Origin of the sequence: Pseudomonas putida, assembly GCF_028682475.1 — a bacterium.
GTDB classification, from domain to species: domain Bacteria; phylum Pseudomonadota; class Gammaproteobacteria; order Pseudomonadales; family Pseudomonadaceae; genus Aquipseudomonas; species Aquipseudomonas putida_AG.
In genome coordinates, this window is sequence record NZ_JANHLE010000007.1 from 173,015 (window position 1) to 227,608 (window position 54,594).

General features: G+C 62.1%; 52 protein-coding genes and 1 pseudogene (1 of these 53 running past the window's edge). 19 read left to right on the forward strand and 34 right to left on the reverse strand.

Annotated features, from left to right (window positions below; translation table 11 throughout):
* The 4 genes in view from NPS47_RS08725 to NPS47_RS08740 are tightly spaced (each overlapping or abutting the next) and all read right to left on the reverse strand, a layout consistent with a single transcriptional unit that may run on beyond the window.
* On the reverse strand, positions 1-646 hold the 5' portion of the coding sequence (locus NPS47_RS08725) for a hybrid sensor histidine kinase/response regulator (protein WP_274294580.1). It extends 536 nt beyond the left edge of the window; only the first 646 of its 1,182 coding nucleotides appear in the window; the start codon lies at positions 644-646; its stop codon lies beyond the left edge, outside the window.
* A complete protein-coding gene (locus tag NPS47_RS08730; protein ID WP_274294581.1) occupies positions 640-1,215 on the reverse strand; it encodes a chemotaxis protein CheB in 576 nt (191 codons plus the stop codon). The genes NPS47_RS08725 and NPS47_RS08730 overlap by 7 nt, the downstream gene beginning before the upstream one ends.
* Positions 1,212-2,033 (reverse strand): CheR family methyltransferase, encoded by an 822-nt coding sequence (locus tag NPS47_RS08735; RefSeq protein ID WP_274294582.1) that lies wholly within the window; start codon positions 2,031-2,033, stop codon positions 1,212-1,214. Before NPS47_RS08735 ends, NPS47_RS08730 begins: the two co-directional genes overlap by 4 nt.
* Positions 2,030-5,533, reverse strand: coding sequence for a response regulator (locus tag NPS47_RS08740; protein ID WP_274294583.1), 3,504 nt, complete (start codon positions 5,531-5,533; stop codon positions 2,030-2,032). The genes NPS47_RS08735 and NPS47_RS08740 overlap by 4 nt, the downstream gene beginning before the upstream one ends.
* Before the next feature lie 277 nt (positions 5,534-5,810).
* Here NPS47_RS08740 and NPS47_RS08745 point away from each other — a divergent pair, with 277 nt between their 5' ends.
* The gene (locus tag NPS47_RS08745; protein ID WP_274294584.1) at positions 5,811-6,173 is read left to right on the forward strand and encodes a response regulator; all 363 of its coding nucleotides are present in this window, start codon (positions 5,811-5,813) and stop codon (positions 6,171-6,173) included.
* A gap of 42 nt (positions 6,174-6,215) precedes the next feature.
* Complete coding sequence (locus NPS47_RS08750; RefSeq protein ID WP_274294585.1) at positions 6,216-7,535, forward strand: glycosyltransferase; 1,320 nt, start codon at positions 6,216-6,218, stop codon at positions 7,533-7,535.
* On the opposite strand, the gene cobF is transcribed toward NPS47_RS08750, so the two are convergent.
* Together cobF and NPS47_RS08760 are read right to left on the reverse strand one after the other, a co-directional pair.
* A complete protein-coding gene (gene cobF, locus NPS47_RS08755) occupies positions 7,501-8,250 on the reverse strand; it encodes a precorrin-6A synthase (deacetylating) (protein ID WP_274294586.1) in 750 nt (249 codons plus the stop codon). The two genes, NPS47_RS08750 and cobF, sit on opposite strands and share 35 nt — an antisense overlap.
* Positions 8,251-8,318: 68 nt before the next feature.
* Entirely contained in the window at positions 8,319-9,608 is a 1,290-nt protein-coding gene (locus NPS47_RS08760) for an OprD family porin (protein WP_274294587.1), read from the reverse strand.
* A 363-nt stretch (positions 9,609-9,971) separates the two neighbouring features.
* Between NPS47_RS08760 and NPS47_RS08765 the strand changes: the two genes are divergently transcribed.
* The 3 genes from NPS47_RS08765 (at position 9,972) to NPS47_RS08775 (ending at position 11,435) form a co-directional block, all read left to right on the forward strand.
* Positions 9,972-10,331, forward strand: coding sequence for a histone-like nucleoid-structuring protein, MvaT/MvaU family (locus NPS47_RS08765; protein WP_274294588.1), 360 nt, complete (start codon positions 9,972-9,974; stop codon positions 10,329-10,331).
* A 217-nt stretch (positions 10,332-10,548) separates the two neighbouring features.
* Positions 10,549-11,070 carry a lactoylglutathione lyase gene (gene gloA / locus NPS47_RS08770; RefSeq protein WP_274294589.1) on the forward strand — a complete coding sequence of 174 codons (522 nt, stop codon included), beginning with the start codon at positions 10,549-10,551 and terminating at the stop codon, positions 11,068-11,070.
* A gap of 116 nt (positions 11,071-11,186) precedes the next feature.
* Positions 11,187-11,435 (forward strand): hypothetical protein, encoded by a 249-nt coding sequence (locus NPS47_RS08775; protein WP_274294590.1) that lies wholly within the window; start codon positions 11,187-11,189, stop codon positions 11,433-11,435.
* Between the two features lie 10 nt (positions 11,436-11,445).
* Here the strand turns inward: NPS47_RS08775 and NPS47_RS08780 are convergent, their stop codons facing one another.
* Positions 11,446-11,700, reverse strand: a complete 255-nt coding sequence (locus NPS47_RS08780) for a DUF3079 domain-containing protein (protein ID WP_274294591.1) — start codon at positions 11,698-11,700, stop codon at positions 11,446-11,448.
* Between the two features lie 177 nt (positions 11,701-11,877).
* Between NPS47_RS08780 and NPS47_RS08785 the strand changes: the two genes are divergently transcribed.
* Genes NPS47_RS08785 through NPS47_RS08800 form a run of 4 tightly spaced genes read left to right on the forward strand, consistent with a single transcriptional unit; the run spans position 11,878 to position 14,991 of the window.
* Entirely contained in the window at positions 11,878-12,408 is a 531-nt protein-coding gene (locus tag NPS47_RS08785) for an iron transporter (protein ID WP_274294592.1), read from the forward strand.
* Complete coding sequence (locus tag NPS47_RS08790; protein WP_274294593.1) at positions 12,409-12,747, forward strand: cupredoxin domain-containing protein; 339 nt, start codon at positions 12,409-12,411, stop codon at positions 12,745-12,747. It abuts the gene before it with no gap.
* A 22-nt stretch (positions 12,748-12,769) separates the two neighbouring features.
* Positions 12,770-13,624, forward strand: coding sequence for an FTR1 family iron permease (locus NPS47_RS08795; protein ID WP_274294594.1), 855 nt, complete (start codon positions 12,770-12,772; stop codon positions 13,622-13,624).
* Entirely contained in the window at positions 13,612-14,991 is a 1,380-nt protein-coding gene (locus tag NPS47_RS08800; RefSeq protein ID WP_274294595.1) for a 4Fe-4S binding protein, read from the forward strand. Before NPS47_RS08795 ends, NPS47_RS08800 begins: the two co-directional genes overlap by 13 nt.
* 20 nt (positions 14,992-15,011) lie before the next feature.
* Here the strand turns inward: NPS47_RS08800 and NPS47_RS08805 are convergent, their stop codons facing one another.
* From NPS47_RS08805 to NPS47_RS08855, 11 genes are all read right to left on the reverse strand, one after another.
* Positions 15,012-15,707, reverse strand: a complete 696-nt coding sequence (locus NPS47_RS08805) for an anaerobic ribonucleoside-triphosphate reductase activating protein (protein WP_274294596.1) — start codon at positions 15,705-15,707, stop codon at positions 15,012-15,014.
* Entirely contained in the window at positions 15,704-15,871 is a 168-nt protein-coding gene (gene nrdD / locus NPS47_RS08810; protein ID WP_274294597.1) for an anaerobic ribonucleoside-triphosphate reductase, read from the reverse strand. The genes NPS47_RS08805 and nrdD overlap by 4 nt, the downstream gene beginning before the upstream one ends.
* A gap of 32 nt (positions 15,872-15,903) precedes the next feature.
* Entirely contained in the window at positions 15,904-17,892 is a 1,989-nt protein-coding gene (locus NPS47_RS08815) for a ribonucleoside triphosphate reductase (protein ID WP_274294598.1), read from the reverse strand.
* Between the two features lie 193 nt (positions 17,893-18,085).
* Entirely contained in the window at positions 18,086-19,078 is a 993-nt protein-coding gene (moaA, locus tag NPS47_RS08820; RefSeq protein WP_274294599.1) for a GTP 3',8-cyclase MoaA, read from the reverse strand.
* Between the two features lie 22 nt (positions 19,079-19,100).
* Entirely contained in the window at positions 19,101-20,015 is a 915-nt protein-coding gene (locus NPS47_RS08825) for a peptidylprolyl isomerase (protein ID WP_274294600.1), read from the reverse strand.
* A gap of 10 nt (positions 20,016-20,025) precedes the next feature.
* Positions 20,026-20,706, reverse strand: coding sequence for a respiratory nitrate reductase subunit gamma (gene narI / locus NPS47_RS08830; RefSeq protein WP_274294601.1), 681 nt, complete (start codon positions 20,704-20,706; stop codon positions 20,026-20,028).
* Complete coding sequence (narJ, locus tag NPS47_RS08835) at positions 20,699-21,454, reverse strand: nitrate reductase molybdenum cofactor assembly chaperone (RefSeq protein WP_274294602.1); 756 nt, start codon at positions 21,452-21,454, stop codon at positions 20,699-20,701. Before narJ ends, narI begins: the two co-directional genes overlap by 8 nt.
* Positions 21,455-21,456: 2 nt before the next feature.
* Entirely contained in the window at positions 21,457-22,995 is a 1,539-nt protein-coding gene (gene narH / locus NPS47_RS08840; RefSeq protein WP_274294603.1) for a nitrate reductase subunit beta, read from the reverse strand.
* 11 nt (positions 22,996-23,006) lie between these two features.
* Positions 23,007-26,774 (reverse strand): nitrate reductase subunit alpha, encoded by a 3,768-nt coding sequence (locus NPS47_RS08845; RefSeq protein WP_274294604.1) that lies wholly within the window; start codon positions 26,772-26,774, stop codon positions 23,007-23,009.
* A 69-nt stretch (positions 26,775-26,843) separates the two neighbouring features.
* A complete protein-coding gene (locus tag NPS47_RS08850; protein WP_274294605.1) occupies positions 26,844-28,331 on the reverse strand; it encodes a NarK family nitrate/nitrite MFS transporter in 1,488 nt (495 codons plus the stop codon).
* Entirely contained in the window at positions 28,318-29,613 is a 1,296-nt protein-coding gene (locus NPS47_RS08855; RefSeq protein WP_157192196.1) for an MFS transporter, read from the reverse strand. The genes NPS47_RS08850 and NPS47_RS08855 overlap by 14 nt, the downstream gene beginning before the upstream one ends.
* Before the next feature lie 316 nt (positions 29,614-29,929).
* On the opposite strand from NPS47_RS08855, the gene NPS47_RS08860 reads away from it, so the two are divergent.
* From NPS47_RS08860 to NPS47_RS08890, 7 genes are all read left to right on the forward strand, one after another.
* Complete coding sequence (locus tag NPS47_RS08860; protein WP_274294606.1) at positions 29,930-31,732, forward strand: HAMP domain-containing protein; 1,803 nt, start codon at positions 29,930-29,932, stop codon at positions 31,730-31,732.
* Positions 31,729-32,376, forward strand: a complete 648-nt coding sequence (gene narL, locus NPS47_RS08865; RefSeq protein ID WP_274294607.1) for a two-component system response regulator NarL — start codon at positions 31,729-31,731, stop codon at positions 32,374-32,376. Before NPS47_RS08860 ends, narL begins: the two co-directional genes overlap by 4 nt.
* A gap of 79 nt (positions 32,377-32,455) precedes the next feature.
* On the forward strand, positions 32,456-33,133 hold the full coding sequence (locus NPS47_RS08870; RefSeq protein ID WP_274294608.1) for a Crp/Fnr family transcriptional regulator: 678 nt from the start codon (positions 32,456-32,458) through the stop codon (positions 33,131-33,133).
* 24 nt (positions 33,134-33,157) lie between these two features.
* A complete protein-coding gene (locus NPS47_RS08875; protein WP_274294609.1) occupies positions 33,158-33,532 on the forward strand; it encodes a putative zinc-binding protein in 375 nt (124 codons plus the stop codon).
* A gap of 444 nt (positions 33,533-33,976) precedes the next feature.
* Positions 33,977-34,228 (forward strand): hypothetical protein, encoded by a 252-nt coding sequence (locus NPS47_RS08880; protein ID WP_274294610.1) that lies wholly within the window; start codon positions 33,977-33,979, stop codon positions 34,226-34,228.
* Between the two features lie 93 nt (positions 34,229-34,321).
* Entirely contained in the window at positions 34,322-34,807 is a 486-nt protein-coding gene (locus NPS47_RS08885) for an Hcp family type VI secretion system effector (protein WP_274294611.1), read from the forward strand.
* Positions 34,804-35,517 (forward strand): DUF4225 domain-containing protein, encoded by a 714-nt coding sequence (locus NPS47_RS08890; protein WP_274294612.1) that lies wholly within the window; start codon positions 34,804-34,806, stop codon positions 35,515-35,517. Before NPS47_RS08885 ends, NPS47_RS08890 begins: the two co-directional genes overlap by 4 nt.
* A 489-nt stretch (positions 35,518-36,006) precedes the next feature.
* Here NPS47_RS08890 and ubiT read toward each other — a convergent pair whose 3' ends face one another.
* The 7 genes from ubiT to norR form a co-directional block, all read right to left on the reverse strand.
* A complete protein-coding gene (gene ubiT / locus NPS47_RS08895; RefSeq protein WP_274294613.1) occupies positions 36,007-36,477 on the reverse strand; it encodes a ubiquinone anaerobic biosynthesis accessory factor UbiT in 471 nt (156 codons plus the stop codon).
* Entirely contained in the window at positions 36,471-37,361 is an 891-nt protein-coding gene (locus NPS47_RS08900) for a U32 family peptidase (RefSeq protein WP_274294614.1), read from the reverse strand. Before NPS47_RS08900 ends, ubiT begins: the two co-directional genes overlap by 7 nt.
* A 10-nt stretch (positions 37,362-37,371) precedes the next feature.
* Positions 37,372-38,367, reverse strand: a complete 996-nt coding sequence (gene ubiU / locus NPS47_RS08905) for a ubiquinone anaerobic biosynthesis protein UbiU (protein WP_274294615.1) — start codon at positions 38,365-38,367, stop codon at positions 37,372-37,374.
* A 133-nt stretch (positions 38,368-38,500) separates the two neighbouring features.
* A complete protein-coding gene (glp, locus tag NPS47_RS08910) occupies positions 38,501-39,736 on the reverse strand; it encodes a gephyrin-like molybdotransferase Glp (protein WP_274294616.1) in 1,236 nt (411 codons plus the stop codon).
* A complete protein-coding gene (moaB, locus tag NPS47_RS08915; protein WP_274294617.1) occupies positions 39,733-40,287 on the reverse strand; it encodes a molybdenum cofactor biosynthesis protein B in 555 nt (184 codons plus the stop codon). The genes glp and moaB overlap by 4 nt, the downstream gene beginning before the upstream one ends.
* 96 nt (positions 40,288-40,383) lie before the next feature.
* The gene (pdxH, locus tag NPS47_RS08920) at positions 40,384-41,031 is read right to left on the reverse strand and encodes a pyridoxamine 5'-phosphate oxidase (protein ID WP_274294618.1); all 648 of its coding nucleotides are present in this window, start codon (positions 41,029-41,031) and stop codon (positions 40,384-40,386) included.
* Positions 41,032-41,112: 81 nt separating this feature from the next.
* Entirely contained in the window at positions 41,113-42,642 is a 1,530-nt protein-coding gene (norR, locus tag NPS47_RS08925; RefSeq protein ID WP_274294619.1) for a nitric oxide reductase transcriptional regulator NorR, read from the reverse strand.
* Between the two features lie 204 nt (positions 42,643-42,846).
* On the opposite strand from norR, the pseudogene NPS47_RS08930 reads away from it, so the two are divergent.
* Positions 42,847-43,287, forward strand: a pseudogene (locus tag NPS47_RS08930) (hemerythrin domain-containing protein); the annotation flags it as partial.
* 104 nt (positions 43,288-43,391) lie between these two features.
* On the opposite strand, the gene NPS47_RS08935 reads toward NPS47_RS08930, so the two are convergent.
* Positions 43,392-43,829 (reverse strand): CopD family copper resistance protein, encoded by a 438-nt coding sequence (locus NPS47_RS08935; protein ID WP_274294620.1) that lies wholly within the window; start codon positions 43,827-43,829, stop codon positions 43,392-43,394.
* Positions 43,830-43,854: 25 nt separating this feature from the next.
* Entirely contained in the window at positions 43,855-45,045 is a 1,191-nt protein-coding gene (locus tag NPS47_RS08940; protein ID WP_274294621.1) for an NnrS family protein, read from the reverse strand.
* 479 nt (positions 45,046-45,524) lie between these two features.
* Here NPS47_RS08940 and NPS47_RS08945 point away from each other — a divergent pair, with 479 nt between their 5' ends.
* Positions 45,525-46,208, forward strand: coding sequence for a Crp/Fnr family transcriptional regulator (locus tag NPS47_RS08945; RefSeq protein WP_274294622.1), 684 nt, complete (start codon positions 45,525-45,527; stop codon positions 46,206-46,208).
* Positions 46,205-46,396, forward strand: a complete 192-nt coding sequence (locus NPS47_RS08950) for a hypothetical protein (protein WP_038609987.1) — start codon at positions 46,205-46,207, stop codon at positions 46,394-46,396. The genes NPS47_RS08945 and NPS47_RS08950 overlap by 4 nt, the downstream gene beginning before the upstream one ends.
* A gap of 2 nt (positions 46,397-46,398) precedes the next feature.
* Here NPS47_RS08950 and NPS47_RS08955 read toward each other — a convergent pair whose 3' ends face one another.
* From NPS47_RS08955 to NPS47_RS08985, 7 genes are all read right to left on the reverse strand, one after another.
* The gene (locus NPS47_RS08955; RefSeq protein WP_274294623.1) at positions 46,399-48,237 is read right to left on the reverse strand and encodes a nitric oxide reductase activation protein NorD; all 1,839 of its coding nucleotides are present in this window, start codon (positions 48,235-48,237) and stop codon (positions 46,399-46,401) included.
* 18 nt (positions 48,238-48,255) lie between these two features.
* Positions 48,256-49,683 (reverse strand): cbb3-type cytochrome c oxidase subunit I, encoded by a 1,428-nt coding sequence (locus NPS47_RS08960; RefSeq protein ID WP_274294624.1) that lies wholly within the window; start codon positions 49,681-49,683, stop codon positions 48,256-48,258.
* A gap of 3 nt (positions 49,684-49,686) precedes the next feature.
* Entirely contained in the window at positions 49,687-50,127 is a 441-nt protein-coding gene (locus NPS47_RS08965; RefSeq protein ID WP_274294625.1) for a c-type cytochrome, read from the reverse strand.
* Between the two features lie 116 nt (positions 50,128-50,243).
* Positions 50,244-51,047, reverse strand: a complete 804-nt coding sequence (locus tag NPS47_RS08970) for a CbbQ/NirQ/NorQ/GpvN family protein (RefSeq protein ID WP_274294626.1) — start codon at positions 51,045-51,047, stop codon at positions 50,244-50,246.
* 100 nt (positions 51,048-51,147) lie between these two features.
* The gene (gene hemN / locus NPS47_RS08975; protein WP_274294627.1) at positions 51,148-52,536 is read right to left on the reverse strand and encodes an oxygen-independent coproporphyrinogen III oxidase; all 1,389 of its coding nucleotides are present in this window, start codon (positions 52,534-52,536) and stop codon (positions 51,148-51,150) included.
* Positions 52,520-53,866: a coproporphyrinogen III oxidase gene (locus NPS47_RS08980; protein WP_274294628.1), complete on the reverse strand. Its 1,347-nt coding sequence runs from the start codon at positions 53,864-53,866 to the stop codon at positions 52,520-52,522. The genes hemN and NPS47_RS08980 overlap by 17 nt, the downstream gene beginning before the upstream one ends.
* Before the next feature lie 89 nt (positions 53,867-53,955).
* A complete protein-coding gene (locus tag NPS47_RS08985; protein ID WP_274294629.1) occupies positions 53,956-54,399 on the reverse strand; it encodes a CopD family copper resistance protein in 444 nt (147 codons plus the stop codon).
* Positions 54,400-54,594: the final 195 nt, after the last annotated feature.

Below are 54,594 nucleotides of genomic sequence, written 5' to 3' on the forward strand. Positions count from 1 at the left end.
CGACCATGGCGCGCATCTTGTCCAGGGTAAACGCATCAGCGTTGTCCTGGGCCAGATGCAACTTGCGTAGCTGGGTTTCCAGGATCAGACCGTTGAGTGGCGTGCGCACCTCATGGGAGACAATCGACATGAAGTCGTCGCGCATACGCACCGCGTGCTCCAGCTCGCGCCGGGTAACCTGCAGCTGGGTCAACAGTTGTTCCTGCTCTTCACGGCTACGCTCGAGCGCCTGCAGTTGCTGATCGAGCGCCTTGCGCTGGCGGAACAGATCGACAAACACCGCCACTTTGCTTTTCACCGCCTGGTTATCCAGCGGCTTGTGCAGAAAATCCACCGCGCCACTTTCGTAGCCCTTGAAGGCGTAGTTCATCTCTCGCCCGGCGGCGCTGACAAAGACGATCGGGATGTTCTTGGTCTTCTCCGTGCCGCGCATCAGCTCGGCCAGCTCGAAGCCGTTCATGCCCGGCATCTGTACATCGAGAATGGCCAGGGCGAACTCATGTTCAAGCAGCAGCGACAGCGCCTGATCGGCGGACTGTGCCTGATACACCTCACGGTCGTTGCCCTTGACCAGCGCCGCCAGCGCCAGCAGGTTTTCCGGCAGATCGTCGACGATCAGCAGTTTGGCTTGGATGTGGCTTAGCATTCAGTGAATTCCAGCTTGGCGAGCAATTGCCCGATGCCGCTCAACGGCAGTATGTAGTCTGGGTGGTGCAGGGCCAGCGCCGCGTTCGGCATGGTGGCAATCTGCGCCTCGCGCGGGTCCTGAACGATGGTGTAGCCGCCTGCCAGCTTGATCTGCGCAAGACCGTGGGCACCGTCTTCGTTGGCCCCGGTCAACAGCACACCGAGCAACGCCGGGCCATAGGCATCGGCGGCAGAGGCGAACAGGATGTCGATTGAAGGCCGGGAGAAATACACCCGCTCTTCCTGACTCAAGGAAAAACTGCGGTCGCGTTCCACCGACAGGTGATAACCGGGCCCGGCGAAATAGATCATGCCCGGCGCCACCTCCTGCTTGTCCCGCGCCTCCATCACCGGGCGCCCCAGTCGTCGGCTGAACACCTCGGCCAGCTGGCTATGGCGGTCATCCGGCAGGTGCAACACGCATAACAGCGGAATACGGAAATCCGCTGGCAAGGCATGAAACAGGTTGAGCAAGGCACTGACGCCACCGGCCGAGGCACCGAGGGTGACCGCCTGAATGCCGTTCATGATTTACGGTAGATCCGTTCGGGTTTGACCAGCGCCTGGAACTGCCCGGCATAGGCGGAAAAATCCAGCGTCTCTTTGCTACCCAGGACCAGAAAGCCGCGGTGACACAGCGATTCGTGAAACAGCCCGAAGGCACGATCCTGCAAGCTCTTGTTGAAGTAGATCAGCACATTGCGGCAGGAGATCAGCTGGGTTTCGGAAAACACGCTGTCGGTGGCCAGGCTGTGGTCGGCGAAGGTCACGTTGTCGCGCAGGCTGCTGTCGACAATGGCGTTGCCGTAGGCACAGGTGTAGTACTCGCTGAAATCGCGCAGGCCACCGGCTTTGCGGTAGTTCTCGGCGTACCCGTGCATGTTCTGCATCGAGTAGATGCCCTGTTTGGCCTTGTCCAGGGAACTGGGGTTGATGTCGGTGGCATAGATGATGGTGCGCTCCAGCAAGCCCTCTTCGCGCAGCAGGATGGCCAGCGAGTAGACCTCCTCGCCGGTGCTGCAGCCAGCCACCCAGACCTTCAGCGACGGCCAGGTACGCAGCAGCGGCACCACCTCGCGGCGCAGCGCCAGAAAGTGCTCCGGGTCGCGAAACATCTCGCTGACCGGGATGGTCAGGAACTGCAGCAACTGCATGAACATGCCCGGATCATGCAGTACCCGCTCCTGCAGCGCCGAGACCGTCGTGCACTCGAACTGGCGCACGGCATGCAGGATCCGGCGCTTGATCGAAGCGCCGGAGTAGTCGCGAAAGTCATAGCTGTACTTGAGGTAGATCGCCTCGATCAACAGCCGTATTTCAATGTCGGTATTACGCTCGATGGTCAAATTCGCTCCAGTTGCGGCAGCCAGACACGGATCAGCGAGAACAGACGGTCAAGGTCAATGGGCTTGGCCAGGTAATCATTGGCGCCTGCTTGCAGGCAACGCTGCTGGTCATCCTTCATCGCCTTGGCCGTCACCGCGATGATCGGCAGTTTGCGCCAGCGCGGTTGCTGGCGGATCAGCCGGGTGGCTTCGTAGCCATCCATCTCCGGCATCATCACGTCCATCAGCACCAGGTCGATATCAACGTTCCTCTCCAGCCGCTCGATGGCCTCGCGGCCATTACGGGCGATTTCGACGATCGCGCCCTTGTGCTCAAGGGCGCTGGTCAGGGCGAAAATGTTCCGTACATCATCGTCGACCAGCAGCAGTTTGCGCCCTTCAAAGACCTTGTCGCGGCTGCGTGCGGTCTTGAGCATGCGCTGACGTTCATGGGACAGCGTCGACTCGACTTTGTGCAAAAACAATGTCACTTCATCCAGCAGCCGCTCCGGTGAGCGCGCGCCTTTGATGATGATCGAGCGCGAATATTTGAGCAGGTCGGCTTCTTCATCGCGGGTCAGGTTGCGCCCGGTGTAGACGATCACCGGCGGGAAAGCGCGGATATCTTCGGACGACATGCGCTTGAGCAACTCGTTGCCAAGCATGTCGGGCAGTTTCAGGTCGATGATCATGCAGTCGTAGAGGTTCTCGCGCAGCAGGTCCAGGGCCTCCTGGGCCAGGCCGACCGCAGTGATCTCGATGTCATCGTCACCAATCAGGCGGGCAATGCTTTCGCGCTGCAGATCATCGTCTTCGACCAGCAGGATGTGCTTGAGCTTCTGGGTCAGTTTGGCTTCCAGGCGCGCAAACACCGCCTTGAGCTCTTCCCGGCTGGTGGGTTTTACCGCATAGCCGACGGCGCCCATGTGCATGGCCGCCTCCACCCGGTCTTCGACGGAAATGATGTGCACCGGAATGTGACGGGTGCCGGCCTGCTCCTTGAGCCGTTGCAGTACGGTCAGGCCGGAGTGATCCGGCAGGCGCATGTCGAGCAGGATGGCATCGGGAATGAACCCTGCGGCCAGTTCGAAACCTTCGTCGGCGGCCTGGGCGACCAGGCAGCTGTAGCCCAGCTCGTGGGCAAGGTCAAAGAGAATGCGGGCGAAATTCGGCTCATCCTCGATCACCAGAATGCAGCGGTTGCTGAACGGTGCCAGGGCCCGGTCGTCCGCAAATGCCGGGGTACTGCGCGCCATGACAGGCATGTCGGCCGGTGCCTCGGGCACTGGCTCAACCCTTGCGGCACTGGCACAAAGGGGCGAGTTGACGACCTGCGCCGGCGCCTGGTCGATGATCGGTTCATAGCGCTCCGGGAGGATCAGGCTGAACACACTGCCTTCGCCCACCCTGCTGTCGACACTGATCTGGCCGCCGAGCAGTTGCGCTAGGTCGCGGGAAATCGACAAGCCCAGGCCGGTGCCGCCAAAACGCCGGTTGGTGGTGCCGTCAGCCTGATGGAAGGCGTCGAAGATCCGTTGTTGCTGGTCGGCAGCGATGCCAATGCCGGTGTCGCGCACGGCGAAAACGATCCCGCTACCGGGCTGCAGACTGACGGTGAGCGTCACCTGGCCTTTCTCGGTGAACTTCACGGCATTGGACAGCAGGTTCTTGAGGATCTGCTCCAGGCGCTGGCGATCGGTGTACAACGTGCCCGGTACCTCGGGTTCGATGACCACGCTGAAGCTCAGCTGCTTGTCGCTGGCCAGCGGCTCGAACAACGATTGCAGGCCTTCGGTCAGGCGCGCCAGCTGGGTGGTTTCCGGGCGCACGTCAAGTTTGCCGGCCTCGACTTTGGCGATGTCGAGAATGTCGTTGATCAGGTTGAGCAGGTCGTTGCCCGCCGAGTAAATCGACTCGGCAAACTTGACCTGCTCTTCGCTGAGATTCTCCTGAGCGTTCTCCGCCAGCAATTTGGCCAGGATCAGCGAACTGTTCAGCGGGGTGCGCAGCTCGTGTGACATGTTGGCGAGAAACTCGGACTTGTACTTGCTGGAGCGCTGCAACTCCTCGGCGCGCGTCTGCAGCTCGGCCTGGGCCTGGTTCAATTCGCTGTTCTTGCGGTTCAGCGCATCGCGCTGCTCGGCCAGGGCCTGGGTGCGTTCGGCCAGTTGCTCATTGGTCTGTTCCAGTTCGGCTTGCTGGGTCTCCAGATGGGCCTGGGACTCCTTGAGCACCCGCGACTGTTCTTCGAGCTCTTCGTTGGCGGATTTCAGCTCTTCCTGCTGTACCTGCAACTCTTCGTTGAGCTGCTGGGTTTCGGCCAGCACGTCCTGCAGGCGTTGACGATAGCGGGCACTTTCAATGGACGTGCCGAGGTTTTCAGCGACCAGTTCAAGCAGCTCGATGTCGCGGTCAGTCAACGGCCGCAGGAAACCCAGCTCGACCACCCCGTTGACTTGCCCGTCGTTGCTGGCCGGTACCACCAGCACGCTGTGCGGCAACCCTTCACCCAGGCCGGAGTTGACCTTGAAGTAGTCCTGCGGCACGTCATCAAGGCGCAGCAGACGCCCCTGGCTCACCGCTTGGGCGAGCAGGCCTTGCTGATGGCCGATCAGCTGTTCGCGAGCTTCTTGCTCGGCAGAAAAGCCATAGCTTGCCACCCGCCGCAGGTTACCCTGGTCATCACGTACGTAAAGCGCCGCCACCACACTGCCCAGGTAGCGGGCGAAAAAGCCCAGGATATGGTTGCCCAGCATCGGCAGCGTCAGCTGCCCGAGCACCTGTTCGGCCAGTTGTGTCTGCCCGCTGCGTAACCAGGCTTGCTGTTCCAGGCGCTGGGTCGAACGTTGCTGGGCTTGCAGGTTGCTGGTGAAGCTGGAGGACAACGCCAACAGGTCGCGGCGCCCGAGGAATGCCAACAGGGCACTGAGCAGGATGATGAACACCAGGTACACGGATATCGCCACCAGCGTCAGGGTACTGACCTGTTCGTTACGGGCGACCCGCAGCTGTTGCTCCATGCTGATGAAGGTGTCGAATTCCTTGCGGATCTCATCGGTGATGCGCTTGCCGCGGCCGGCGCGAATCGGTTCACTGTAGTCAGCGTCTTCGCGGCGCAGGCTGATCACCTGGCTGGCAAAGGCGTTCCACTCTTGCTGCAGCCCCATCATCCGGTCCAGCCGGTCTACCTGCTGCGGATTGTCTGCGACCATCCGTTGCAGCCCCATCAGACCGGACAACACCTGCGGCTTGGCCACCTCGTAAGGTTCGAGAAAGCGCTCGTCACCGGTGATCAGGAAGCCGCGCATGCCGGTTTCCATATCGATCGACAGCTTGACCGCCTCGTTGGCGTTGTTGATCACCCGGTCGGTATGTTCCACCCACTGGATAGCCGACAACAGGTAATTGATCATGGCGATGAACACGACAGCGCTGAGCAGGCCGACCCCCAGAGGCAGGCCGATGTTGCGGCTCAGCAACTTGCGAAAACTTTGCTGATCTATCGAGGCTGGTTGAATCATCACAAACATCCGAGCAAGTGAATCAAACAAAAAGAAGTGTGGCGGATTTTCGAGTAATTGTTCTATTTTCCGCTGCGAAGGCGATTCCTGCGACCTTCTTGCCCTGAGTCTAAACAGCTTTGCCGGTCCTGACAGGGCATTTAGCCAGCATTTGAGGCCGGAATGCGCCAATCGTTCCCTGCCGGTGTGCAGATCGCTATCCTGCAGGACAGGCCGGGAACTTCCGGCCCCACCCGGTTTACAGAGTATGAACAGACATTAGTACAGGACCTTTGCCATGCCCTCATCTATCCCGCCCCTTCTGGTTGTCGAAGATGACGCGATCGTGCGCATGCTGATCGTCGATGTGCTGGAGGCGCTGGGCTATACGGTTGTAGAGGCGCAAAACGCCGAGACAGCCCTGAAAATCCTCGAGGATCCTGGCCAGACGCTGGCAATGATGATGACCGATATCGGCCTGCCGGACATGGATGGCAAGGCGCTGGCCAGCAAAGCTCAAGCAGCAAGGCCATTGCTGCCGATCCTGTTTGCCAGTGGCTTTGGTGACAGCATCGAGGTACCCGAGGGCATGCACCTGATCGGCAAGCCGTTCAGCATCGATCAGTTGCGCGATAAAGTGCAAAGCATCCTGTCTGGGTAATCCATTGTAGAATAGGCACTTTTGCCAAGGCCTATTCCCCTCATGCTCACCGCCACCCTCAACGTCCTGGTCATTGGTTACGTCTGGCCCGAACCACGCTCCTCGGCCGCCGGCGGGCACATGATGCAGATCCTCGAAAGTTTCGTGCAACGCGGCTGGCGCGTCACCTTCAGCAGCCCGGCGACGGTCGGCGAGCACAAGGCGGACCTTGCCGAACTGGGTATCGCCGAGCAGGCCATCACCCTAAACGACAGCAGCTTCGACCACTTTGTCAGCGAACTGGCCCCGGACGTGGTGCTGTTCGACCGCTTCATGATCGAAGAGCAATTCGGCTGGCGCGTGGAAAAACACTGCCCCAACGCCTTGCGCGTGCTGGAAACCTCCGACCTGCAAAGCCTGCGCGACGCCCGTCAGCAACTGCTGCGCCGGCGCCTGATCGAAGGCTTGGACCCCAATGACTTCCGAGCACTGTTCGCCACCTCCGGTCCCGCGCTGTATCAACAGATGGCCACCGCCGACCTGACCCTGCGCGAACTGGCGGCCATCTACCGCAGTGACTTGAGCCTGATGATCTCGGACGTCGAGATCGATCTGCTGATCAACGGTTTCGGCGTGCCCGAGCACCTGCTGCATTGGTGCCCGCTGATGGTCGATGTGCCCAGCGCGCCGTTCAAGCCTTACCACGAGCGGGCCCACTTCCTCACCATCGGCAACTTCCGCCACGCCCCCAACTGGGATGCCGTGCTGTGGATGAAGAATACGCTGTGGCCGATCATCCGCCGTCGCCTGCCCCAGGCCCAGTTGCACATCTACGGCGCCTACACGCCACCGAAAGCCACGGCGCTGCACAAGCCTGCCGAAGGCTTCCACATCATGAACTGGGCCGAAGATGCCCTGGAAGTGATGAGCAATGCGCGTATCTGCCTGGCCCCTTTGCGTTTCGGCGCCGGGATCAAGGGCAAACTGACCGACGCCATGCTCTGCGGCACGCCCAGCGTGACCACGCCAATTGGCGCCGAAGCCATGCACGGCGCCCTGCCCTGGCCTGGCGCCGTCGCCAGCACTGCCGAAGCGCTGGCCGAAGCTGCGGTGCAGCTGTACAACGACCCGGCACGCTGGCAGCACGCGCAACAACAGGGCTTGCAGCTGCTTGCGGCGCGCTATGACCGGCGCCAGCACAGCACCGCGCTGGTCGAACGCATCGAGTACGCGCTGGGCGATCTGGACCAGCATCGCCTGTTCAACTTCACCGGGGCCATGCTGCGTCACCACCAGCACAAGAGCACCCAGTACATGGCGCAATGGATCGAAGCGAAGAACCGCCTGGCTACAGCGGCCGACGCAGCAGATAAGTGTCCATGATCCAGCCCTTGCGCGCGCGGGCCTGCTCGCGCTGCTCAAGGATCTGCTGGCGCACCTGGTGCAACGGTCCGGCGATGAGCATCTCGTCGGCGGTACCGAGGTAGGCGCCCCAGTAGATCAGCAGTTCGGGGTCGTCGAGTGCGGCGAACGCGCATTGTCCGTCGAGCATCACCACCAGGTTGTCGATCCTGGGCTGTTCGGCCAGGCGCCGGCCTGGCAGGACGGTCAGTGGTTCGCCTATACGGTTCAAGGGAATGCGATGGCGGGCAGCCAGGGCCTGCACGCTGCTGATACCGGGAATGACTTCAAGCGCTATACCGACACCCGCTGCCTGCACCAGATCGAGGATACGCAAGGTGCTGTCGTACAGGGTTGGCTCGCCCCACAGCAGGAACGCCCCGCACTCGCCCTCGGCCAGTTCGTTTTCGATCAAGTGGGCATAAAGCGCGGCGCGCTTGTGGTGCCAGTCATGCACCGCACCGACATAGTCGCTGGCAGCGCCCTCGCGCAGCGGATCCTCGACCTGCACCAGACGATAGCCCGGCTGCTGCACATAGCGCTCGAGGATGTCCTTGCGCAGTTGCAGCAGCTCGTCCTTGAGCGTGCCTTTGTCGAGGACGAAGAACACCTGGGCCCGGTTCAGCGCATCGACAGCCTCAAGGGTGATCTGGCGCGGATTGCCCGGCCCGATGCCGATCAATAACAGCTGTTTCATTGCAGTTCATTCCATGACTCGGCCAGCCGCCATTGTCGGCCGGCCGAGGGGCAGTGGCAATGCGCTGCTTACCAGATCGAGAAGTTGTAGCTGACGATCACCCGCGTTTCGTCCATGTCCCGCGCCCACTTCTCGTAGTTGCTGCGGTAGGTGGAGTTACGCAGGCGCACGCTGACGTCCTTGAAGGTGCCGCTCTGGACCTGGTACTTGAGCTCGCTGTCGCGTTCCCATTCCTTGCCTTCGGCCAGGCTGCCCGGGACCTTGATGTGGTCGCCGTTGATGTAGCGGGTGAAGAAACTCAGGCCCGGCACGCCGAGGGCCTTGAAGTCGTAGTCATAGCGCAACTGCCAGGAGCGCTCCTGGGCGGCGGCGAAGTCGTTGACCTGGGCGTAGTTGACCAGATACGGATTGCTGCCATCGAGGTACGGCATGGCGTTTTCGCCATACATGCGCTGCCAGCCGGCGCTGACTTTATGCCCGCCCAGGCTGTAGCCGAGCATGCCGCTGAACGCGCGGTGGTCGATATCACCGGCGTGGGCATTGCCGATGTCATCACTCTTGATCAGGCGCAGGTCGGCCGACAGGCTGCCGACGCTCAGCGGCTGGCTGGCAACCACACCGAGAAAGTGCTGGCGGTAGATGTTTTCCAGCTTGGCTACGTGGTATTGGGCGCTCAGCCGTTCGTTGAACTTGTAATCGACGCCAGCCATGTCGAAATGATCGGCGGTGATATTGCAGGCATAGCGCTTGTTCTTGCAGTGCACGCGAATGTCCTGGCGATCAGTGGAATCGCGCGCGGTGTACTGGTCCAGACGGGCCACGTTGAACTTGAGGTTGTTGATTTCCTCGGACGTGAGCATCGCACCCTGGAACATCGTCGGCAGCAAGCGGCCGTCGTTGTATTTGAGCAGCGGCATGTCCGGCAGCATCGAGCCGTATTTGAGTACGGTGTTCGAATAGCGCATTTTCGCAGTCAGGCCCAATTTGGCATATTGGTCCACCGACTCACGCGGGTCATGCCCGCTGGACGGCAGCAAGCCACTGTTGCTGTCCGCCGGGCTGGAGTCGAGTTTGATCCCGAGCATACCCAGGGCATCGACGCCAAAGCCTACCGGGCCCTGGGTATAACCGGACTGCACATTGAGAATGAATCCCTGAGCCCATTCTTCGCGTTTCGAAGCGCCCTGGCTGGAACTGACATGGCCATCACGAAAATCGCGATTGAAGTAGACATTGCGTGCTTCGACTTTGGCACTGCTGTCTTCAAGAAAACCGCCAGCCTGAGTCGACGCGGCAGTGAACATCGCGAGCAGGCCGGCAAGGCCGCGCTCGGACGCAAGGGGAAATGGGGCAAACATCAGAAGCACAATCCGAAAGAGTGACAAAAAACAACCGGCAGCCATCCAGGCAGCGGCAATGCATCCAGCGCCTATAAAGCTCGAGGCTGACCGCAAATGATCTCAAAACCGCTCTAGACCGGCCATTGGACCTTGGTCTAAGGCGTTTTTGGGGCAATCGACTAGTTGCTTCGTATTAACGCGCGGACAAGTAAGAAAGTTCCATTGCTGCAAAGTTAAATTTCATATGTTTACCCGTCGCCCGGGGACTACTACACTCTTTATTAGTGCGATGTTTTGCCCACCCCAGTGCTCGCTGCGTTATTCAGGTGACTCCTCGTTTTACGCGTGCCGGGCCACTGCAGACATAAAGGAGTGATGACAGTGTCCAGACTTGCAGAGTTTCGTGCTGCCGAAAAAGCGCTTCAAGAACAGATGGCGCAACTGGAGGCGCTGAAAAAGGACGCCGGCCTCAAGCGCGAAATCGAGTTCGAACGCAAACTTGTCGAGCTGATGAACAGCTATGGCAAGAACCTGCGCGATATCATTTCCATTCTTGACCCCAAAGCCGTGACCAAAGGTGCGCCGAGCGCACCGAAAACGCGCCGGCCACGGGTGGTCAAAGTGTATGAAAACCCTCACACCGGTGAGCTGATCGAAACCAAGGGTGGCAACCACCGTGGCCTCAAAGCCTGGAAAGAACAGTACGGGGCGAAAACCGTCGACAGCTGGTTGCGTGCGTGAAAGTGTTCTTCACACTTTTTTCACATCCCCTCGCTCAGGATGAAGATCGCTAACGGAATAGCGCCCCATACGCCCGCCTCGGCGGGCTTCTAATTCTTGCGCCCCGCCCTTCCCAGGCGGGGCGCAATTGGTTTGCGCAATTGTTTCAGTTCCGTATCATGTGGCCCTGACTGTCTTGCTGGCCTTGTTGTTGCCAGCCTCTTCAAGCGGAGTGCCCATGAGCCTGAACCATCTCGACACCCTTCCCGGTGTCACCGCGCAACCGGATGCCGCGACCCAGAATTTCGTCTTCAACCACACCATGCTGCGGGTCAAGGACGTTGCCAAGTCCCTGGACTTCTACACCCGCGTCCTGGGTTTCAGCCTGGTGGAAAAGCGCGACTTCCCTGAAGCCGAGTTCAGCCTGTACTTCCTCGCCCTGGTCGACAAGGCGCAGATCCCTGCCGATGCCGCCAAGCGCACCGAGTGGATGAAGTCGATCCCTGGCATCCTCGAGCTGACCCACAACCATGGCACTGAAAACGACGCGGAGTTTGCCTACCACAACGGCAACACCGACCCGCGCGGGTTTGGCCATATCTGCATTTCGGTTCCGGATATTCGCGCTGCCTGTGAACGCTTCGAGCAACTGGGCGTGACCTTCCAGAAGCGCCTGAGCGATGGCCGGATGAAGCACCTGGCCTTCATCAAGGACCCGGACGATTACTGGGTTGAGATCATCCAGCCTACCGAGTTCTAACCCACCCGTCGGCCCGGATCACTCCGGGCCACTGCTGTGGTATACCCGAAAAAGCACCTTAGCGAGGAGCTTCAACAACGGCGAGCCATCGATACCCCAGCAGCGAGGTCAGGACGATGAAAACCCTTCAATGCGTGCATCGCAACCACACCATCACCGCCAGCATCGAAACCCATGACGGCATCCCTACGCCGTTTGCCGGCGGGTGTCTGATCACCGATCCCGAAGGTCATACCAGCAGGCGCCTGCCGCTGCCACTGAAGGTGGCCTATCTGGCCGACCTGGAAAATGCCCAACATGCCTCGCTTGCGCATGGCAAGTGGCTGGTCGATCAGCAGCTGGACAAGCGTCAGCACCTGTTCTGACCGGGTGGATTTATCGCGGGGCAAGCCCGCTCCCACAGGGTGTATCAGAACCCGGTGGGAGCGGGCTTGCCCCGCGATCGTGACTGTCAGGCAACCCCAGACCATAATCCCCCTGCTCGTTCCAGTCCTCACCGAACACCTCTACCGGATGCATGGTCCGGTCGGCACCATTGCCACAGGCCAGGGCGTTCGCCGCGCAATAACGGTCGCAACCCCAGCAGATACGTTCGGGGTGTTTCGGACTGACGGGAAAGGGCTTGGCCATGATGTTCCCCAGGCAGACGATGGGCGAGCTTCCACCCTATTGCCTCGCAACGCTGCTGCCCTTGATACAGATCAAGGACGCGGATCGCACATCGGCAAAAATTGATAATAATCATTATTATTCACGCAGAAGCTTCCTAGACTCGGGCTCCCACTCGTCAGTACCCAGGAAGTCGTCATGCGTACCCCCTTCTCGCTGTCACTCGCCTTGCTCCTGATCACCCCGCTGGCCCAGGCCAAGGAATACCCCATCGGCGAGCCCCAACTGTGCCCGGGCCTGGAGGTCGGCGCGGTATACCTGCAGCCGATCGAAATGGCCCCGGCTGGCATGATGCGCCCCACCGCCGACTCCGATATCCACCTGGAAGCCGATATCCGCGCCACCGCCGACAATCGCCAGGGCTTTCAGGAAGGCAGTTTCGTGCCCTACCTGAATGTCGCCTTCAGCCTGCAAAAACAAGGCAGCGACACGCCCATCAGCGGTGACTTCCATGCCATGGTCGCCAACGACGGTCCGCACTATGGCGATAACGTCAAACTGCAGGGTCCGGGTAAATACCAGCTGACCTTCACCCTCCTGCCGCCGGGCGGTCATGCTTCGCTCGGTCGTCACACCGACAAGGAAACCGGCGTCGAGCCCTGGTTCGAGCGCTGCGAACTGCACTACACCTTCGTTTACGCCGGCATCGGCAAGAAAGGCGGCTATTGAATGAATGCCCGCCTCCACCAGCGCCTGGCCTGGTTGATTCTGGCCGGTGCAGCCACACCTCTCAGCGCCGCGCCACTGCCCAGCTACGAGCTGATCCTGCGTGACGGTCAGTTCACCCCCGCAGTGCTCGAAGTTCCCGCCGGGCAACGCTTCAAGATCGTCCTGAAGAATCAGGGTACAGGCCCGGCAGAGTTCGAAAGCACACCCTTGCGGGTAGAGAAAGTGCTGTCGCCGGGAGTGACGACCTTTGTCGTCATCCATCCGCTCAGGCCCGGCCGCTACCCGTTTTTCGACGAATTCAATCCGCAATTGCCCGAGGGCGCCATCCTCGCGCAGTAGCCGAGGGCGGCAGGGAGTCTTGATGAATCAAGCACTGTTTATTGTCTGGCGCGAAAGCGTCGAGGCGCTGCTGGTGATCGGCATTCTCCAGGCCTGGGCCAGCCAGCAGGCGCGCGGCCAGCGACTGCTGAACTATCTGTGGGCCGGCGTCGCTCTGGGCATGCTGCTCTCGGGCTTGCTGGCGCTATTGATCCTGTTTGCCGGCGAAGCCATGAGCGGCGCCGCCAGCGAATGGTTCCAGGCGGGGCTGGCAGTGGCAGCCGGTGCGCTGATGGTACAGATGGTCGCCTGGATGAACCGTCATGGACGCACGCTCAAGGATGATCTGAGGCGCCACGCTGATCAACAGCTGGCGCGCCAGGGCGGTCTCGGCTTGCTGTTGCTGGCCATGCTTGCAGTCAGTCGCGAAGGGAGTGAAACCGTGGTTTTTCTGTATGGCGCCGGTGCTCGCCTGCAAGGCCTGGCGTTGACGCAATTTTTCATTGGCGCCAGCGCCGGGCTACTGCTGTCAGGCCTGACCATTGCTGTGTTGCACAGCAGCCGGCGGTTCATTTCATGGCGACATTTCTTCAGCCTGAGTGAAGCGCTGTTGCTGCTGCTCGCGGCAGCCTTGCTGGTCAGCGCGACCGAGCGGGTCGGCGGTCAACTACTGGCCATGGATTTGCCGGAGATGGCCTATACCCTGGTCGGCGATGCCCTGTGGGACAGTAGCGCGCTGCTCAATGACAGCCAGGGCCTCGGCGCCTTTCTCGCCGGGTTTGCCGGCTACCGCGCCACGCCCAGCGCCCTGACCTTGCTGGTGCTCAGCGGCTACTGGCTGAGCGTCGGGTGCTGGTTGCTGCAGCGCAGAACAGGCAGCGTCGCATGTCCAGCCTGAGCGTGCACAATCGCTGGTTGCAGCGCTTGGGTGACGGCATGCGCCGCCATGCCGGGGTGATTCGCATCCTGCAGTGGACGGTGGTGCTGTTCTACGCCGTGCTGCTGGTATTACCGGCACTGCTGCCCTTGCCCCTCAGCCAGGCGCGGATGCTGGACAACCTGACCCTGTTCGCCCAGTTCCTGTTCTGGGGCCTCTGGTGGCCATTTGTGCTGCTGTCGATCGTGCTGTTTGGCCGTCTCTGGTGCGGCGTACTGTGCCCGGAAGGCTCATTGAGCGAATGGGCCAGCCAGTATGGCCGGGGCATGGGCGTTCCACGCTGGATGCGCTGGGGTGGCTGGCCGACCCTGGCGTTCTGCCTGACCACCCTTTATGGCCAGCTGATCAGCGTTTACGACTACGCCCAGGCTGCACTGCTGATTCTCGGCGGCTCGACACTGGCCGCAGTAGGTATCGGATTACTGTTCGCCCGCGGCAAGCGCGTCTGGTGTCGCTACCTGTGCCCGGTCAGCGGCGTCTTCGCCCTGCTCGCGCGCCTCGCCCCGGTGCACTTTCAGGTCGATGAACAGCGCTGGAAAGCAAACGCCGCACCTCGCCTGCCACCGCCCAACTGCGCACCGCTGCTGGATATTCGCCGCCTGCAAGGCGCCAGCGACTGTCATGTCTGTGGCCGCTGCAGCGGGCAACGCGGCGCAGTGCAACTGATTGCCCGCTCCAGCAACGAAGAAATCCTCCATGCAGCCACGCGCACACCATCAATCTGGGATAGCCGCCTGCTGCTGTTCGGCGTCATCGGTCTGGCCATGGGTGCCTTCCAGTGGACCGTCAGCCCCTGGTTCATCGCCCTCAAACAGCACCTGGCGCAGTGGCTGGTGGAGCACGACGTGCTCTGGCCCTTGCAGGACAACGCACCCTGGTGGCTGCTGACCCATTACCCGCAGCTCAACGACAGTTTCAGCTGGCTGGACGGTTTCAGTATCGTTCTGTACCTGAGCGCCAGCGCCCTGTTGCTGGGCGGCAGTCTGCTCGTGTTGCTGCGCCTGGCGGTACGGCTGGCGGAAAAGCCTGAACTGTTTGGCGCACTCAGTCTATCCCTCACGCCCCTGGGCGGCGCTGGCCTGTTTCTCGGTTTGTCGGCAACCACGGTGAAACTGCTGCGCTATGAAGGCCTGCTACTGGAATGGGTACAACCGGCCAGGGCCGTGCTGTTGATCGCAGCCATGGCCTGGAGTGCTTGGTTGGGCTGGAAGCTGCTGGCACGTCAGGACATTGCTCTGTCCCGGCGTTGTGCCGCCAATGCTTGTCTGCTGGTAGCGATCGCCACAGTCGGTTATGGCTGGTGGTTGCAGTTCTGGGGCTGGCTCTAGCAGTTGAAGGGCGCGGCGATCTAGCCGCGCACTTCAAACACTGGAAACAGATCGCCAAGCGCCTCCCACAACGCCGGCAATGCATTGTGCATCGATACCCTTGGCAAATTCGCATCGAGCATTTGTGTAGTACGTACCCTCTGTACCACGAAATGCCTGACCCCGCGTTCGCTCAAACGCCGGGCCAGCACAAGCAGGCGTTCAGGGTCGATCAGATGCCAATGCACGGTAGTACGGCATTCATACTCAACGTCACTGTCCAGCAACAACTCCAGGCTGCGCCAGTTGGCCACCCCGCTACCCTGTACGCGGGTAATCAGCGCGTACTCCTCAGCCAGCGTCTTGACGTCGTAGCCGACCCAGTCAGCCCCCGGCAACGCGCGGGCGAACGCCTGCGGCTTGATCCCGGCACTGTGCAGGCCGACATCAAAACCCATCTGCCGGACTTCGGCCATGGCCGCCGGCAGGCTGTCCTGCAGGGTCGCTTCGCCGCCGCTGAACACCACCGCATCAAGCAGGCCCTGGCGGCGCTGGAGGAATGCCAGCACCTGGTTCCAATCAAGCTCCTGACTGCCGCGCGGTGGGATCAATTGCGGGTTGTGGCAGTAACGGCAACGCCAGGCGCAACCCTGGCAAAACAACACGCAGGCCAGCTTGCCCGGATAGTCGAGGGTGGTCAGGGGCACCATGCCCCCGACCCGTAGCGCTCGACTCATGGATGCCTGGCCGGTACTGCGTCTTCGGTGAAATGCTGGCGCTCGCGGTGCTCGGACTGTTTGCCCGGGTTGAATGCCGACACCGGCCGGTGGTAGCCCATCACCCGGGTCCAGACTTCGCAGCGTTGGCGTTGCGCCACAGGCAGGGTTTGCAGTGCAGTCATGATGAAGCTCCTTGCGGTTGGGTAAGACGAAATCAGTGAACCGTGCCGAGCTGCTGCGCCAGCAACAGGGCTTCGTCGCATTTCGGGCAGAACTCGTGTTCGCCCTCCAGGTAGCCATGTACCGGGCAGATGGAGAAAGTCGGGGTGATGGTCAGGTAAGGCAGGCGGAAGCGCCCCAGGGCCTTGCGCACCAGTTGCTTGCAGGCCTGGGCCGAAGAAATCCGCTCGGCCATGTACAGGTGCAGCACCGTACCGCCGGTGTACTTGCACTGCAGTTCGTCCTGCAGTTCCAGCGCCTCGAACGGGTCATCGGTGTAGCCCACCGGCAGTTGCGAGGAGTTGGTGTAGTACGGTGCCTGCGCGCAGCCAGCCTGGAGAATGTCGGGATAGCGCTTGCGGTCTTCCTTGGCGAAGCGGTAGGTGGTGCCTTCAGCGGGGGTCGCCTCCAGGTTGTAGAGGTGCCCGGTTTCTTCCTGGAAGCGCACCAGGGTGGCACGCACATGGTCCAGCAGGTTCAAGGCAAAGCGTCGCCCCTGCTCGGTGTGCAGGCCCATCTGGTCGTCGCTGAAGTTACGCAGCATTTCATGCAGGCCGTTAACGCCGATGGTGGAGAAGTGATTACGCAAGGTACCGAGGTAGCGCTTGGTGTACGGATACAAACCGGCGTCCATGTGATGCTGGATCACCTTGCGCTTGACCTCCAGACTCTCCATGGCCAGTTCCATCAACATATCCAGGCGCTGCAGCAGGCCGCTGGTGTCACCTTTGAACAGATAACCCAGGCGTGCACAGTTGATGGTCACCACACCGAGCGAGCCGGTCTGCTCCGCCGAGCCGAACAGACCGCCACCGCGCTTGAGCAGTTCGCGCACATCCAGCTGCAAACGGCAGCACATCGAACGCACCTGGTTGGGCAGCATGTCGGAATTGAGGAAGTTCTGGAAATACGGCAGGCCGTAGCGCGCGGTCATTTCGAACAGACGCTCGGCGTTGTCGCTGTCCCAGGGGAAGTCGTGGGTGATGTTGTAGGTCGGGATCGGAAAGGTGAACACCCGGCCCTTGGCATCGCCGGCCTGCATCACCTCGATATAGGCGCGGTTGAGCAGGTCCATTTCGGCCTGCAGCTCACCATAGGCGAAAGGCATTTCCTCACCGCCGATCACCGGGATCTGCTCGCGCAGATCTTCCGGGCAGACCCAGTCGAAGGTCAGGTTGGTAAAGGGCGTTTGCGTGCCCCAGCGCGACGGCACGTTGAGGTTGTAGATGAACTCCTGGATGGCTTGGCGGACTTCCTCGTAGGGCAGCTGGTCCTTGCGCACATAGGGCGCCAGGTAAGTGTCGAAGGAACTGAAGGCCTGGGCCCCGGCCCACTCGTTCTGCAGCGTGCCAAGAAAATTGACCATCTGCCCCAGGGCGCTACTCAAGTGCTTCGGTGGCCCGGCCTCGACCCGTCCGGGTACGCCGTTGAGACCTTCGTGCAGCAGGGTGCGCAGCGACCAGCCGGCGCAGTAGCCGGCGAGCATGTCCAGGTCATGCACATGCAGGTCAGCCTCGCGATGGGCGCGGCCGATGGCTTCGCTGTAGACCTCATCGAGCCAGTAGTTGGCGGTGACCTTGCCGGAGACATTGAGCACCAGCCCGCCCAGCGAGTAACCCTGGTTGGCGTTGGCCTGGACCCGCCAGTCTTCGCGGTTGAGGTATTCATTCATCGAGGTCGCCACTTCGACCAGCGTCTTGCGGTCGCGGCGCAGGCGCCCATGCTGTTCGCGGTAGACGATATAGGCGCGTAGCGAAAGGAAATGCCCGGCGTCCATCAGCACGCGTTCGACCCGGTCCTGGATCTGCTCGACGTGCAGCTGCGTACTGCCCTCCAGATGCGCCAGCACCACCGCCAACAGCCCTTCGGCCTCGGCTTCGGCGTACTCCCCGGTGGCCTTGCCGGCAGCGATCAACGCCTGGCGGATCTTGTCGGCATCGAAAGCGACCCGGCTGCCGTCGCGCTTGTGTAGTAGGTTGTGCATTCGTCCCCCGAACACTACATATAGATGTTTATTTATCTGAAAACACAATATGCAGTGCAGACTACGGACAAACGCGGGTGATTAAATTGATTGATATCAAGGTTGGCAGGTGGGACCCGGTGGGAGCGGGCTTGCCCCGCGATGCGATGTGACTGACAGCCTGCGATCGCGGGGCAAGCCCGCTCCCACCGGGTTAGCCTCCGCTCATGTTCATGAATCGTAGAATCTGCACTTCCCCGCCGACGTTGAAATCATGCCGCAACGGCTTACCTCTCAATGCCCGCTGCACCGCATCCACAATCGGCCGGTCATCCAGCGGATACCGGCGCAACAGCCCGCGCAGATCCAGCGAGTCCTCTTGCCCCAGGCACAACAACAAACGCCCCTCCACGGTCATCCGCACCCGGTTACAGCTGGCACAGAAGTTGTGACTGTTGGGCGAAATAAACCCGATACGCGTCTGCGGATGCTGCGCCAGGCGCACATAACGCGCCGGCCCGCCGCTGTTCTCGGCGCTGTCGAGCAAGGCATGACGACTGGCAATCAGCCCCCGCACCTCCTCACTGGAACAGAACGACTCACCACGCGAACGCCCCACCTCGCCCAGCGGCATCTCTTCAATGAAGGTGATGTCGATACCCAGATCGATGGCGTACTGCACAAGCGGCAGTACCTCATCGAAGTTGCGCCCCTTCATCACCACACAGTTGAGTTTGATCCGCTCGAACCCGGCAGTGCTTGCCGCTTCGATACCCCGCAACACCTGAGCGAGATCGCCATTGCGGGTAATCGCGCGAAAGCGCTCACTGTCCAGGCTGTCGAGGCTGATGTTCATGCGCTTGACCCCGGCATCCACCAGCGGCCGCGCCAGGCGCTGCAGCTGTGAACCATTGCTGGTCATCACCAGCTCGCGCAAGCCCGGCAAGGCGGCAATGTGACGGCAAAGATCGACAATCCCCGGACGGATCAACGGCTCCCCTCCGGTCAGGCGGATCTTGCGCACGCCCTGGCCGACGAACAGCGTTGCCAGACGCTGCAGCTCCTCGAGGGTGAGTACCTGCTGACGCGGCAGGAAGGTCATGTTCTTGGCCATGCAGTACACACAGCGAAAATCACACCGATCGGTCACCGACATGCGCAGATAATCGATCTGCCGCCCGAATCCATCCTGCATCACCGTGCTCATCACATTCCCCTTGCTTACCTGGTTACTGCACCAGCGGCGAATCAGCGCCCTGTAGCTGGATACCACGAATATCGGCAGCACCGATCAGGGTCTGCAGGTACTGAACCACCGCCTTCTGCCAGACGCCTTGTTGCAGCTGGGTACGGATCGCGGTGGCGACCGCCTCGTACGGCAATTGCTGACCTTCGATGCGTTGGTCAACGCTGATGACATGCCAGCCATAGCGGCTTTCCAGCGGTTTGTCGGCCAGCCCCGGTGCCAGGGTGAACAACTGCCGCTCCAGCTCCGGCACCGTCTGGCCCTTGCTGATCTGCCCCAGTTCCCCGCCCTGTGCCTTCGACGGGCAAGCCGAGTACTTCAGTGCAAGCTCGGCAAACTGCTCGGGGAACTGCGCCAAACGCTGCTGCAGGATCTCGGCCTGAACCAGCGCCAGGCTGCGCGCCTCGGCATCGTCCGGGGCACATTCGAGCAGAATGTGCCGTACCGCCAGCAGCGGCGCGCTGTGAAAGCGCCCGCGGTTGCTGTCGTAGTAACGCAGGCAGGTGGCCTCGTCACACTCCGGCACCTGCACCTCGCGCTCCAGCAGCAAGCGCGTGGCCGCCTCCTCCTCGTTCTCGCCCGCGCCGACCTGCAACGACAGGCCCAGCTCGGCGATCCGCTGCTGCAACAATTCGCGGATCACCAGAGCGCGGGCGGCCATGAACAGCGCCTCCTCTCGGTCCGCCGCCGGGTGATATTGCAGCTCCTGGGCCATGGCCTGAGGGCTGATAGGTACCGCATTGACACTGATGATCGGCCATTCCTGCTCGCTGCTGGCGATCAACTGCGCGGGTGCTACGAGCTCCACCGCCTCTACCGCCAGCTCGGGTTCAACTACCTTTGAAGAGGCGCAACCACCGCCGCCATTACCACCGCCACATCCACATCCGCTTGACATGACAACCTCCTCAGATTTTCTGCCGAACGATTTGATAGCGCCGTCCCAGGTACCAGACCGGGGCGCTGACGATGTGCACCAGGCGGGTGAAGGGGAACAGCACGAACAGGGTCAGGCCAAGCAACACATGCAGCTTGTACACCAGGCTGACCGGCGCAATCGCAGCCGCGGCTTCTACCGGACGCAACAGCACGGTGTTCTGCGCCCACTCGGCGAGCATCACCATCACCGAGCCGTCCATGTGTCCGGTGGAGGCGACGATGGTCAGCAGACCGAGTACCAGCTGTGCCAGCAACACCAGCAAGATCAGGATGTCCGAAGTGTTGGAGGTGGCGCGAACCCGTGGATCGGTCAGACGCCGGTGGATCAGCATGATCAGGCCGATCAGGCACAGCAGGCCGAAAAAGCCGCCGGAGACCATCGCCAGCAGTTGCTTGTTTTCAGTGCTGATCACATGGTGATAGACCGAAGCCGGGGTCAGCAGGCCGACAAAGTGCCCGGCGAGGACGAACAGCACGCCGATGTGAAACAGGTTGCTCGCCGCACGCATGCCGCGCCCGGAGAGCATCTGGCTGGAACTGGCCTTCCAGGTGTACTGCGACAGGTCGAAACGCGCCCAACTGCCCAGCAGGCAGATCGCCAGAGCGATGTAGGGGTACACCCCGAACGCCAACAGATTCCATTTAGACATTGCCCACCTCCGTAGCCTGCGCGCTGGCCGGCCCTTGATGCTGAAAATCAACCCAGTGCAGCGGTACCGCGCTTTCTTCGCGGGCCTTGCCCGGCGCACTTGGCAGGGCGCTGCAACGCTCCTGCTGTTCGGCCTTGAGAAAATCCACCGCCTCCTCTTCCCAGATCTTGTCCAGGGCTTCGAGGGAGTCGTCGCGCTGCTCGGCAGCGACCTGTTCACGCAGGTCGGCCACGGCCTGGTGCGGTTCGGCACCGGCGATCTGCAACAGCGCGCGGAAGCAACTGGCGTAGGCACTCTCGCGCTCCTCCAGACGCGCGGCGAGCAAGGCCAGCAGGTGCGCGACGTCGGCCAGGCCTTCGCGGGCCTCAAGGTCGTCGCGGGTCGAAAGGTATTCCAGGTACAGCGGGATGTAGTCCGGCAGCTCCTTGACGCCGATGGCAAAGCCCGCTGCTTCGTACTGGGCAAGCATGTCGACCATGGCCTGGCCACGGTCACGCGACTCGCCATGCACATGCTCGAACAGCAGCAGCGACAGCGCCCGGCCACGGCCGAACAGCGCACCGTAGTGCTCCTGGCCATCCATCAGGTCGTTGTTGCAGATCAGCTCCAGCAGCTCGAACAAAGCGCCGCGCTGACGCGGGCTGATTTCCCGCGCCTGGAGGATTGCCTGTTCCAGTTCATCACGGCCGTTGACCAGGGTCTCGGTCGGGTAATCGAGCAGCAGCGAAATCACTTTAAGGATGCGCATGCTCAGTCCTCCCACAACTGTACGGTTTTGAGGATGTCGCGGCGGTTGGCCTTCTTCGCCCCGAACATGTTGGTGTCGGAGCTGCCGCTACAGCCGCTGCCGAAACTGAAGCCGCAACCCGAGCGTTCGGCGAAGGCGTCGCTCATGGCCTCTTCACGGTGTGCACTTGGCACCACGTAACGGTCTTCGTAGTTGGCGATGGCCAGGTAGCGGTACATCTCCTCGACCTGGTTCACGCTCAAGCCAACGTCTTTCAACACCTGCAGATCCTGTACACCTTCAACCTGTTCGGAACGTTTGTAGGCACGCATCGCCAGCAGGCGCTTGAGCGCACGCTTCACCGGTTTTTCGTCACCGGCGGTGAGCAGGTTGGCCAGGTAGCGCAGCGGAATACGCAGGCTGTCGACATCCGGGATCACCCCGTTCATGCCCACGGTGCCGGCAGCGGCGGCGTTCTGGATCGGCGACAGTGGCGGTACGTACCAGACCATCGGCAGCGTGCGGTACTCAGGGTGCAGCGGCAGCGCCAGCTTCCAGTCCACGGCCATCTTGTACACCGGCGAGCGTTGCGCGGCGTCGATCACCGACTGCGGCACGCCATCTTTCAGGGCCTGGCGAATCACCGCCGGATCGTTCGGGTCGAGGAAGATCTCCAGTTGCTTCTCGTACAGGTCGTGCTCGTTGGCAGTGCTGGCCACTTCGCTGATGCGGTCGGCGTCATACAGCAACACACCGAGGTAACGGATACGGCCGACACAGGTTTCAGCGCAGACGGTCGGCATCCCGGCTTCGATCCGTGGGTAGCAGAAGATGCACTTCTCGGACTTGCCGCTTTTCCAGTTGAAGTAGATTTTCTTGTACGGGCAACCGCTGATGCACATGCGCCAGCCGCGGCACTTCTCCTGGTCGATCAGGACAATGCCGTCTTCCTCGCGCTTGTAGATCGCCCCGCTCGGGCACGATGCCGCACAGGCCGGGTTCAGGCAGTGCTCGCACAGGCGCGGCAGGTACATCATGAAAGTGTTTTCGTACTCACCGTAGATGTCGGCCTGGATCTGGTCGAAGTTCTTGTCCTTGCGGCGTTTGGCGAACTCGGTGCCGAGGATTTCTTCCCAGTTCGGGCCCCACTCGATCTTTTCCATGCGCTTGCCCGAGACCAGCGAGCGCGGCCGCGCCGTCGGCTGATGCTCGCCCAAAGGCGCGGTATGCAGGTGCTGGTAATCGAAGTCGAACGGCTCGTAGTAATCGTCAAGGCCCGGCAGGTCGGGGTTGGCGAAGATGTTCGCGAGCACCCGGAACTTGCCGCCGATGCGTGGGTTGATGCTGCCGTTGGCGTTGCGCACCCAGCCGCCCTTCCACTTGTCCTGGTTCTCCCACTCTTTCGGGTAGCCGACCCCGGGCTTGGTTTCGACGTTGTTGAACCAGGCGTATTCCATGCCTTCACGGCTGGTCCAGACGTTCTTGCAGGTGATCGAACAGGTGTGGCAGCCGATGCATTTGTCCAGGTTCAGGACCATGCCAACTTGTGAACGAATCTTCATGACAGCACTCCTTATTCCATCTCGGTCGGCAGTGGACGTGGCAGCTCATCGCCGCGCGAACCGTCGAGCCAGTCGACCTTGGCCATCTTGCGCACGACGACGAATTCGTCGCGGTTGCAGCCGACCGTGCCGTAATAGTTGAACCCATAGGCCTGCTGGGCATAGCCGCCGATCATGTGGGTCGGTTTGAGCACCACGCGGGTCACCGAGTTGTGGTGGCCGCCGCGGGTCTTGGTGGTTTCCGCGCCGGGGACGTTCACGATCCGTTCCTGGGCGTGGTACATCATCACCATGCCTTCCTTGACCCGCTGGCTGACCACCGCGCGGGCGGTCAGCGCGCCGTTGGCGTTGAAGCATTCGATCCAGTCGTTGTCCTCGATACCGGCGCGCTGCGCGTCGATCTCCGAGAGCCAGACAATCGGCCCGCCACGGCTGAGGGTGAGCATCAGCAGGTTGTCGCTGTAGGTGCTGTGGATGCCCCACTTCTGGTGCGGGGTGATCCAGTTCAGGACGATCTCGGTGTGGCCGTTGCTGCGCTTGCCTTTCACCGCGGCGATGGTCTGGGTGTTGACCGGCGGCCGGTAACTCATCAGCTGCTCGCCGAAAGCCTGCATCCACGGGTGATCCTGGTAGAACTGCTGGCGGCCGGTGATGGTGCGCCACGGGATGTTCTCGTGGACGTTGGTGTAACCGGCGTTGTAGCTGACATGATCGTCCTCGAGCCCCGACCAGGTCGGGCTGGAGATGATCTTGCGCGGCTGCGCCTGGATATCACGGAAGCGGATCGCTTCGTGGGCCTTGGACAGCGCCAGGTGGCTGTGGTCGATGCCGGTGAATTCGGACAGTGCCGCCCAGGCCTTGACCGCCACATGGCCGTTGGTTTCCGGGGCCAGCGAGAGGATGACTTCCGCCGCATCGATCGCGGTATCGATCTTCGGCCGGCCCTGGCTGATGCCGGCGTCGTTCTCGCGGTAGTTCAGTTCGCCGAGGAATTTCACTTCCTCATCGGTGTTCCAGTTGATGCCCTTGCCGCCGTTGCCGAGTTTCTCCAGCAGCGGGCCGAGCGAGGTGAACTGCTTGTAGATGTTCGGGTAGTTGCGCTCGACCACCTGGATGTTCGGCGCGTTCTTGCCGGGTTGCGGCGCGACGCCTGCAGTTTTCCAGTCGGTGCCGCCGAACGGCTGGGCCAGTTCGCCGACGCTGTCGTGCAGCAGCGGTACGGTGACCAGGTCCTGCTCGATGCCCAGGTGCCCCTCGGCCATCTTCGAGAACGCCTTGGCGATGCCCTTGTAGATTTCCCAGTCGGAACGCGATTCCCAGGCCGGATCGATAGCCGCCGACAGCGGGTGGATGAAGGGGTGCATGTCCGAAGTGTTCATGTCGTCCTTCTCGTACCAGGTCGCGGTCGGCAGGACGATGTCGGAATACACGCAGGTCGAGGACATGCGGAAGTCCAGGGTAGTCACCAGGTCGAGCTTGCCGATGGCGCCCTCGTCGACCCATTCGGCTTCCTGCGGTTTGCAGTCGCCGACCTGGCCGATGTCTTCGTTCATCACGCCGTTGCGGGTACCGAGCAGGTACTTGAGCATGTACTCGTGGCCTTTGCCCGAGGAGCCGAGCAGGTTGGAGCGCCAGATGAACATGTTGCGCGGGAAGTTGGCCGGGTTGTCCGGCTGCTCGCAGGCAAAGCGCAGGCTGCCGTCCTGCCAGCCCTTGACCACATAGTCCTTGGGCGCCATGCCAGCGGCGGCGGCATCGCGGCAGATGTCCAGCGGGTTGCGGTTGAGCTGTGGCGCGCTGGGCAGCCAGCCGGCGCGTTCGGCGCGGATGTTGTAGTCCAGGGCGTGCTCGGGGAACTGGCGCTTGTCGGCCAGCGGCGAGAGCACGTCGTGCATGTTCATCTTCTCGTGGCGCCACTGCGAGCTGTGGGCGTAGAAGAAGCTGGTGCCGTTCATCTGCCGTGGCGGACGGTTCCAGTCCAGGCCGAAGGCCAGCGGCAGCCAGCCGCACTGCGGACGCAGTTTTTCCTGGCCGACATAGTGGGCCCAGCCGCCACCGGTCTGGCCGACGCAACCGCAGAGCATGAGCATGTTGATCAGCCCGCGGTAGTTCATGTCCATGTGGTACCAGTGATTCATCGCTGCGCCGACGATGATCATCGAGCGGCCACGGGTCTTGTCGGCGTTGTCGGCAAACTCGCGGGCGATCTGGATGGCTTTCTCGCGGCTGACGCCGGTGATCTGCTCCTGCCAGGCCGGGGTGCCGGGCACGCTGGCGTCGTCATAATCGCGGGCAACGTTGGCGCCACCCAGGCCGCGGTCGATGGCAAGGTTGGCTGCCGACAGGTCGAACACGGTAGCGACCTTGACCTGACTGCCATCCGCCAGGGTCAGACTGCGCACCGGCACACGGCGGTATTGCACGGCATCACCGGCCACATGCTGGAAGTGTTCGTGGGATTCGCCGGCGAAGTACGGGAAGGCCACTTCGGCGACATCGCCACCGATCAGGCTCAGGGTCAGGTCGATCTCGCGACCGCCGCCGCCTTCACGCGGCAGGATATTCCACTTGCCCTGCTCGCCCCAGCGATAGCCGATCGAACCCTGCGGCGACACCAGCTCGCCGTTGGCATCGAGGGCAATGGTTTTCCACTCGGGGTTGTTCTCCTGGCCGAGGTTGCCGGCCAGGTCCGAGGCCCGCAGGAAGCGGTCCGGCTGATAGCCTGCGCCCGGTGCGGTGCCAAGCATGGGTTTGAGCAGCACCAGCACCGGCAGGTCGGTGTAGCGCTTGGCGTACTCGGTGAAATAAGCGCTCGGCTGGTCGAGGTGAAATTCTTTGAAGATGACATGGTTGAACGCCTGGGCCAGGGCCGCATCGGTGCCCTGCTTGGGGTTGAGCCACAGGTCGGTGAGCTTGGCCACTTCCGAGTAGTCGGGGGTGATGGCCACGGTCTTGGTGCCCTTGTAGCGCACTTCAGTGAAGAAATGCGCATCCGGGGTACGGGTCTGCGGGACGTTGGAGCCCCAGGCAATGATGTAGTTGGAGTTGTACCAGTCGGCCGACTCCGGCACATCGGTCTGCTCGCCCCAGACCATCGGCGAAGCCGGTGGCAGGTCGCAGTACCAGTCGTAGAAGCTCAGGCAGGTGCCGCCGATCAGCGACAGGTAACGGGCACCGGCCGCGTAGCTGACCATCGACATCGCCGGGATCGGCGAGAAGCCCACGACCCGGTCCGGGCCGTACTGCTTGACGGTATAGACGTTGGCCGCAGCGATGATCTCGGTAACCTCATCCCAGCTGGAGCGGATAAAACCGCCCATGCCGCGCTTGCTCTTGTACGAGTCGGCCTTGGCCTTGTTCTCGACAATGCTCGCCCAGGCCTCGACCGGCGCCATGCTCTGGCGCGCCTCGCGCCACAGTTTGAGCAGCGGCTTGCGGATCTTCGGGTACTTGAGGCGGTTGGCGCTGTAGATGTACCAGCTGTAACTGGCGCCCCGTGGGCAACCGCGCGGTTCGTGGTTGGGCAGGTCGTTGCGGGTCCGCGGGTAGTCGGTCTGCTGGGTTTCCCAGGTGATCAGGCCGTTCTTCACGTAGATTTTCCACGAGCAGGAGCCTGTGCAGTTCACCCCGTGGGTGGAGCGCACGATCTTGTCGTACTGCCAGCGTGAACGGTAGACGTTCTCCCAGTCGCGCGACTCTTTGCGAGTCTCGCCGTGACCGTCGGAAAACTCGTTTTGCTTGCGGTTGAAGAACCGCAATTGATCGAGCAGATGACTCATGATGCTTTCCTCTCAGGCTTGCTGTGGGGTTCTGTGCCCCACCCACGCAAAAGTTGAATTCGGGTCCTGTCAGCAGGGGGCTTCGGCGCCTTTGCGCGCGTACCACCACCAGGTCACGACGATGCAGCTCAGGTAAAAACCGACGAACATGTAGAAAGCCAGCGCCGGGCTACCGGTCATGGCCATCGAACTGCCGAAGGTCTTGGGAATGAAGAAGGCGCCAAAGGCCCCCATGGCCGAACTGAAACCGAGCACCGCGGCGGATTCCTTGCCGGCGTTTTTCAGCGCCTGCTCGTGGCCCTTCGCGCCTTTGCCGGCGGCGGCCTTTTCATGCAGGGTGCGGAAGATCACCGGGATCATGCGGAAGGTCGAACCGTTGCCGATGCCGGTGGTGAAGAACAGCAGCATGAACATGCCGAGGAAGCCGTAGAAATTGCCGGCCGTGCCCTGCTGCGGGATGAAGTGCAGTACACCGAAGACCATCACGATCATCAGCACGAAGTTCCACAGGGTCACCCGCGCGCCGCCGAACTTGTCGGCCACCCAGCCGCCCAAGGGGCGTACCAGGGCACCGACCAGCGGGCCGAGGAAGGCGAAAGCCAGGGCGTTGACCTCGGGGAACGAGGTCTTGATCAGCATCGGGAAGGCCGCGGAGAAGCCGATGAACGAGCCGAAGGTGGCCAGGTACAGCCAGCACATCAGCCAGTTGTGCTTGCGCTTGAAAATCACCGCCTGCTCGCTGAACGAGGCCTTGGCGCTGGACAGGTCGTTCATGCCGAACCAGGCCAGCAAGGTCACGGCAATGATGAACGGCACCCACAGGAAGCCTGCGTTCTGCAGCCACAACTGGCTGCCGTCGGCGAGCACCTGGGGTTGCCCGCCGAGTACCCCGAACACACCGAAGGTGATCACCAGCGGCACGGCGAACTGCATCACCGAGACGCCAAGGTTACCCAGCCCGGCATTCAGGCCCAGGGCCGTGCCTTGCTGCGACTTGGGATAGAAGAAGCTGATGTTGGACATGCTCGAAGCGAAGTTGCCGCCGCCAAAGCCACACAGCAGGGCAATCATCACGAACACACTGTAAGGGGTGCCCGGGTCCTGCACGGCAAAGCCCATCCACAGCGTCGGCAGCAGCAGCGAGGCGGTGCTCAGGGCGGTCCAGCGGCGGCCGCCGAAGATCGGCACCATGAACGAGTAGAACACCCGCAAAGTGGCGCCAGACAGGCCCGGCAGCGCCGCCAGCCAGAACAGCTGGTCGGTGCTGAAGGTAAAGCCGATGGCGTTCAGGCGCACGATCACCGTGCTCCAGACCATCCACACGGCAAAGGCCAGCAGCAGTGCGGGAATCGAAATCCACAGGTTGCGGGTGGCGGTTTTCTTGCCGCTACGCCCCCAGAATGCGGGATCTTCAGGGCGCCAGTCATGAATGACCGGACCGGTGGGAGCGGGCTTGCCCCGCGATTGCGTTTTTTCAAACACATCGCTTCGCGAGGCAAGCTCGCTCCCACCCAAGCGAACATCAGCGCCTGGGTCAGGCTTGTTAAGAACCGACATGGTCTTCTCCTTGGGCAATGCTGGAAAACGGGCTTGAGGTCGCCTGCGGCTGTTTGCCGAGCAGCGGGCGTTTGCGGATTTCGCTGAAGTACATCCAGATGAGCGACACCCAGACCACGCCGTACATCAGCATGAAGGCCGAGGAGCGCACGCCGGTCAGGTCCACCAGGGCGCCGAACATGATCGGCAGGATGAAGCCGCCCAGACCGCCGGCCAGGCCGACGATGCCGGACACGGCGCCCATGTTTTGCGGGTAGTCATTGGCGATGTACTTGAACACCGAGGCTTTGCCGAAGGCGAAGGCAATGCCGATGATGAACAGCAGGACGGTGAACAGCACCGGGTTCAGACCGATGTGGAAGTCCAGCGGACCATTGAGGGTTTGCACCTGCAGCTGGGTCTGCGGGTAGGACAGCAGGAACAGGCAGATCCAGCTGACCCACAGCACCCACCAGGTCACGCTCTGCGCGCCCCAGCGGTCCGACATCCAGCCACCGACGGCGCGCAGCACGCCACCGGGCAAGGAGAAACAGGCAGCCAGCAGCGCTGCGCTTTGCAGGCTGAAACCGTATTCGGCGACGTAGTACTTGGTCATCCACAGCGCCAGGGCCACGTAACCGCCGAAGACGATCGAGTAGTACTGGCAGTAGCGCCACACCGCAGGATCCTTCAGGGCCTTGAGCTGCTCGCCGAGGTTGGCGCCCTTGGCGCTGCGGTGGGCCTTGTTGTCGGCACTGAGAAACCAGAACAGCAGCGCGGTGATGAACAGGATCGCACTGAAGACTTTCGGCACCAGCTGCCAGCTGCCCGCGGCAATCAGCGCCGGGGCCAGAAACTTGGTCACTGCCGAGCCTGCGTTACCGGCACCGAACACGCCCATGGCAAAGCCCTGGTTGTCTTTGTCGAACCATTTGGCGACGTAGGCGATACCGACCGAGAACGAGCCCCCGGCCAGGCCGACGAACAACCCCAGCACCAGGAACTGCCAGTAAGCGGTGGCGTGGCTGATCAGGTACAGCGGCAGCACACAGGCGAGCATCAGCAGGAAGAACACGCTGCGTCCGCCAAAACGGTCGGTCAACAGCCCAAGCGGCAAGCGCACCAGTGAGCCGGTCAGCACCGGGGTAGCGGCCAGCAGGCCGAACTGGGTTTCGTTGAGCTGGAGCAGTTCCTTGATCGGGACGCCGAGCACGGCAAACATCATCCAGACCATGAAACAGACGGTGAAGGCCAGCGTGCTCATGCCCAGTACCAGGCCTTGTCGTACACGCGGTGGGGTCATGTTGGGTCTCCGGTCAGTTCGCTATGGCCCGCAGACTAGAGAGGCAAACCCCGGAAAAACTTGACCCGGATCAAAGAAGCCTGGACGCCTCCAGGCCTATGCTTGTACTGCCTACCTCCATCGAGGTAGGTCCGAAAAACCTCTAAACCCTTTGTTTATCAGTGTCTTGTCAGTTTCATCCAGGATATTCGGGCAAACCCTGCGGGTCAGAACTCTTTAGAGGTAGAGCGCCAGGGACCGGTCGCCACTTCATCGGCAGCTACCCACTGGAGCCCTGCATGCGCACTTTCCCCCTCCTCCGTTCAGTCTCGCGGTCATGATCCGCTGGCTGCGTAGTTCGCTACCCGCGCGTGCCGGCCTGGCGGTGATCCTGATCGCGGTGCTGGCGCTGGCCAGCTCGCTGAGCGCCGGGCTGATCGCCTGGTTCAGCCAGGGCGATGCGGCGGCGATCAATACCGCAGGTTCGGTGCGCATGGAGACCTATCGCCTGAGCTGGAACCTGGCCGCCGGCGCCGATCGCGACGAAATCAACCGCATCAGCCAGAGCCTGCAACAGCGGCTCAACAGTCAGACGCTGAAGAACGTGCTGGAAGACGGCAGCAACGAAGCGCTCAATGGCAGCTACCAACAGCTGCAGGACTACTGGCAGCACACCCTTGGCCCGGCCCTTGAGCGTGGCGATGCCACCGCGTTCCAGGCCAGCACCCTGCCCTTCATCGAACAGCTCAACCAGTTCGTCAACCTGCTGCAGCGCCAGAGCGAACACAAGCAGAGCTGGCAACAGATGATTCAGGGTGCGGCGCTGTTCATCACCATGATCGTCCTGCTGGTCGGCCTCTACGAACTGCAAAGCAGCGTGATCAGCCCGCTGCAGGAGCTGGTGGACGCCACTCAGCGCTTTCAGCGCGGCGAGTACCAGGCGCGGGTCAACCATCAATCCGAAGATGAGTTGGGCCAGCTGGCCACCAGCTTCAACGCCATGGCCGAGACCATCGAGCAGTCCCACCGCACCCTCGAAACCCAGGTCCGGCAAAAAACCCTGAACCTGCAACAGGCCAACGCTGCCCTCGAACTGCTGTATCAAAGCAGTCGCAGCCTGGCCACGCGCCTGGCCAATGCCGAGGGCCTGGATGAGTTGATCCGGCGGTTTCAGCAGCGCCTGCCCGGCCTGCGCCTGTCGCTGTGCCTGCAGGGCCAGTTGCAGGCCCCGGCCCAGCAATTGCTCGCCCTGCATGGCGCCGACAGCCGTAGAGTCTGTGCCAGCAGCGATTGCGCCACCTGCCAGCGCCACGAGCAACTTAGCCCGCACATCTACAGCATCAGCAACCAGGGCAGCTCGCTGGGCGAACTGAAAGCGCACTTTATCGATGGCCATGCGCCGCAGGGCTGGGAAACCCAGCTTATCCAGGCCCTGGCCAACCTGATCGGTACTTCGCTGTCACTCAAGCGCCAACGCGAGCAGGACCATCGCCTGCTGCTGCTCGAAGAGCGCGCCATCATCGCCCGCGAGCTGCATGATTCACTGGCCCAAGCGCTGTCCTACATGAAACTGCAGGTCAGCCGCATGCAGACCCTGATGCGCCGTGGCGAGCCGGTAGAGACCCTGGAAGGCGTCACCGCCGAGCTGCGCGAAGGCTTGAACAATGCCTACCGCCAACTGCGCGAACTGCTCACCACCTTTCGCCTGCAGATTCACGACGCAGGCCTGGTGCAGGGCCTCAAGGACACCGCGCAGGAGTTCAGCCGCCGGGGTGATTTCCAGGTTCACCTGCACGTCGACAACCTGGCCTTCGAGCTATCGGCCAGCGAACAGATTCACATCCTGCAGATCACCCGCGAGGCGCTTTCCAACTGCCTGCGCCATGCCCATGCGCAAAACGCCTGGCTGCAACTGCGCCAGGACGGTGAAACCGTGCGCCTGTCGATCGAAGACGACGGACGCGGTTTTGTCGGCAGCCGCGACCCGCGCGAGCATCACGGCCTGAACATCATGGATGAGCGCTCGCGCAGCCTCCATGGCCAGTTGCAGATTCTTTCCAGGGAGCCGCAAGGCACCCTCGTCCAGATGGAGTTCCACCCGGAATTCCTCGGCCGCCATCCCCAAGGAAATGTCACATGAATAGCCCTGCGCGTTGCCGCATCCTCCTGGTCGACGACCACCCCATGATGCGTCGTGGCATCCGCCAGATGCTCGAACTGGAAGACGATTTCAAGATCGTCGGCGAAGCCAATCACGGCGAAGAAGCCCTGGCCATGATCGAACCGCTGCAACCGGACCTGGTGCTGCTCGACAACAACATGCCGCAGATGAATGGCATCGAAACCCTGCGCCACCTGCGCAGCCAGAACTATGGCGGCAAAGTCCTGCTGTTCACCGTCTCCGATGCCGAAGACGATATCCGCGATGCCCTGCGCCTGGACGCCGATGGTTATCTGCTCAAGGACATGGAACCGGAGTTGCTGATCCAGTCCATCCGCGATGCCATGAACGGCGCACTGGTGATCAGCCCCGGCCTCACCCAGGTCATGGCCCAAGCGCTGCGTTCACCGCCCCGGCATGCCGAAGTAGAACTGACCGAACGCGAGCGCCAGGTACTCAAGACCATCGCCAGCGGCTACAGCAACAAGGTCATCGGCCACAAGCTGGGGATCACCGAAGGCACGGTCAAAGTGCATGTGAAGAACCTGCTGCACAAACTCGGCTTGCGCTCACGGGTCGAGGCGGCCGTCTGGGCCATGGAGCATCTGCGTCAACACGGCTGACTGCCCCTTTGGAGGTAGACCTGCGGAGGCATAGGCCGCAGGTGCCGGGCGTTCTACCATGACCGCCAGGAGGTACGCCATGCTGACCCACCCTTCCCTCGTACTGTTTTTGCGCCGCCATCACCTGTTCAGCCACTTGCCCGAACGCATCTTCGAACAGGTCTGCGGCCTGGCCATGCAACGCCGCCTCGGCTGTCACGACACCCTCATGCACCAGGGCGACGCGGCCAAACGCTTCTTCCTGCTGGTCAGTGGCCAGATCAAGCTGTACCGCATCACCGCCCAGGGCCAGGAGAACCTGGTAGAGATCATCCAGCCCGGGCAATCCTTCGCCGAAGCCTTGCTGTTCAGCCAGACCCGCTACTACCCGGTGAGCGCCACCGCGCTCAAGGACAGCGTGGTGGTCAGCGTCGAGGGCAGCCACTACCGCAATGCCCTGGAAGACCAACCGCAAGTGTGCCTGGCGATCCTTGCGAGCATGAGCATCCATCTGCACCAACGGCTCAAGGACATCGACACCCTGACCCTGGCCAGCGCCAGCCAGCGGGTGATCAGCTTTCTTCTGCAGGAGCAGGACCCCGACGACGGCCGGGTCGTACTGCAGGTGTCCAAACGCCTGGTGGCGTCGAAGCTGGGAATTCAGCCGGAAACCTTTTCACGCATCCTTCATCGCCTGGTGGAAAGCGGCCTGATTGCCATGGAGCGCAGGGACATTCGCATTCTGGCGACCGAGGCACTGGTCGACTATCAAGCCTGACGGGCCTATCACTGGAGAGTCTTCATGCCCCGCACTGCCCTGCCCCTGGTCTACGCCTGCTCCGGTTGCTCCAACGTTGCGCAACTGGCCAACAACGTCGCGCTGCGCCTCGACCGTGAAGGCCTGGCGCAGATGTCGTGCATCGCCGGGGTCGGCGGGCAGGTGCCGGCGCTGGTCAATCTGGCCTGTTCGGGACGCTGGATTCTGGCGCTTGACGGCTGCCCGCTGCAGTGTGTCGCCGGTTGCCTGCGCCAGCACGGCCTGCAGGCCGACAAGCACCTGATCCTCAGCCAGCAGGGGCTGCGCAAGCGTTATGGCGAGGATTGCAGTGAGGCGCAGGCCGATGAGTTGTTTGCCGAGGTGAGTCAGTTGTTGGTGAACTATGCCGGTCAAAAGTGACGTGCCGTGAAGACGTAAAGGTGACCTGAAACTTCACTGCGAACGGAACAGCTCGTCATATTCCAAGCCATAGTCCCTCCAACGAGAAACCTATCAATTTGATGTAGTGGCCCTACCGACTGATTTGCCTACGGCGGTCCACTTCAGCACTCCCCACAGCTCACATCGCTTGCAACACCAGCCCGTCGGCGCTATCGTCCCCTGTCGCTGCAAACTCAGCGATCAGGTTTGGCGACCTGAACTACCCAAGGCGCATAGGCGCCCATACATGAATGCCGGCGCTTTTTTTGCGCCCGCATGTCCGTGCTATGGCGGCTGTGCGTGGGAGACATTCGTGTCTGCCGGTTTCTTTGGGTACCGGTTCGCCAACCTGCGCACAGCTGCCACCCTCAATCGTTTGGCGACGGTTCGTGGCAGCTCCCATTACCCAAAGGAGTTCCACCCATGCAAATTTTCAACTCAACGACATCACAGCTGCGCTTCGAAGAGTCTACTCAGCAGCTCCAAACTTGCCTCTGGACCTTAGAGCTGCTTTCCGAGGTCCTTATCGAAAATGACGATCGTCAAGGCAGTCTTCCCGAACCTCAACTTACCTTTCGAAATATCGCCGGTCTTCATGGTGCGCTTCGCATCATCAATCGCTTAGCAGGTGAGGAATGTTCGAAGTTGATAGCGATGGGCGCCACTCACCAATAAGGCACCGTCCTACGGGCTGCCGGGAAGTTACCTACATACAGGAAAACGCTTCCCTGGCTAGCCTGCCTACTCCAACGACAAGGAGTAGCGCTTATGGCCAGTCACGGCTACATGACCATCACCGGCAACCAACAAGGTGTGATTTCCGCCGGCTGTTCAACACCCGACTCCATTGGTAACAAATGCCAGAGCGGCCATACCGATGAAATCATGGTGTTGTCGTACACACACAGCATGATCAACGTCGACAACACCCCGAATCCCACCCATCATCCCATCGTCATTACCAAAGCCATTGACAAGTCATCTCCCTTGTTGGCTCAAGCCTTGGCTACCCGGGAAGAAATCGAATGCCAGATCCACTTTTATCGGGTAAGCCCGAATGGAGGGCAGGAAAAGTACTTCAGCGTCGAGATTAAAGGTGGCCAGGTAGCAGAACTGGTATCGGATGTCCCTCACGCGGTACTGCAGAACGAGACGGAAGCTCAGGAAGTGCTCTCGCTGCGTTACCAGACCATCCGCTGGACCCACCACATCGCCGGCACAAGCGCTTATACCTACTGGGGCGCGGGTAAATGACTTCACGCCCCTCTCCATTATTATTGGACCCTAACGACTACTGGGTTGTCTGCGAAGCCGCAAGTAGTCTGACTAAACAGGCCTGCACTCTCGCTGCCATACATATCAAGGACGGTGTGGTTCGCACGCAGTTCAACCGGGAGATGGCCTATTACGCCAAACACATTGCCGACGACGTAGCGAATGGGAAGAAGACGCCGGATGAGGCGTTGCTGGAGATCAAGAATGAACAGTGGAGTCTGATCAATCAGTCACTGGAGATTAGCAGAAAAGGTGCCGGGGTCATTGCGGGGGTATTCCAGGTAGCTGCTGGAGCGACAATCTGCGCCAGTCCTGCGATTATACTTTGCGGTGTGGCAGGCCTCCCGATGATCGCACACGGTGCGAACAACATTTACGAGAATGGTGAGAATTTACTGACGGGGCGTTCGGATAGTGAGGGCTGGGTTCGAAAAGGTTATCAGGCCGTTGCGAAGTCCATGGGTGGCAGCATGCGAGATGGAAATATCGCTTATGGGGTGTCTGATATCGGGTTGTCCGTTTATGGAATGACCAGAATGGTGTTGAGAACAGGGGCATGGAAACTGTTCAAATATATACCCTCTGATTACGTGCGCTCTTATATAAATATGAGCAGAGGGGCGATTGTATTTGAAGTGGGTGTCGACATGTTGACCGGAGAGCAGGTGTATGTAGAGACAAAAAAATGATCCTGTCGCTGTATATTGGTGCTTCGCTGATAGCTGTGACAGTGGCTTACTACCTAAGACTCCAGCTTTCCGGGCCCCAATTAGGCTACCTGAAATCTTTCGCTTGCCTGGCCTTTAATCTGTTCTTCGTAACCTATCACTTGAGGTGGTTTAAAAGAGAGTACCTTCTGTTCGTTGGCTACACCCCTGATCTTTTCGATGAACATTTATCACTGCAGTGGTTGATTTTTGGGTGTTTGATCTTGCATTGCTTTGCTAATCCGGTGGGGTGGAAGCTCAGGCGTTGGTACTCGCCGTGGTGATACGAGGTCGCCATCGCCAATTGGTCAGCCCGCCATTCCAAAACCGGCACTCAGCGACCCCGTTGAGATTGCCCCCTTGTGGGAGCTGGCCTTGCCAGCGATACAGACGCTGCGCAACACCCGACACACCGCGGCGATTTCATCGCCGGCAAGGCCGGCTCCCACACTGATCTCTGCCGTCCGCAGTTCAGCCTGTTGCCAGCCCCTTCCCTGCCCGCTCCAGATTTCGCCACAACCATACCGGCAACACCTCCGGGTCGAGGCTGTCGATCAGGTTCTTCAGGGTCAACCCCAGTTCGGTATCGCCTTCAATCACCAGCCGCCGTCGGAAGAACAAGGTGTCGGGATCTTCCTGACGGCTGGCCAACAGCAGGAACTCGCGCCAGTTGCCGCGGATGGTGACATCGGCCTTGGCCCGCTCGGCAATCTGCAAGCCGTACAGGCTGCGGGTCAGGTACCAGGTCAGGTCCAGATCAGGAATCCGCAGACACAGCCAGCGCCCGCGCAACAAATCGAACTCACCGTCTTTCAGCGGCTCAGCCAGGCAGCGGTTGAGCGCTTGCTGCAGCGCGACACGTTGCAGCACGAACGGCACCCGCCGGATCAGCGGGAGCACACGATCGGCACCGCGCAGCAGCCATTTTTTCTGGTTCAGCACAGGCCCACCTCCTCGACACGCAACATCCCCGCCTGGCCATGCCAGTAGCCGTTGCAGCCTTCCACATGCAAAGGCGGCGCTGCCCCCAGGCGTACCCGCTGGAAGGCTTCGATCACCTCGGCCATGCCCTGCGCGCGCGGGCTCAAGCGCAGCAAATCGGCACCGCTGGCGGCAAGGCCGGAATAGTCGGCCAACAGGTTAGTGACCTCGGCCGACATCGTCTGGATGCCGTTGAGGGTGAACAGCGGCTGGCCTTCCTGACTGCTCAGCGCCAGGCCATCGGGGTAGTTCAGGCAGCAGAACTGGCAATCATCCTTGGGCCGGTTTTCTGCACGCGCGGTGAAGCAGCGCGCCGAATAGGCCAGCGGCAGGTGCCCATAGGCGAAGACTTCGACCTCTGGCAGCTTACGGCCCAACGCCGTGACCTGGTCGAGTATCGAACGGATCAACGCCGCCGAACATTCCACCGGCGGCACCCAACGGATCATCCCGCACGCCTGCAGTTGCGCCAGGGCATGGCCGTTGTACAGGTTGAGTGCCGGCCCGCCGACGAAGGGCAGTTTGCGTTCGGCCAGAAACTGCACCGCGCCCATGTCGTTGGCTTCCACCAGCAACTGGCCGCTGTCGCACAGGCGCCGCAGGCTGGAGAGTTCGGAAGCGGCTTCGACCAGGGTCAGGCTCGACAACACGATCTGCGCCTGCGTGCACTCCTGCAGCTCGCGGCCGAGGCCCAACCAATGATCCAGGTTCATCGCCCGGCGTTTCGAACAGACGGTTTCGCCAAGGTAAATCACATCCAGCGGCAACGCGGCCATCTCGGCGTAGAAACGCCCCAATTGCTCCTTGTCCCAGTAATACAGAACAGGTCCCAGGCTGAGTTTCATGTCCAATCCCTCATTGCCATGATCGATGGTAAGCACCCAGGGTTGTCTGGCTGCCTTCGGATAAGCCGGCCAGCACCTGGCGCCACTGGTCTTTGACGGCGAAGCGCTCAGGTGCCAGGCGATGGGCATCGAGCGCGGCGCGCCACACCTGGGTGACCTGCTCGACATACGCCGGGCTGCGCTGACGCCCTTCGATCTTCACCGCTTCGACGCCCATGGCGGCCAGCTCCGGCAACAGGTCCAGGGTGTCGAGGCTGGTGGGCTCTTCGAGGGCATGAAAGCGTTTGCCGCCAACCAGGAAACGACCCTTGCACAAGGTCGGGTAGCCGGCCGGTTCGTCGGCGCGGTAACGGTCGATCAGCACCTCGCTCAGGCGTGCGCTCAAACCTTCGGCATCTTCACTCCAGCGCACCGCCTTGGCTGGCGAACACACGCCACACAGGTTCGGCGACTCACCGGTGATATAGGACGACAGGTGGCAACGTCCTTCGGCCATGATGCACAAACTGCCAAAGGCAAAGACTTCGATGGGCACCGTGCTGTTGGCCGCGACCTGGCGCACCTGGGCCAGCGACAGCACCCGTGGCAGCACCGCGCGGCGGATGTTGTAGTGCTGGGCATAGAACGCCAGGGCACTGGCATTGGTCGCCGAGCCCTGTACCGACAGGTGCAGGGTCAGTTGCGGATGGCGCTGGCTGGCATAGCCAAGCACGCCGGGGTCGGCAGCAATCAATGCATCGACGCCATGGTCGGCGGCGCGGTCCACCGCCCGTTGCCAGCGCTCCCAGCCCTGCGGCTGAGGGTAGGTGTTGACCGCGACATAGAGCTTGCGTTGGTGTTGACGGATATGGGCGACGGCGGCGTCGAACTGCTTGTCGTCCATGTTCAGGCCGGCGAAGTGCCGGGCATTGGTGTCATCGCGAAAACCGACGTAGACAGCATCGGCGCCTTGGCGTACTGCCGCTTTGAGCGCGGGCAGGTTCCCTGCCGGGCAGACCAGTTGCATGGGCATTCCTCATCAAAGAAGGTGTCCCGGCCCTCGCCTGCGATGCGTCACGCGAGCAGGCCCGGTGCAATCGAAAATGCGCCGCCAGTCTAGCCAGACCGCCAGCGCAAACCTTGACGGCAATCAAGGCCGCTCACTGCATGAGTTCAGCGAACGACAGGAAGGTCACGCTGTCATGCTTGTGCAGCTGTTGCTCGCACTCCACCACCGCCAGGCCATCGGCCCAGCACGCAGCCGCAAGCATTGCCGAGCTTTGCTGCGGGTGCAGCTGGACGCTCACCTGGCCATCGCTACCCGCGGTGAGCCTGGCGCGCAGGTACTGGCGGCGCTTGTTGCGCTGCAACCAGTCAAAACCTGCCGGCAACGCCATCTGCCGCGGCACTACATCGCGCACGCCCTGGGCCCTGAGCAGAAACGGACGCACCACCACCAGGGCGGTAATCAGCGCCGCCGCAGGATTGCCCGGCATGCCGATCCACGGTTTGCCGGCCACCTCGCCAAAGGCCAGCGGCTTGCCCGGTTGAATCGCCAGACGCCACAAATCCAGGCTCCCCAACGCTTCGATGGCGTGCTTGAGGTGATCTTCCTCGCCGACCGAAACACCACCGGAGGTCAGCAACAGGTCGCACTCAGAAGCCGCCAGACTCAAGGCATGCCGGCTGGCCGCCAGATCATCGGCCATTACCCCGTAGTCATGCACTTCAACGCCCCAGCCCTGCAGCAGCGCTGCCAGACAATAGCGGTTGCTGTTGTAGATCTGCCCCAGCGCCAGAGGCTGGCCGGGCTCGCGCAGTTCGTCACCACTGCTCAGCAGGCACACCCTCAATGGCCGATAGACCTCGACCCAGCACACCCCGGCAGCCGCCAGCAAACCCAGTTCCTGGGCGCGCAGACGCTTGCCGGCCTGGAGCAGCAGATGGCCCTTGCGCACCTCTTCTCCGGCCTTGCGGACATGATCGCCAAGATTGACTGACGGCAACCAGACCTGATCGCCCTCGACCCGGCACAGCTCCTGGGGCACCACCGTGTCGGCACCCGGCGGCAGCGGCGCGCCGGTAAAGATGCGTACCGCCTGCCCGGCCAACAGCGGCGTGGCGGCGGCCTGCCCGGCAGCAATGCGCCCGGCCAGGCTCAGGCAACCACCGGCGGCGGGAAGATCCGCCGCACGCAAGGCGAAACCGTCCATGGCGCTGTTGTCCCAGCCCGGCAGGTCCAGCGGCGAATGAATGTCCAGCGCCAGCACCCGGCCCAGGGCTTTTTCCAGCAACACCGTTTGCGCCGCTGGCGGTGGCGGTGCCTGTTCGAGCAAATGGCGGATGGCCTGGTCAACCGGTATCAGCTTGCCGCTGTCACACACCTGACGGCTCATGAGCGTGCTCCACAGGCCTCGATAACCTGCTCGGCCTGGGCCTTGAGATGCGGAGCGAAATTGCACGGGCCGGTGCGGCTGTCCAGTTGCCCGAGAAGGATCTGGTTCCAGGCGGTGCGACAGGCCCCAGGCGAACCCGGCACACAACACACCAACACGCCGTTGCTCATTCCGGCCAACGCCCGCGACTGCAGGCTGGACATGCCGATTTCCGCCAGCGAGACCTGGCGAAACAGTTCGCCAAAGCCCTCCACATGCTTGTCCAGCAACGGCAGGACAGCTTGCGGGGTGTTATCGCGCACGGTGAACCCGGTACCGCCGGTGGTCAGCACCACCTGCACCCTGGGGTCGGCGATCCAGCGCGAAAGCGTGGCGCGGATCTGGTAGATGTCATCCTTGACCAGATCGCGGTCGATCAGTCGATGCCCGGCCGCCTGGAGCAAATCGCACAGGGTCTGCCCCGAGGTGTCGTTGTCGAAGGTGCGGGTGTCGCTGATGGTCAGTACGGCAATGTTCAGCGGTTCAAAGGTGCGTTGCGCCAGATGGGCCATGTGCGGACCCTCCCATGATGTGAATGCGCCCAAGCCTGAACCGAAACAGCAGCCGAACCTATTCCTCCAAGGAGGTACCTCGACGGAGCACGCGGCTCATGGCGCCAGTCGACTGCGTCTCCACTGCCCGTCCTGCAAGCGATAGTCCAGACGGTCATGCAGCCGGTCGGCGCGGCCCTGCCAGAACTCCATGCGTTCGGGCTGCAGGCAGTAACCGCCCCAGTGTTGCGGGCGACGCAGCGGCTGATCGACGAAGCGGCGGATGGTCTGCGCCAACAACGCTTCCAGTGCCGCTCGATCGGCCAGCACCTGGCTTTGCGGCGAGGCCCAGGCGCCAAGTCGGCTGGCCAGCGGACGGCTGTCGAAGTAATCGTCGCTGAGCTGCGGATCGAGCCGCTGCACCTGGCCTTCGATGCGCACCTGGCGCTCAAGCCCCGGCCAGAAAAAAGTCATGGCCGCCCACGGGTTGGCGCCCAGTTCCTGCCCCTTGGCGCTCCGGTAGTTGCCGAAAAAGGTAAAGCCCGCCTCGCTCACGCCCTTGAGCAGCAGTACCCGGCCGTGGGGCCGGCCCTGATGGTCGACCGTCGCCAGGTGCATGCTGTTGGCCTCCACCGGCGCGCTCTCGGTTTCCCGCGCCTGCTGCAGCCACTGCTTGAACATCAACAAAGGGTCGTGTGGCGCGGCCTCTTCCTGCAGGCCGCCCAGGGTGTAGTTGCGACGCATCTGAGCCAGGGACAGGGGCATGACAGTGATCTCCGGTGGATGGAGTTCGCAGTCTGTTGACTCGCCGCCCTCGCCACCTTGACCGCCATCAACATCACGCGCTTACTTCAGGCGCAAACGCCTGGCCAGCTTGTGCAGGTTGCTCGGATCGACCTGCAGCAAGCGCGCGGCACTGGCCCAGTTGCCCCCGCACAGCTCCAGCGCCCGGACGATGGCCTGGCGCTGGCAGGCATCAACCGTCTCGCTCAAGGACAGCAGCGGCGAAGACTGGGCAACGACCTCTGCCGGCCGTTCGATGGCGACTGCGCTGTGCCCGGTGCTGTCCAGATCCAGCACCTCTGGTTCCAGGGTGATGATCAGGTTGCGGCTGCCACCGCGGCTGAGCTGCTTGAGCGCGGCGCGGCTGATCACATGCTCCAGTTCACGCACGTTACCCGGCCAGTGATAGGCCAACAGCGCGCGCTCGGCCGCCGCCGACAGGCGCAAACCGCGCAGGCCCAGGCGGGTGCGGTTGAGTTCAAGAAATTGCCCGGCCAGGATCAGCACGTCATTGCCGCGTTCACGCAACGGCGGAATCGGTACCGGATACACCGACAGGCGATGGTACAGATCGGCGCGAAACAGGCCCTCGCGAATGCTGTCGGGCAGATGGCGATTGGTCGCGGCGATGATGCGCACATCCACATGCAAGGGCTTGTCCGCCCCCAGACGCTGGATCTCACCGTTTTGCAGGGTACGCAGCAGTTTGGCCTGCACGCTCAGGGGCAGTTCGCCGACCTCGTCGAGAAACAGCGTGCCGCCATTGGCCGCATCGAAACGTCCGGCACGGTCACTGTTGGCACCCGAGAAAGCGCCTTTGACGTGGCCGAACAGCTCGCTTTCGGCCAGTGATTCCGGCAACGCGGCGCAATTGACCTGTACCAGCGGCTTGTGACGGCGCCGCGACAGGCTGTGCAAACGCCGGGCAAACAACTCCTTGCCCACCCCCGTCTCGCCCAGCAGCAACACCGGCAACTCGGAATCGGCCAGCACATCCAGCTCTGTCAGCAACTGGTGCAGCACCGGGCTCTGGCCGAGAATCTCGCTCTCCGGCACCGGCATGCGCAGGCCCTGGGGTTCGCTGCGGGCCAGGCGCAGGCTGCGGTTTTCCTGCTCCAGCCGGGTAACCCGCAGCGCCGCCTCGATCTGCAGGGTGCAGCGCTTGAGCTCGTCGCGCGCAGCACTGTCGAAGGTGCCGGCCTGCAGCGCATCAAGGGTGATCGCGCCCCAGACCTGGCCTTGCACATAGAGGCTCACGCCCATGCAATCGTGCACGGCCAGCGGCTCGTTGAGCGGCGTGTCGAGCAAACCGTCGTAGGGATCGGGCAGACGACTGTCGGGCTCGAACCAGGTGGGCTCGCGCGAGGCCATGATCGCCGCCAGGCGCGGATGCTGGGCGATCACAAAGCGCCGCCCAAGGGCTTCGTGGACCAGCCCCACCGTCGCCACCGGGCGCAGGCTGTCGTCATCCAGGCGCAGCAAACCGACCGCGCCACAGTTGAAGTATTCGCGCAGGGTCTGCACCAGGCGTTGCAACCGTACGGCATTGGGCAACTCGACAATCAGATCGGCCGCCAGGCTTTCACGCAGCATGGTAGTTATCACCTTTGAGGGTTACATCTACCCTGACGCATCAGGGTGATTTTCACCACAACAAAATACAACGCCTTGATTCTCAGGCGGTTGAACATGGCATGCGCGATGCAATCGCTACAGGGACCTTTGCAACCCTTCCAAGGAACCCTGATGAGCCAGACACTTCCCGACACCCCTGACGCCTGGCACCAGGTGCCTCAGGCCGAACTCATCGCCCACATTCTTTTGCGCTATCACCACCGCCACCGCCAGCAACTGCCGGAACTGATCCGCCTGGCCCGGCGTGTGGAGCAGGTGCACGCTGCCAGCAGCCACTGCCCCCATGGGCTGGCCAACCACCTTGAGGACATGCAGCAGGAACTTGAAAGCCACATGCTCAAGGAAGAACAGGTGCTGTTCCCGATGCTGCAACAGGGTATGGGGCGTCAGGCCAGCCCGCCGATCCGGGTGCTGCGCCTGGAACATGACCAGCACGGCGAAGCGCTGGAAATTCTCATGACGCTGACCGACAACATTCTTCTGCCAGAGGGTGCCTGCAATACCTGGCGCACCTTGTATCGCGGCCTGGCGGAATTTCGTGATGACCTGATGCAGCACATTCATCTGGAGAACGATGTGTTGTTCATCAAAGCCCTCGCCTGATTGGCCCCTGTGGGAGCCGGCCTTGCCGGCGATGAGGCCCGTGTGGACCCAATCGCTGGCAAAGCCAGCTCCCACAGGAGCTGCAGTTCCTTTGTGGAGCTGCATCAATGCCAATAAAACATCGCCTTGGCCAGCATCACGATCAGCAGCATGTGCCCGAGGATACTGCAGCGAATCCAGCGCGCCCGTACCTCGCTCAAGCGTCCCCGTTGCAGCCAGTAAGCCAGCAACAGGTAATGGCCGATAATGCTCAGCGCCAGAAAAATCTTCAGGCTCAACAAACCGCCAAAACTGCTGGCCAGCGGCTGACTGAGCGCACCACGATGCTGCCAGGCCAGGCCAATACCGGCGCCATACAACACCAGCACCACCGCATGCAGCACCTTGCGCGAACGCGCGGCGATGGCCTGATCCGCTGCGATTCGCCCGGCATCCGGCACTTGCCGCCGCGCCGAATACCAGATGAACACTTCGAAGAACAACGTGCCGATAAAGGCAATGGCCGCCAATAAATGGATAACCAGCAAATAGGGATACAACATCACCTGCCTCCTGCTTGTGTGCAGATTATCCGGGATGTCCATCCACCCGGGCGCGCAGCAACATTGGCGCGTACCGCCAGGCGTACAGGGCAAACGCGCCGACCCAGCACACTGCGGCCAGCCACAAACCCGCCATTGGCAACCACAGCACCAGCAACACCCGGCTCACACCTGCGAGGTTGAGCAGGACGAACGCCAGGGTCATCCCCGCCGGCGGCTGCAAGGGGCGCCCGGTATGACCCAGGCTGACCCGCGCGATCATCGCCAGGATCAACCCGGCCATGGCACCGATGGTCAGACAGTGCACCGCAAGGCTGGGGTTCAGCGCGACACCGAAGTGCCACAGGGTCATGCCCAGGCACGCCAGCGCCAACCAGCCATAGGCCAGGTGCAACGACCACAGCAGCGGCACACGCCACAAGCCACGGTCATGCCAGCGCCACAGACGCACCGTGTGACCGAGCGTCAGCGCGGCAAACAACAGACCGATCCAGACATTGGCCGACAGCGCCGGGCCAGCGGCATACAGCAGTGCCACCAGGGCCGCGCCGACCAGCAACAGCCAGTCAAGCCAGGGCCAGGGCGCAACGCCTTCGACACGGCCCAGGCCACGCTGGGTAAAGAATGGAATCACCCGGCCACCGATCAGGCCCATCATCGCCGCCACCAGCCAGATAGCGCTGAGCACGCCCTGGCGTTGCCAGCCATCGTGGCCCTGGAGCAGTCCGTAGACGGATACGGCATCGGCTGCCGTCAGCAACAGCAACACCAGTACCACCGGGTAGTTGCGCTTCTGCCGGACGCGCCAGAGCATGGCGCCCATCAACAGCGCCACTGTCAGCGGGAAGGCCAGCTCCAGCAGTGCCAGCAACGGCCACGGCAGGTTGGCCAGCCAGGCGATCCGCGCGGCCAGCCACAGTAGCGCCAAGGCTGCCAGCGGCGTGCCGCTCAGGCCCGGCTGGCCGGTCCAGGTCTGTCCCGCCGTGAGCAGAAAGCCGGCGATGATCGCCAGACCAAAACCGAACAGCAATTCGTGGCGATGCCAGGCCAGCCAGCCGCCGGCCGGCTGCCAGTCGCCTAGTGAACCGTTCAATGCCGCCAGCCACAGCGGTACGGCGAGTAACGCCAGGCCACAGCCGGCGAGGAAGAAGGGGCGGAATGCCAGACGTAACAACGGCACGATGGCCAGTGCTTTACGGCGATCAAGTACTTGCATGGAACCACTCCTTAACCCGATTGCCGGGCGCCATCATCTGCAATTTAGCCAGCGTTGCCCTTGTCGCACGTCAACGCCCGTCAGCGACAACTGGGTAAGCTGCAAGGGCCATGCCGTCGCCCCGGCAGAACCTCGGTGGGAGCGGGCTTGCCCCGCGATGCGATGTGTCTGACAGCTTGCAATCGCGGGGCAAGCCCGCTCCTACCGGGTAGAAAAAACCCTACAAGGGTATTTATTACCCTGATTCACAGGGTTGTTTTAACCATAGGCTTCGGCACATCAGGAAAATCCAGGACCTGGCGTCTGGCCCGAGACTTGCTGAACAGGCCTATCCCTCATTCCATTGGAGTTCACATGAGAAACATCATCCAGCCATTGGCATGGTTTGCCGTATTGGGTTCGTTCATTGCCGCCGCCAGTCGCGTCGCCCTCAGTCTTGTCTGAGACGCCCTTTCCCTCCAGCCTGAGGATGAACTCCCATGGTTCTGCATCGCGTCCATCACCAGATTCTGCGCAGCCATCACCTGTTCGAACCGTTGAATGACGAGCAACTGGACGAGCTGATGGCGTCCAGCCACTTGCTCAATGTCGACAAGGGTGAACCGTTGTTCCACCAGGGCGAGCCCGCCGAGGCGTTCTACTTCGTAATTGCCGGCGCGGTGAAAATCTACCGCCTGACCCCTGACGGCCAGGAAAAGGTCTTCGAAGTGGTCGGCCCACGGCAAACCTTCGCCGAAGCGATGATGCTGATGGACACCCCGAACTATGTGGCCTCCGCCGAAGCGGTAGGCCCCTCGCAACTCTATCGGCTGTCCACCGGCACCTACATGCGCCTGCTGCAGAACAATAGCCGCCTGACCTTCGCCTTGCTCGGCAAGCTGTGCATGCGCCTGCATCAGCGGGTCAACGAAATCGAAACACTGTCGCTGAAAAATGCCACCCACCGGGTGGTGCGCTATCTGCTGACGCAACTGATGCAGGCCCAACCGGTCGAGCGCCAGTTCGAACTGCCGATGGCCAAGCAATTGATAGCCGGCCACCTGTCGATCCAGCCGGAAACCTTCTCGCGGATCATCCGCCGCCTGATTGATGAACAGATCATCACCCAGGACGGGCGGCGCATTGTCATTCTCGACCGCCCACGGCTGGAGCAATTCGAATGAAGGCCCTGCCCGTGTGCCTGTACTGCCAGCACAGTAATCCCCCTCAAGGCGTCACCTGCGAGCAATGCGGCATGCCGCTGCCGGCCTCCCAGGCGCACGCCGCGGCGCGGCGGCAATTGCGCTTTCTGTGGTTCTGCATCGGCCTGACACTGTTTTGCGTGGTGATGGTGTTCTGGTTGCCGCGCTAGGTTCAAGGCTGGGTCAGCTGGCGATACAGTTGCGGCAGGCGCAGCGGCAACTGTTCGGGCTGGCGAATCAGGCTGTAGCCATTGCTGCCGAACATGTACGGCAGGTAGTCAGCCGCCTTGCGGTCGATGGTGATACAGAACGGGATCAGCCCCTGCCGCCGCGCTTCACGCACCGCCTCGCGGGTATCTTCGACGCCATAGCGCCCCTCATACAGATCCAGGTCATTGGGCTTGCCATCGGTCACCAGCAACAACAGTTTGCGTCGCCGTTTGCTGGTGCCAAGCAGGCGCGTGGCCTGGCGAATCGCGGCACCCATGCGCGTGTAGTAACCCGGCGTCAGCCCCTGGATCTTGCCGCGCGTGCTGTCGTCATAACGCTGGGCGAACGTCTTGAGTGCCTGCAGGCGCACCTGTTGGCGGCGCAGCGAGGAGAAGCCGTACAAGGCAAAGTCATCCCCCAGGGTCGAGAGGGTTTCGCCAAACAGCAACAGGCTGTCGCGGATCACCTCGATCACCCGGTGTTCATCGTTGAGGTGGGCATCGGTGGACATCGACACATCGGCCAGCAGCAGGCAGGCCAGGTCGCGACGGGTCTGGCGTTGCGCCATGAACAGGCCGCGCTCGGCACACTGGCCATGGCGGCGCTCGACATGAAAATCCAGCCAGGCCTGCAGGTCCAGCTCACTGCCCTGAGGCTGCTGACGCAACCATTGGCGGTCATTGCGCAATTGCTCGAACTGACGCCGCAGACGCCGCGCCGCCGGTTGCAGGCGGGCCGGCAAGGGCTGCGCCTGGCAATCACGCGGCTCGAACAGCTGCAGGTTGACGAAATTCGCCTGCAAACGCCCTGTGCGATAGTCCCATTCAGGCAGTTTGATGCCCTCGCCCAGGGGAATGTCATCGACCTCGGCAGGCGGCAAGTCCAGGTGCAGCTTGAGGCCACCGCCCTTGCGCAAGCGCGTGCGCGACAGGGTCAACTGATCAAGGTCGTCGGCGACCCGCGCGGCGTCCGGGTCTTCGCTGTCGTCGGTCCAGCGGTCCAGATCGACATGTTCGGTCCAGCTGAACAGGTTTTCCAGGCGCACCACCAGCAGCCCACCCTCACGGCGGTTTTCATCGATGCGGGTGGCGCGCTTGCGCCCGCTGCGCTGCTCGCCAGGCGCTGTTGCCAGGTGTTCGCTGGAGTCCTCCAGGTCTCCGGCCGGTGCTCCTGGCTGATGCAACGGCGGGTACAGCCACAGCGGTAACGGCCAGGCTGCCCGTTCACTGCGGGGAAACTCGCTGACGCTGCCCGGCTCGCGCAAGGCCTGACGCAACGCGCGCTCCAGGGCCGCTTCGGCAGGGTTTAACGCGGCCGGGTCCGGACGCAATTGCAGGTGGGCATCGACCAGTCGCTGGTAGCGGCCTGCCAGCGCCGGGTAGCGCTGCAGCAAGGTCCGGGTCCAGCGCTGGTTGTCCCGGCCCCAGTGCCGCATCGGCCCCGCCTGTGCTGCCAGCAGGGCCAGCCAGCGATAGAGCTCCTCGTTCAACCCGGCCTCGGGAAACACCGCAAGGTGGCTGGGCAAGCGCAGATTGTGCCCGTCACACCAGGCCAGCGGCACCTGCTTGCAGGTCCCGGCGATCTGCTGCAACAGCGTGCGGCGCAGCAGCAGATCACGCTCGCTGGCCGCCTCCACGCCCTGGTTGCCGGCACCGCCCATGGCCCGAAACAACAGGGCCAGGGCGCGCTGCCGCGGGGCAAGGTCAACGCCCGCCTGAGGAAAGTCCGGGCTGGCGCGGCGGGTGATAAAGCGATGCCAGACACTGCCAACCCACTCTTCCAGTTCAAGGCTGAACGCCATGTTGCCTCCTGTCGCGGTTCAAGACGGCACCACCCGTGCCGGGGCGCGCAACATTGCGCGGCCACGCTGACGGAAGCTCAGCAGGTAGCACAGCAGCCCCGCCATAAAGCCCAGGCCACTGACCAGCCGCGCCCAGAACAGCCCGCGCAGGTGCTCGGTGGTGGACATGAACGGCAAGGCACTGCCGTCTTCGGCCCAGCGTTGCAGCAGTACCTGAACCACACCGGCAGCGGTCAGCAACAGAGTGATCATCACCATCGACAAGGTCATCAGCCAGAAACCCCAGACCTCCAGGTTCTGCGCGCGCTCATCGGCGGCCTCACCCAGCCCACGCAGACGCGGCATGGCATAGCTGATCAGGGTCATGACGATCATCGCGTAGGCGCCGTAGAACGCCAGATGGCCGTGGGCTGCGGTCAGTTGCGTGCCGTGGGTGTAGAAGTTCACCGGCGCCAGGGTATGCAGGAAGCCCCACACGCCGGCCCCGAAGAACGCTGTCACCGTGGTGCCTTTGGCCCACAACGTCGCGGCGCGATTGGGATGTTGCCGACGCCGGTTGCGGACCATGCTGAAGGCAAACAGCACCATGGCCAGAAACGGCAGCGGCTCCAGCGCCGAGAAAATCGAACCGACCCACAACCAGACCTCCGGCGCACCGATCCAGAAGAAGTGGTGACCGGTGCCGATGATGCCGGTGATCAGCGCCATGGCGATGATCACGTACAGCCACTTCTCCACCACTTCACGGTCGACGCCGGTGATCTTGATCAGCACGAACGCCAGCATCGAGCCCATGATCAGTTCCCACACCCCTTCCACCCACAGGTGCACCACCCACCACCAGTAGAACTTGTCGCGGGCCAGGTTGCCGGGGTTGTAGAAGGAGAACAGGAAGAACACCGCCAGGCCGATCAGGCCGGTCATCATTACCATGCTGACCGTGGTCTTGCGGCCTTTGAGCAAGGTCATGCCGATGTTGTAGAGAAAGCCCAGGCACACCACCACGATGCCCATCTTGGTGATGGTCGGCTGTTCGAGGAACTCGCGGCCCATGGTCGGCAGCAGCTCGTTGTGGGTCAGCCTGGCCAGCCCGGCATAGGGCACCAACAGGTAGCCGAGGATGGTCAACACACCGGCGGCAGCGAACACCCAGAACAGCAGGATCGCCAGTTTCGGGCTGTGCAGCTCGCGGTCCGCCTCTTCCGGCACCAGGTAATAGGCCGCGCCCATGAAGCCGAACAGCAGCCAGACAATCAGCAGGTTGGTGTGCACCATACGCGCGACGTTGAAGGGAATGGCCGGGAACAGGAAATCACCGACCACGTACTGCAGGCCCATGATCAAACCGAACAGCACCTGGCCGAGAAACAGCATCAGGGCAAACACGAAGTAAGGTTTGGCCACGGCTTGCGAAGCGAATTTCAGATGGGGATTGGCACTGCTCATCACTCAGCCCTCCTGGTTGGGCGGCCAGCCGTTGGTATTGATGTTCGAACTCCATTTGAGGAACTCGGCGATGTCGTCGACTTCCTGCTCGCTCAGGTTGAACTGCGGCATGGCCCGGCGCCCCGGCACGCCCAAAGGCTGCATCTTCATCCAGGCATGCATGAACGGCTTGAAGCCTTCCTCGCCGCCACGGCGCTGGAACACGTTGCCCAGCTCCGGCGCGAAGTACGCGCCCTCGCCCAGCAGCGTGTGGCAGCCGATACAGTTGTTCTGCTCCCAGACCGTCTTGCCACGCACCACGGCGTCGCTCAATTGCGCGGCATTGCTGCGTTCGGGAAAGGTCTGCTCGGTGTGATAGGTCAAGGCCAGGAATATCAGGAAGAAAAACACACTCCCCCCGAAATAGATGTTCCTGGCCATGGCCTTGGTGAAGGTCTCTGACATGGTCACTTCCTCATGGCTTGGCCTGGCCATGATAGGAAGCGAGGGCTGGAAATCTGCTTGATGGCAATCAAGAAACGCCGATGGTTTTACTCGGGTATTAGCGGACCGCAACAACCTCAGGCGAAATGCACATCGACCACGTCCATCAACGCTGCCACGGTTACCGGATCATCACTCAAAGGTTCGGCCAGGCAGGCCAGGCAGGCCTCGCGCGGGTTCATGCCGGCGCCGATCATGCGGGCGGTGAAAATCAGCAGCCGGGTCGAAGCGACCTCTTCCAGGTCATGCTGCTCCAGACGGCGTAAGGCCTGCCCCAGCCTGACCACCTGACCAGCCAGGGCAGCGTCTACTCCGGCCTCGCGCCGTACGATGTGCGCTTCTTCGGCGGCAGGCGGATAGTCGAAGCGCATGGCCACGAAGCGCTGACGCGTACTCGGTTTCATTCCCTTGAGCAGGTTCTGGTAGCCGGGGTTGTAAGACACCACCAGCATGAACGAAGGCTGCGCCCGCAACACTTCACCGGTGCGTTCCAGGAACAGCTCGCGGCGGTCATCGGCCAGCGGGTGCAGGACCACCACGGTGTCCTGACGTGCTTCGACCACTTCGTCGAGGTAGCAGATACCACCTTCGCGCACCGCCCGGGTCAGCGGCCCGTCCTGCCACCACGTGCCCTGGGCGCCGATCAGGTGACGGCCGACCAGGTCCGCCGCGCTCAGGTCATCGTGGCAGGCCACGGTGTGTAACGGCAGGTTCAGGCGCTGGGCCATGTGCTGGACGAAGCGGGTCTTGCCACAGCCGGTGGGGCCTTTGATCAGCACCGGCAGGCCGTGGCGCCAGGCGTTTTCGAACAGCGCCAGCTCATTGCGCTGCGCTTGGTAGAAAGGTTCGGATCGGGATGCACAAACAGGCTTGAGGGTCATGCGGCACCTGGCTCGGTAGCGGGTTCGAAGACCACGCTAAAGAGCCAGGCACCACGCGACAAGCGCTGCGCGGGGCAAACTTGATCGCCGTCAAGCAGCCTCAGACCGTGCGCGAGAACTGGCCCCGGCGCCCGCCGCCAAGGTAGGCGTCGAAGGCCATGGCGGTGTTGCGCATCATCAGTTGCCCCTGAGGTAACAGCTGCAGTGCATCGGGCTCCAGTTCCAGCAAGTGGTCATCCACCTGTTCGCCCAGTTGCTCCAGCGCCTTGGCGAAATAGTCTTTGAACCGGATGCCGTGGCTGGCTTCGAAGGTGCCGAAGTCGATCCGGCCGTGACACATCAGTTCATTGATCACTTCGCGTCGCAACAGGTCATCCGGATTCAGGCGGTAACCGCGCTGCACCGGCAACAGGCCTTGATCCAGCCGCGCGTAATACTGCGACAGCAGCTTCACACTCTGGCTATAGCTATCGCCCACCTTGCCGATTGCCGACACGCCGAGGCCGATCAGATCGCAGTCGGCATGGGTCGAGTAACCCTGAAAATTACGCTGCAGCGTGCCATTGGCCCGCGCCTGAGTCAGTTCGTCATCCGGCAAGGCGAAATGATCCATGCCGATGTACACGTAACCGGCTTCGGTCAGGCGCCGGATGGTCAGTTCCAGCAGCTCCAGCTTGCGCTCCGGCGGCGGCATATCCTCGGGGCGGATCATCCGCTGCGCGCGCACCAGCTCAGGCAGATGGGCGTAGCTGTAGGCGGCAATACGGTCCGGGCGCAAGGCGATGATCTTGCTCAGGGTGACGTCGAAGCTCTGCACCGTCTGCAGCGGCAAACCGTAGATCAGGTCGACGCTGACCGATTTGAACTGCGCCTGACGCGCCGCCGCGACCAGGGCATAGATCTGCTCCTCGCTTTGCCGACGATTGACCGCCGCCTGCACCTCCGCATCGAAATCCTGCACGCCGAAACTCAGGCGGTTGAAGCCCAGCCCGCGTAGCCGCTGGATCTGTTCGGTACTGATGGTGCGCGGGTCGACCTCGATGGAAAACTCGTGATCATCGCTGTCGTCGAGGTTGAACGCCTGGCGCAGGCTGTCCATCAGTTCGGCCAGCTGCTCGCCGCTCAGATAGGTCGGCGTGCCGCCACCCAGGTGCAGCTGGGTGAGCTTGCGGCGGCGATCGAACAACGCGCCCTGCATGGCGATTTCACGCTTCAGGTACGCCAGGTACTCGGTCGCGCGATGGGTCTTGCGGGTGATGATCTTGTTGCAGGCACAGTAGTAGCAAAGGCTCTGGCAGAACGGGATGTGGATGTAGGCCGATAACGGCTTGGGGTTCGCTGCCTGATTGCTGGCATGCGCCGCCTGCAGGTAGTCATCGACGGCGAAGGCCTCATGGAACTGCGGCGCGGTGGGATAGGAGGTGTAGCGCGGCCCTGGCCGGTCGTACTTCTTGACCAGGGCGCGGTTGAACTCAAAGGCTGGCATCATGATCGATCCACTCGTGTCGGGACGCAAGCGCCGGGTTGTTCACCTCCTGTTCGAACAGCTGGCAGATGGCATCAACTTCCAGGCGGCCCGCGGGCAGGATGCTGATCAAGCCCTCGCTCAGTTCGACCAACCCGGTATGGCTCATGGCCTCCAGCTGCCGCCAGGCAGTCGGGAAGTACTGCTGAAAATTCAGGCCGTAACGGGTTTCAATGGCCTGGATATCCAGTTGCAGGTCGCAGGCCAGACGCTCCATCACCCGCTGCCGCAGCTGATCACTGTCGGCACAGCGCCAGCCACGCGCAGTGGCCAGCTGGCCGTGTTGCAGGTGCTCCAGGTAATCCCCCGGCACCTCGGTGTTTTGCGCATATAGCGCGTCGAGCTGGCTGATCGCGCCCAGGCCGAAGCCGACATGATCGCAATAGCCATAACGGGTAAAGCCCTGACAGTTGCGGCGCAGACGACCACGTTCCTGGGCAATCGCCAGGTCGTCATCCGGGCGCACGAACTGCCCCAGGCCGATGTGCTGATACCCGGCCGCGAGCAGCAGCTCGAAGCAGATGCGCCGCATCATCGCCTTGTCCTGCTCGCTACTGGCCTCGCGCTGGGCGCATTGGGCATAGCGCAGCGGCGGCTGGGCGTAATCGAACACCTGCAGGCGGTCGGGCTCCAGCTCGATCAGGGTGGCCAGCTTCAGGGCGAAACTTTGCGGCGTTTGCCAGGCGTGGCCGTAGCCCAGATCGACACTCACCGAGCGATAGTCAAAGGTGCGTGCGGCATCGATCAGCGAATTGATCGGCGCCGGGTTCTGGTAGCGGTCCACCGACAGCTCGCTGCCGTCACCGATGTCCGGCACGCCGATGCTGACATGATTGAAACCCTGATCGCGCAACAACCCCATGGTCGCCCACTTGGTGTGGTGCAGATCGACATCGACGCAGTAGTCGCCGCTCTCATGGGTGAGAAAGTTGAAGCGCTTGTGCAGCTGGGCCATCAACCGCTGCAGGTGCTCGGCTGCCGGCGTGGTGCCGCCCAGATGAAATTGCTCGACCCGCTGCTGCGTGCCCAGGTGACACCCCACCAGGTCGATCTCCCGGGCCAGGGCCTGCAGATAGGTTTCGACGGATTGGCCGTCCGTGCGCAAGCGCGCCGGCACCTGCACATTCAACGAGAGCGGCCGCTGCTGCTGGCGACTGTTGCGCAGGGCGCGCAGTACATCCAGCGAACCGACACCGCCATGAAACCTGCGGACATCGACATAACTGTTGGGATCGAGCATGCCTTGATCGCGTCGAACGACCTGCTCGTTAGGGAAGTGAAGGACATCGAGCATGACGGGAGCTCCGAGACGGGCTGCGGAGTTTCAGTGTCTGCCGATAACGCCCGGTATGCCTTGATTTGCATCAAGCGCCGGTGGCATGCCTACCAGCTCAGGTAGAACATGCCTTTGGCCAGCAAGACGATCAGCACCAGGTGGGTAAATACACTGGCGTGGATGAACTTGACCCAGCGGGCGGTCATGCGCCCGGTCTTGAACAGCAGCATGGCGCCGAGAAAATGCACCAGGACGCTGGCGGCGACGACCATCTTGGCCAGCAGCAAGGTGCCAAACGACGAGCTGAATGGCGTTTCGAGCAGTGGCAGATAACGCAGCCAGACCATCCCTGCGCCGGCGCCGAACAGCACCAGCAACACCCAGGGCATCAGTTGCCGGGCGCGTTGGCCGACGGCCTGTTCGAGCAGCAGCATGAGTTTGGCCGGCAGCTGTTTGCGGATGTGTTCCAGGAACAGCACCTCGAAGAACACCGTACCGATGAAGATCAGGGCGGCGAACAGGTGCAGGGTCAACAGCAATGGGTAGATCATTGGACCCTCTCGGCTCGCGTTCTATACCTGGATTTGAGCCTACAGGGTTGGGGGGTGAGTGCGGTTGATGGTGATCAAGAAAGCCAAAGAGGGTGAGCAGCGACCTGCCCACCTGCTCCTCAACACCTAACGGTGTGGGAAGGCCTCGGCAACGCCCGACTCGCAACGCTCATTTGCACTGATCGTCAGCTGATT

Excerpts from the sequence above, each read along its gene's own strand:
- NPS47_RS08730 (WP_274294581.1), bottom strand. The coding sequence starts at position 1,215 with ATGAACGGCATTCAGGCGGTCACCCTCGGTGCCTCGGCCGGTGGCGTC.
- NPS47_RS08740 (WP_274294583.1), bottom strand. The coding sequence starts at position 5,533 with ATGATTCAACCAGCCTCGATAGATCAGCAAAGTTTTCGCAAGTTGCTG.
- NPS47_RS08745 (WP_274294584.1), top strand. The coding sequence starts at position 5,811 with ATGCCCTCATCTATCCCGCCCCTTCTGGTTGTCGAAGATGACGCGATC.
- NPS47_RS08750 (WP_274294585.1), top strand. The coding sequence starts at position 6,216 with ATGCTCACCGCCACCCTCAACGTCCTGGTCATTGGTTACGTCTGGCCC.
- cobF (WP_274294586.1), bottom strand. The coding sequence starts at position 8,250 with ATGAAACAGCTGTTATTGATCGGCATCGGGCCGGGCAATCCGCGCCAG.
- NPS47_RS08760 (WP_274294587.1), bottom strand. The coding sequence starts at position 9,608 with ATGTTTGCCCCATTTCCCCTTGCGTCCGAGCGCGGCCTTGCCGGCCTG.
- gloA (WP_274294589.1), top strand. The coding sequence starts at position 10,549 with ATGAGCCTGAACCATCTCGACACCCTTCCCGGTGTCACCGCGCAACCG.
- NPS47_RS08775 (WP_274294590.1), top strand. The coding sequence starts at position 11,187 with ATGAAAACCCTTCAATGCGTGCATCGCAACCACACCATCACCGCCAGC.
- NPS47_RS08780 (WP_274294591.1), bottom strand. The coding sequence starts at position 11,700 with ATGGCCAAGCCCTTTCCCGTCAGTCCGAAACACCCCGAACGTATCTGC.
- NPS47_RS08785 (WP_274294592.1), top strand. The coding sequence starts at position 11,878 with ATGCGTACCCCCTTCTCGCTGTCACTCGCCTTGCTCCTGATCACCCCG.
- NPS47_RS08790 (WP_274294593.1), top strand. The coding sequence starts at position 12,409 with ATGAATGCCCGCCTCCACCAGCGCCTGGCCTGGTTGATTCTGGCCGGT.
- NPS47_RS08795 (WP_274294594.1), top strand. The coding sequence starts at position 12,770 with ATGAATCAAGCACTGTTTATTGTCTGGCGCGAAAGCGTCGAGGCGCTG.
- NPS47_RS08800 (WP_274294595.1), top strand. The coding sequence starts at position 13,612 with ATGTCCAGCCTGAGCGTGCACAATCGCTGGTTGCAGCGCTTGGGTGAC.
- NPS47_RS08805 (WP_274294596.1), bottom strand. The coding sequence starts at position 15,707 with ATGAGTCGAGCGCTACGGGTCGGGGGCATGGTGCCCCTGACCACCCTC.
- nrdD (WP_274294597.1), bottom strand. The coding sequence starts at position 15,871 with ATGACTGCACTGCAAACCCTGCCTGTGGCGCAACGCCAACGCTGCGAA.
- NPS47_RS08815 (WP_274294598.1), bottom strand. The coding sequence starts at position 17,892 with ATGCACAACCTACTACACAAGCGCGACGGCAGCCGGGTCGCTTTCGAT.
- moaA (WP_274294599.1), bottom strand. The coding sequence starts at position 19,078 with ATGAGCACGGTGATGCAGGATGGATTCGGGCGGCAGATCGATTATCTG.
- NPS47_RS08825 (WP_274294600.1), bottom strand. The coding sequence starts at position 20,015 with ATGTCAAGCGGATGTGGATGTGGCGGTGGTAATGGCGGCGGTGGTTGC.
- narI (WP_274294601.1), bottom strand. The coding sequence starts at position 20,706 with ATGTCTAAATGGAATCTGTTGGCGTTCGGGGTGTACCCCTACATCGCT.
- narJ (WP_274294602.1), bottom strand. The coding sequence starts at position 21,454 with ATGCGCATCCTTAAAGTGATTTCGCTGCTGCTCGATTACCCGACCGAG.
- narH (WP_274294603.1), bottom strand. The coding sequence starts at position 22,995 with ATGAAGATTCGTTCACAAGTTGGCATGGTCCTGAACCTGGACAAATGC.
- NPS47_RS08845 (WP_274294604.1), bottom strand. The coding sequence starts at position 26,774 with ATGAGTCATCTGCTCGATCAATTGCGGTTCTTCAACCGCAAGCAAAAC.
- NPS47_RS08850 (WP_274294605.1), bottom strand. The coding sequence starts at position 28,331 with ATGTCGGTTCTTAACAAGCCTGACCCAGGCGCTGATGTTCGCTTGGGT.
- NPS47_RS08855 (WP_157192196.1), bottom strand. The coding sequence starts at position 29,613 with ATGACCCCACCGCGTGTACGACAAGGCCTGGTACTGGGCATGAGCACG.
- NPS47_RS08860 (WP_274294606.1), top strand. The coding sequence starts at position 29,930 with ATGATCCGCTGGCTGCGTAGTTCGCTACCCGCGCGTGCCGGCCTGGCG.
- narL (WP_274294607.1), top strand. The coding sequence starts at position 31,729 with ATGAATAGCCCTGCGCGTTGCCGCATCCTCCTGGTCGACGACCACCCC.
- NPS47_RS08870 (WP_274294608.1), top strand. The coding sequence starts at position 32,456 with ATGCTGACCCACCCTTCCCTCGTACTGTTTTTGCGCCGCCATCACCTG.
- NPS47_RS08875 (WP_274294609.1), top strand. The coding sequence starts at position 33,158 with ATGCCCCGCACTGCCCTGCCCCTGGTCTACGCCTGCTCCGGTTGCTCC.
- NPS47_RS08880 (WP_274294610.1), top strand. The coding sequence starts at position 33,977 with ATGCAAATTTTCAACTCAACGACATCACAGCTGCGCTTCGAAGAGTCT.
- NPS47_RS08885 (WP_274294611.1), top strand. The coding sequence starts at position 34,322 with ATGGCCAGTCACGGCTACATGACCATCACCGGCAACCAACAAGGTGTG.
- NPS47_RS08890 (WP_274294612.1), top strand. The coding sequence starts at position 34,804 with ATGACTTCACGCCCCTCTCCATTATTATTGGACCCTAACGACTACTGG.
- NPS47_RS08900 (WP_274294614.1), bottom strand. The coding sequence starts at position 37,361 with ATGAAACTCAGCCTGGGACCTGTTCTGTATTACTGGGACAAGGAGCAA.
- ubiU (WP_274294615.1), bottom strand. The coding sequence starts at position 38,367 with ATGCAACTGGTCTGCCCGGCAGGGAACCTGCCCGCGCTCAAAGCGGCA.
- glp (WP_274294616.1), bottom strand. The coding sequence starts at position 39,736 with ATGAGCCGTCAGGTGTGTGACAGCGGCAAGCTGATACCGGTTGACCAG.
- moaB (WP_274294617.1), bottom strand. The coding sequence starts at position 40,287 with ATGGCCCATCTGGCGCAACGCACCTTTGAACCGCTGAACATTGCCGTA.
- pdxH (WP_274294618.1), bottom strand. The coding sequence starts at position 41,031 with ATGCCCCTGTCCCTGGCTCAGATGCGTCGCAACTACACCCTGGGCGGC.
- norR (WP_274294619.1), bottom strand. The coding sequence starts at position 42,642 with ATGCTGCGTGAAAGCCTGGCGGCCGATCTGATTGTCGAGTTGCCCAAT.
- NPS47_RS08935 (WP_274294620.1), bottom strand. The coding sequence starts at position 43,829 with ATGTTGTATCCCTATTTGCTGGTTATCCATTTATTGGCGGCCATTGCC.
- NPS47_RS08940 (WP_274294621.1), bottom strand. The coding sequence starts at position 45,045 with ATGCAAGTACTTGATCGCCGTAAAGCACTGGCCATCGTGCCGTTGTTA.
- NPS47_RS08945 (WP_274294622.1), top strand. The coding sequence starts at position 45,525 with ATGGTTCTGCATCGCGTCCATCACCAGATTCTGCGCAGCCATCACCTG.
- NPS47_RS08950 (WP_038609987.1), top strand. The coding sequence starts at position 46,205 with ATGAAGGCCCTGCCCGTGTGCCTGTACTGCCAGCACAGTAATCCCCCT.
- NPS47_RS08955 (WP_274294623.1), bottom strand. The coding sequence starts at position 48,237 with ATGGCGTTCAGCCTTGAACTGGAAGAGTGGGTTGGCAGTGTCTGGCAT.
- NPS47_RS08960 (WP_274294624.1), bottom strand. The coding sequence starts at position 49,683 with ATGAGCAGTGCCAATCCCCATCTGAAATTCGCTTCGCAAGCCGTGGCC.
- NPS47_RS08965 (WP_274294625.1), bottom strand. The coding sequence starts at position 50,127 with ATGTCAGAGACCTTCACCAAGGCCATGGCCAGGAACATCTATTTCGGG.
- NPS47_RS08970 (WP_274294626.1), bottom strand. The coding sequence starts at position 51,047 with ATGACCCTCAAGCCTGTTTGTGCATCCCGATCCGAACCTTTCTACCAA.
- hemN (WP_274294627.1), bottom strand. The coding sequence starts at position 52,536 with ATGATGCCAGCCTTTGAGTTCAACCGCGCCCTGGTCAAGAAGTACGAC.
- NPS47_RS08980 (WP_274294628.1), bottom strand. The coding sequence starts at position 53,866 with ATGCTCGATGTCCTTCACTTCCCTAACGAGCAGGTCGTTCGACGCGAT.
- NPS47_RS08985 (WP_274294629.1), bottom strand. The coding sequence starts at position 54,399 with ATGATCTACCCATTGCTGTTGACCCTGCACCTGTTCGCCGCCCTGATC.